Annotated in this window: 55 protein-coding genes; 25 read left to right on the top strand and 30 right to left on the bottom strand. The window is 61.6% G+C overall.

Annotated elements, in window-relative coordinates; translation table 11 throughout:
• Positions 1-50: 50 nt before the first annotated feature.
• A complete protein-coding gene (locus DBR44_RS14130; protein WP_158613623.1) occupies positions 51-662 on the bottom strand; it encodes a short chain dehydrogenase in 612 nt (203 codons plus the stop codon).
• A gap of 258 nt (positions 663-920) precedes the next feature.
• Here DBR44_RS14130 and DBR44_RS14125 point away from each other — a divergent pair, with 258 nt between their 5' ends.
• Complete coding sequence (locus DBR44_RS14125) at positions 921-1,859, top strand: LysR family transcriptional regulator (RefSeq protein ID WP_124644670.1); 939 nt, start codon at positions 921-923, stop codon at positions 1,857-1,859.
• A 123-nt stretch (positions 1,860-1,982) separates the two neighbouring features.
• Positions 1,983-3,164, top strand: coding sequence for an FAD-dependent monooxygenase (locus DBR44_RS14120; RefSeq protein WP_124644669.1), 1,182 nt, complete (start codon positions 1,983-1,985; stop codon positions 3,162-3,164).
• Positions 3,165-3,209: 45 nt separating this feature from the next.
• Here DBR44_RS14120 and DBR44_RS14115 read toward each other — a convergent pair whose 3' ends face one another.
• From DBR44_RS14115 to DBR44_RS14090, 6 genes are all read right to left on the bottom strand, one after another.
• Positions 3,210-4,802: a 5-guanidino-2-oxopentanoate decarboxylase gene (locus tag DBR44_RS14115; RefSeq protein ID WP_124644668.1), complete on the bottom strand. Its 1,593-nt coding sequence runs from the start codon at positions 4,800-4,802 to the stop codon at positions 3,210-3,212.
• A 27-nt stretch (positions 4,803-4,829) separates the two neighbouring features.
• On the bottom strand, positions 4,830-6,014 hold the full coding sequence (locus DBR44_RS14110) for a pyridoxal phosphate-dependent aminotransferase (RefSeq protein ID WP_124644667.1): 1,185 nt from the start codon (positions 6,012-6,014) through the stop codon (positions 4,830-4,832).
• Between the two features lie 24 nt (positions 6,015-6,038).
• Complete coding sequence (locus DBR44_RS14105; protein WP_124644666.1) at positions 6,039-6,734, bottom strand: ABC transporter permease; 696 nt, start codon at positions 6,732-6,734, stop codon at positions 6,039-6,041.
• A gap of 14 nt (positions 6,735-6,748) precedes the next feature.
• The gene (locus DBR44_RS14100; protein ID WP_124644665.1) at positions 6,749-7,459 is read right to left on the bottom strand and encodes an ABC transporter permease; all 711 of its coding nucleotides are present in this window, start codon (positions 7,457-7,459) and stop codon (positions 6,749-6,751) included.
• Between the two features lie 79 nt (positions 7,460-7,538).
• A complete protein-coding gene (locus tag DBR44_RS14095) occupies positions 7,539-8,309 on the bottom strand; it encodes a transporter substrate-binding domain-containing protein (RefSeq protein ID WP_124644664.1) in 771 nt (256 codons plus the stop codon).
• A gap of 136 nt (positions 8,310-8,445) precedes the next feature.
• Complete coding sequence (locus DBR44_RS14090) at positions 8,446-9,240, bottom strand: ABC transporter ATP-binding protein (protein ID WP_168190902.1); 795 nt, start codon at positions 9,238-9,240, stop codon at positions 8,446-8,448.
• Between the two features lie 328 nt (positions 9,241-9,568).
• On the opposite strand from DBR44_RS14090, the gene DBR44_RS14085 reads away from it, so the two are divergent.
• On the top strand, positions 9,569-10,999 hold the full coding sequence (locus DBR44_RS14085; protein ID WP_124644662.1) for a sigma-54-dependent Fis family transcriptional regulator: 1,431 nt from the start codon (positions 9,569-9,571) through the stop codon (positions 10,997-10,999).
• Positions 11,000-11,074: 75 nt separating this feature from the next.
• On the opposite strand, the gene DBR44_RS14080 is transcribed toward DBR44_RS14085, so the two are convergent.
• The 3 genes from DBR44_RS14080 to ppsA all read right to left on the bottom strand — a co-directional run bounded on the left by DBR44_RS14080 (position 11,075) and on the right by ppsA (position 15,991).
• On the bottom strand, positions 11,075-12,025 hold the full coding sequence (locus DBR44_RS14080) for a PDR/VanB family oxidoreductase (protein ID WP_124644661.1): 951 nt from the start codon (positions 12,023-12,025) through the stop codon (positions 11,075-11,077).
• 25 nt (positions 12,026-12,050) lie between these two features.
• Positions 12,051-13,175 (bottom strand): aromatic ring-hydroxylating dioxygenase subunit alpha, encoded by a 1,125-nt coding sequence (locus tag DBR44_RS14075; protein WP_124644660.1) that lies wholly within the window; start codon positions 13,173-13,175, stop codon positions 12,051-12,053.
• Between the two features lie 428 nt (positions 13,176-13,603).
• The gene (gene ppsA / locus DBR44_RS14070; protein WP_124644659.1) at positions 13,604-15,991 is read right to left on the bottom strand and encodes a phosphoenolpyruvate synthase; all 2,388 of its coding nucleotides are present in this window, start codon (positions 15,989-15,991) and stop codon (positions 13,604-13,606) included.
• Between the two features lie 322 nt (positions 15,992-16,313).
• On the opposite strand from ppsA, the gene DBR44_RS14065 reads away from it, so the two are divergent.
• From DBR44_RS14065 to DBR44_RS14035, 7 genes are all read left to right on the top strand, one after another.
• Positions 16,314-17,135: a pyruvate, water dikinase regulatory protein gene (locus DBR44_RS14065; RefSeq protein ID WP_059286739.1), complete on the top strand. Its 822-nt coding sequence runs from the start codon at positions 16,314-16,316 to the stop codon at positions 17,133-17,135.
• Between the two features lie 299 nt (positions 17,136-17,434).
• Positions 17,435-17,707: a hypothetical protein gene (locus tag DBR44_RS14060; protein ID WP_124644658.1), complete on the top strand. Its 273-nt coding sequence runs from the start codon at positions 17,435-17,437 to the stop codon at positions 17,705-17,707.
• Between the two features lie 284 nt (positions 17,708-17,991).
• Positions 17,992-19,014, top strand: coding sequence for a tryptophan--tRNA ligase (trpS, locus tag DBR44_RS14055; RefSeq protein ID WP_124644657.1), 1,023 nt, complete (start codon positions 17,992-17,994; stop codon positions 19,012-19,014).
• 237 nt (positions 19,015-19,251) lie between these two features.
• The gene (locus DBR44_RS14050; RefSeq protein ID WP_124644656.1) at positions 19,252-19,941 is read left to right on the top strand and encodes a CTP synthase; all 690 of its coding nucleotides are present in this window, start codon (positions 19,252-19,254) and stop codon (positions 19,939-19,941) included.
• A gap of 10 nt (positions 19,942-19,951) precedes the next feature.
• Positions 19,952-20,278, top strand: a complete 327-nt coding sequence (locus tag DBR44_RS14045) for a chorismate mutase (RefSeq protein ID WP_124644655.1) — start codon at positions 19,952-19,954, stop codon at positions 20,276-20,278.
• A gap of 34 nt (positions 20,279-20,312) precedes the next feature.
• The gene (locus tag DBR44_RS14040; RefSeq protein ID WP_233578569.1) at positions 20,313-20,783 is read left to right on the top strand and encodes a CreA family protein; all 471 of its coding nucleotides are present in this window, start codon (positions 20,313-20,315) and stop codon (positions 20,781-20,783) included.
• A 91-nt stretch (positions 20,784-20,874) separates the two neighbouring features.
• Complete coding sequence (locus DBR44_RS14035; protein ID WP_199731058.1) at positions 20,875-21,468, top strand: YdcF family protein; 594 nt, start codon at positions 20,875-20,877, stop codon at positions 21,466-21,468.
• A 51-nt stretch (positions 21,469-21,519) separates the two neighbouring features.
• On the opposite strand, the gene DBR44_RS14030 is transcribed toward DBR44_RS14035, so the two are convergent.
• The 6 genes from DBR44_RS14030 to mltG form a co-directional block, all read right to left on the bottom strand.
• Positions 21,520-22,302: an MBL fold metallo-hydrolase gene (locus tag DBR44_RS14030; protein WP_124644653.1), complete on the bottom strand. Its 783-nt coding sequence runs from the start codon at positions 22,300-22,302 to the stop codon at positions 21,520-21,522.
• A gap of 4 nt (positions 22,303-22,306) precedes the next feature.
• Positions 22,307-23,098 carry a TatD family hydrolase gene (locus tag DBR44_RS14025; protein ID WP_124644652.1) on the bottom strand — a complete coding sequence of 264 codons (792 nt, stop codon included), beginning with the start codon at positions 23,096-23,098 and terminating at the stop codon, positions 22,307-22,309.
• A gap of 50 nt (positions 23,099-23,148) precedes the next feature.
• Positions 23,149-23,514: a PilZ domain-containing protein gene (locus tag DBR44_RS14020; protein WP_124644651.1), complete on the bottom strand. Its 366-nt coding sequence runs from the start codon at positions 23,512-23,514 to the stop codon at positions 23,149-23,151.
• A gap of 98 nt (positions 23,515-23,612) precedes the next feature.
• On the bottom strand, positions 23,613-24,614 hold the full coding sequence (locus DBR44_RS14015; protein WP_124644650.1) for a DNA polymerase III subunit delta': 1,002 nt from the start codon (positions 24,612-24,614) through the stop codon (positions 23,613-23,615).
• The gene (gene tmk / locus DBR44_RS14010; RefSeq protein WP_124644649.1) at positions 24,614-25,243 is read right to left on the bottom strand and encodes a dTMP kinase; all 630 of its coding nucleotides are present in this window, start codon (positions 25,241-25,243) and stop codon (positions 24,614-24,616) included. Before tmk ends, DBR44_RS14015 begins: the two co-directional genes overlap by 1 nt.
• On the bottom strand, positions 25,236-26,225 hold the full coding sequence (gene mltG / locus DBR44_RS14005; protein WP_199731057.1) for an endolytic transglycosylase MltG: 990 nt from the start codon (positions 26,223-26,225) through the stop codon (positions 25,236-25,238). Before mltG ends, tmk begins: the two co-directional genes overlap by 8 nt.
• 261 nt (positions 26,226-26,486) lie before the next feature.
• On the opposite strand from mltG, the gene DBR44_RS14000 reads away from it, so the two are divergent.
• The 4 genes from DBR44_RS14000 (at position 26,487) to DBR44_RS13985 (ending at position 29,903) form a co-directional block, all read left to right on the top strand.
• Positions 26,487-27,161 (top strand): DUF3313 domain-containing protein, encoded by a 675-nt coding sequence (locus DBR44_RS14000; RefSeq protein WP_124644648.1) that lies wholly within the window; start codon positions 26,487-26,489, stop codon positions 27,159-27,161.
• Between the two features lie 156 nt (positions 27,162-27,317).
• Positions 27,318-27,587, top strand: coding sequence for a hypothetical protein (locus tag DBR44_RS13995; RefSeq protein WP_124644647.1), 270 nt, complete (start codon positions 27,318-27,320; stop codon positions 27,585-27,587).
• Between the two features lie 158 nt (positions 27,588-27,745).
• The gene (locus DBR44_RS13990) at positions 27,746-28,450 is read left to right on the top strand and encodes a FadR/GntR family transcriptional regulator (RefSeq protein ID WP_233578567.1); all 705 of its coding nucleotides are present in this window, start codon (positions 27,746-27,748) and stop codon (positions 28,448-28,450) included.
• A 178-nt stretch (positions 28,451-28,628) separates the two neighbouring features.
• Positions 28,629-29,903, top strand: a complete 1,275-nt coding sequence (locus DBR44_RS13985) for an MFS transporter (protein ID WP_124644646.1) — start codon at positions 28,629-28,631, stop codon at positions 29,901-29,903.
• A gap of 155 nt (positions 29,904-30,058) precedes the next feature.
• Here the strand turns inward: DBR44_RS13985 and DBR44_RS13980 are convergent, their stop codons facing one another.
• From DBR44_RS13980 to DBR44_RS13970, 3 genes are read right to left on the bottom strand one after another with little or no spacing between them, the layout of a single operon-like run.
• Positions 30,059-30,583, bottom strand: a complete 525-nt coding sequence (locus DBR44_RS13980; RefSeq protein WP_124644645.1) for a DUF2946 family protein — start codon at positions 30,581-30,583, stop codon at positions 30,059-30,061.
• Between the two features lie 48 nt (positions 30,584-30,631).
• Positions 30,632-33,115, bottom strand: a complete 2,484-nt coding sequence (locus tag DBR44_RS13975; RefSeq protein WP_124644644.1) for an ABC transporter permease — start codon at positions 33,113-33,115, stop codon at positions 30,632-30,634.
• The gene (locus DBR44_RS13970; RefSeq protein ID WP_124644643.1) at positions 33,112-33,804 is read right to left on the bottom strand and encodes an ABC transporter ATP-binding protein; all 693 of its coding nucleotides are present in this window, start codon (positions 33,802-33,804) and stop codon (positions 33,112-33,114) included. Before DBR44_RS13970 ends, DBR44_RS13975 begins: the two co-directional genes overlap by 4 nt.
• Before the next feature lie 12 nt (positions 33,805-33,816).
• On the opposite strand from DBR44_RS13970, the gene DBR44_RS13965 reads away from it, so the two are divergent.
• A complete protein-coding gene (locus tag DBR44_RS13965; protein ID WP_124644642.1) occupies positions 33,817-34,404 on the top strand; it encodes an arylesterase in 588 nt (195 codons plus the stop codon).
• 5 nt (positions 34,405-34,409) lie between these two features.
• Here the strand turns inward: DBR44_RS13965 and DBR44_RS13960 are convergent, their stop codons facing one another.
• The 7 genes from DBR44_RS13960 to DBR44_RS13930 all read right to left on the bottom strand — a co-directional run bounded on the left by DBR44_RS13960 (position 34,410) and on the right by DBR44_RS13930 (position 41,051).
• Positions 34,410-35,666, bottom strand: coding sequence for a diguanylate cyclase (locus DBR44_RS13960; RefSeq protein WP_124644641.1), 1,257 nt, complete (start codon positions 35,664-35,666; stop codon positions 34,410-34,412).
• The gene (locus tag DBR44_RS13955) at positions 35,663-36,892 is read right to left on the bottom strand and encodes a diguanylate cyclase (RefSeq protein ID WP_124644640.1); all 1,230 of its coding nucleotides are present in this window, start codon (positions 36,890-36,892) and stop codon (positions 35,663-35,665) included. The genes DBR44_RS13960 and DBR44_RS13955 overlap by 4 nt, the downstream gene beginning before the upstream one ends.
• 109 nt (positions 36,893-37,001) lie before the next feature.
• Positions 37,002-37,616 (bottom strand): peroxiredoxin, encoded by a 615-nt coding sequence (locus DBR44_RS13950; RefSeq protein WP_059287015.1) that lies wholly within the window; start codon positions 37,614-37,616, stop codon positions 37,002-37,004.
• 233 nt (positions 37,617-37,849) lie between these two features.
• Complete coding sequence (locus DBR44_RS13945) at positions 37,850-38,119, bottom strand: hypothetical protein (RefSeq protein ID WP_124644639.1); 270 nt, start codon at positions 38,117-38,119, stop codon at positions 37,850-37,852.
• A 114-nt stretch (positions 38,120-38,233) separates the two neighbouring features.
• Entirely contained in the window at positions 38,234-40,036 is a 1,803-nt protein-coding gene (gene aspS, locus DBR44_RS13940) for an aspartate--tRNA ligase (protein WP_124644638.1), read from the bottom strand.
• A gap of 79 nt (positions 40,037-40,115) precedes the next feature.
• Positions 40,116-40,781, bottom strand: coding sequence for a DUF502 domain-containing protein (locus DBR44_RS13935; RefSeq protein ID WP_103524082.1), 666 nt, complete (start codon positions 40,779-40,781; stop codon positions 40,116-40,118).
• 6 nt (positions 40,782-40,787) lie between these two features.
• Entirely contained in the window at positions 40,788-41,051 is a 264-nt protein-coding gene (locus DBR44_RS13930) for an FmdB family zinc ribbon protein (RefSeq protein WP_124644637.1), read from the bottom strand.
• Between the two features lie 270 nt (positions 41,052-41,321).
• Here DBR44_RS13930 and fabI point away from each other — a divergent pair, with 270 nt between their 5' ends.
• From fabI to DBR44_RS13915, 3 genes are all read left to right on the top strand, one after another.
• Positions 41,322-42,098, top strand: coding sequence for an enoyl-ACP reductase FabI (fabI, locus tag DBR44_RS13925; RefSeq protein ID WP_124644636.1), 777 nt, complete (start codon positions 41,322-41,324; stop codon positions 42,096-42,098).
• A 66-nt stretch (positions 42,099-42,164) separates the two neighbouring features.
• The gene (locus tag DBR44_RS13920; protein ID WP_124644635.1) at positions 42,165-43,094 is read left to right on the top strand and encodes a phosphate acetyltransferase; all 930 of its coding nucleotides are present in this window, start codon (positions 42,165-42,167) and stop codon (positions 43,092-43,094) included.
• Positions 43,091-44,248, top strand: a complete 1,158-nt coding sequence (locus DBR44_RS13915) for an acetate/propionate family kinase (RefSeq protein WP_124644634.1) — start codon at positions 43,091-43,093, stop codon at positions 44,246-44,248. The genes DBR44_RS13920 and DBR44_RS13915 overlap by 4 nt, the downstream gene beginning before the upstream one ends.
• 112 nt (positions 44,249-44,360) lie before the next feature.
• On the opposite strand, the gene rpsT is transcribed toward DBR44_RS13915, so the two are convergent.
• Positions 44,361-44,624, bottom strand: coding sequence for a 30S ribosomal protein S20 (gene rpsT, locus DBR44_RS13910; protein ID WP_045847229.1), 264 nt, complete (start codon positions 44,622-44,624; stop codon positions 44,361-44,363).
• Between the two features lie 123 nt (positions 44,625-44,747).
• Here rpsT and murJ point away from each other — a divergent pair, with 123 nt between their 5' ends.
• Both murJ and queF read left to right on the top strand, forming a co-directional pair.
• Positions 44,748-46,283 carry a murein biosynthesis integral membrane protein MurJ gene (murJ, locus tag DBR44_RS13905; RefSeq protein WP_124644633.1) on the top strand — a complete coding sequence of 512 codons (1,536 nt, stop codon included), beginning with the start codon at positions 44,748-44,750 and terminating at the stop codon, positions 46,281-46,283.
• A 21-nt stretch (positions 46,284-46,304) separates the two neighbouring features.
• Positions 46,305-47,144, top strand: coding sequence for an NADPH-dependent 7-cyano-7-deazaguanine reductase QueF (gene queF, locus DBR44_RS13900; protein WP_124644632.1), 840 nt, complete (start codon positions 46,305-46,307; stop codon positions 47,142-47,144).
• 69 nt (positions 47,145-47,213) lie between these two features.
• On the opposite strand, the gene DBR44_RS13895 is transcribed toward queF, so the two are convergent.
• On the bottom strand, positions 47,214-47,894 hold the full coding sequence (locus DBR44_RS13895; RefSeq protein WP_124644631.1) for a pseudouridine synthase: 681 nt from the start codon (positions 47,892-47,894) through the stop codon (positions 47,214-47,216).
• 185 nt (positions 47,895-48,079) lie between these two features.
• On the opposite strand from DBR44_RS13895, the gene DBR44_RS13890 reads away from it, so the two are divergent.
• Positions 48,080-48,790, top strand: a complete 711-nt coding sequence (locus DBR44_RS13890) for an alanyl-tRNA editing protein (RefSeq protein ID WP_124644630.1) — start codon at positions 48,080-48,082, stop codon at positions 48,788-48,790.
• A gap of 69 nt (positions 48,791-48,859) precedes the next feature.
• On the opposite strand, the gene parE is transcribed toward DBR44_RS13890, so the two are convergent.
• Positions 48,860-50,824 carry a DNA topoisomerase IV subunit B gene (gene parE, locus DBR44_RS13885; protein ID WP_124644629.1) on the bottom strand — a complete coding sequence of 655 codons (1,965 nt, stop codon included), beginning with the start codon at positions 50,822-50,824 and terminating at the stop codon, positions 48,860-48,862.
• A gap of 153 nt (positions 50,825-50,977) precedes the next feature.
• Positions 50,978-51,526, bottom strand: coding sequence for an RNA pyrophosphohydrolase (locus DBR44_RS13880; RefSeq protein WP_103524099.1), 549 nt, complete (start codon positions 51,524-51,526; stop codon positions 50,978-50,980).
• Positions 51,527-51,724: 198 nt separating this feature from the next.
• Between DBR44_RS13880 and DBR44_RS19960 the strand changes: the two genes are divergently transcribed.
• From DBR44_RS19960 to pssA, 4 genes are all read left to right on the top strand, one after another.
• Entirely contained in the window at positions 51,725-51,859 is a 135-nt protein-coding gene (locus DBR44_RS19960; RefSeq protein WP_255424589.1) for a hypothetical protein, read from the top strand.
• A 60-nt stretch (positions 51,860-51,919) separates the two neighbouring features.
• Positions 51,920-53,248 (top strand): glutamine synthetase family protein, encoded by a 1,329-nt coding sequence (locus DBR44_RS13875; protein ID WP_124644628.1) that lies wholly within the window; start codon positions 51,920-51,922, stop codon positions 53,246-53,248.
• A gap of 10 nt (positions 53,249-53,258) precedes the next feature.
• Complete coding sequence (locus DBR44_RS13870) at positions 53,259-54,575, top strand: FAD-binding oxidoreductase (protein ID WP_124644627.1); 1,317 nt, start codon at positions 53,259-53,261, stop codon at positions 54,573-54,575.
• A 103-nt stretch (positions 54,576-54,678) separates the two neighbouring features.
• Positions 54,679-56,019, top strand: a complete 1,341-nt coding sequence (pssA, locus tag DBR44_RS13865) for a CDP-diacylglycerol--serine O-phosphatidyltransferase (protein ID WP_124644626.1) — start codon at positions 54,679-54,681, stop codon at positions 56,017-56,019.
• Positions 56,020-56,047: the final 28 nt, after the last annotated feature.

The following is a 56,047-nucleotide window of genomic DNA, read 5'->3' as shown; positions in this document are numbered from 1 at the left end:
TTAACCGCCGGCGGCAATCGCCAGCGGCGGTCATTTTCCCATATCCCGTCCTAGCGCGTGACTTCGGCAAAAACTTCCAGCACCTTGCCGGTCAGGGGCTGGCTCAGGGCGCGCAGATAATTCTGGGCAATCTGTTCGCTGCTGATCGGCATGAAACCGGCAAAAGCCTCGGCTCCGCGTTCATCCCCCGCCACCGGGCCGGGGCTGACCAGATTCACCCGCGCCTGACCCCACAACTCCTGTGCCGCCGAGCGCACAAAGGCCGACAGCGCACCATTGACCAGGCTGGCGCAACTGCCACCGCTGATATGTTCGCGCTCCAGCAGGCCGGAAGTCAGCACGAACACCGCACCGGGTTTCAGGTGGCGCGCGCCAATCTGCACCAGCCGCACCTGCCCCATCAGCTTGTGATCCAGCCCCCCCTGCCAGTCGGCCTCGCTCAACTGCTGCAGCGGCTTGAACGGCACATGGCCGGCCGTCACCACTACCACATCCAGATCAGGGTGCGCCTGATACATGGCCTCGATGCTGGCCGGGTCCGTCATGTCCACCTGCACATCGCCGCCGTTGCGACCACCCACCAACACCTGATGCTGTGCCGACAGCAGCGCCACCACGGCGCTACCGATCACGCCGCGTCCACCAATGACCAGTACTTTCATTGTCTTGCCTTTCATGATTTGTCTATCGTTCTAAAAAACGCTCCAATCAATCATACACAGGACAAATTTGCAGATTAACCCCAATAAAAAATCTTCAATGTTCAATAAAAAGAACAATCAAGATATGGACTACCACGCAACCGCGCGGCCCACACCCTCGGAAAATTCTTACTACTGTTCAAAAAACAGGACTATTCCTATGCTAATATCCTGTCAAAAGCGCGCAAACCCGCCGGCTCACCCACCCACTGTTCTGCCATGAAAACAAGCCCGATTCCCTCGCCCGATGCCTTGCTGGCCTTTGATGCCCTGGCCCGCAAAGGCAGTTTTACCGCCGCAGCCGATGATATCGGCTGCGCCAAAAGCCGCATCAGCCAGCTGGTAAAAGAGCTGGAACAAGGTTTGGGTACGGTGCTGGTGCTGCGCAATACCCGCCGTGTGGCGCTGACCGAAACCGGCCGCCGCCTGGCCGAGCATGCCCGCCAGCTGCGTGAAATGCTGGAACAGGTGGGGCCGGACATCGAACAGGCCCAGGGCTTGATCGAAGGGCCGCTGCGCATCAGCGCCACCGCCTCGTTTGCCCAGTATCTGCTGGCCCCCATGCTGTCCGAGCTGGCAGCCTGCCATCCGGATCTGGAGCTGGAACTGCGCGCCGAAAACCGCCTGCAAGACCCGATCAACGACGGCGTGGACTTCTGCATCCGCTCGCGCAATGTGCACGACGACCGGCTGGTGGCCAAGCCACTGGGCTTTGTCTGGGAAGCGCCCTACGCTTCGCCCGACTACCTGGCCAAGGCCCCGCCGCTGAACAGCCCAGATGATCTGTGCCGGCACCGCATCCTGCTCAACAGCCACCATGTATACGGACGGGAATGGCGGCTGGAAAAAGACGGCGAGCTCAAAAGCATCACCACCCGCCCCATGCTGGTCTGCGACCAGTACGCCTCGCTGATTTCCGGGCTGATCGCCGGCCACGGCGTCGCCCTGCTGCCGCACTATGTGGCCAGCCATTACCTGGACAGCGGCCATCTGGTGCGGGTATTGCCCGGCTGGCAAGGCGGCAGCTGGCCGGTGTATCTGGTGTTTCCCTACCGCCAGCCACTGCCGAAAAAATACGAGGCCTTCATCCAGCACGTCACCCCGCGCCTGCGCGCCGTACTGGAAGAACGACCGCTGTATTCGGGCGAAAAACCCTGAAACAGGCCACGCCGGCTGGCATAGCCTTGATCCAGACCAAAGCGGCCGGCGACGGGCTTTGCCACAATCGCGCGTCATCAGTGCAACGAGAATCAGGCGCAAGCGCGCCCAATGAGGCTGGCAATGGAATACGTGGATATTTTGATCGTGGGCGGCGGCATGGTGGGCAGCGCCCTGGCCTCCGCCCTCAGTGGCAAGGGCCTGAGCATCACCGTGCTGGAACAGGCTGCACCGCAGCCATTCGATCCGGCACAAGCCCCGGACCTGCGGGTTTCGGCCATCAGCCCGGCGTCGGCCAGCCTGCTGGACGGGCTGGGTGCCTGGCAACGCATCCTCGCCATGCGCGCCGCGCCTTACCGCCGCATGCAGGTGTGGGAAGACCAGGAAAGCAACGGCACCCTGTTTGATGCCGCCGAAGCGGGCGTGGACGCACTGGGCCACATCGTGGAAAACCGCATCGTACAACTGGCCACCACCGCCTGCCTGCAGGAAAAAGACGATATCCGTTACCTGTGCCCGGCGCGCATCACCAACATTGTCTACGAGCCCAAGGCCTCGCGCGTCACTCTGGAAGATGGCAGCGTGCTGGTCGCCCGCCTGCTGGTGGCAGCCGACGGTGCCCGCTCACAAGTACGCGATGCAGCCGGCATCGGCATTACCAGCTGGGACTACCCCATGCATGCCCTGGTGGCCAGCTGCGAAATGGATTATGGCCAGCAGGACATCACCTGGCAGCGTTTCACCGCCACCGGCCCGCAAGCCTTCCTGCCGCTCACCGGCAACCACGCTTCACTGGTGTGGTACAACACGCCAACCGAGGTCAAACGCCTGCTGACACTGAGCGATGAAGCACTGGTGTCGGCCTTTTGCGCCAACTTCCCGCAGAAGCTGGGCGGCATCCGCCAGCTGCTGGCACGCGGCTCCTTCGCCCTCACCCGCCGCCATGCCGCCTGCTATGTAAAAGACGGCGTGGTCCTGGCCGGCGATGCCGCCCATACCATCCATCCGCTGGCGGGTCAGGGGGTGAATCTGGGCTTTCAGGATGTGGCGGTACTCGCAGAAGTCATCGGCCACGCCGTCAGCGAGGGTCGCGACTTCGCCGATGCCAGCGTACTCAAGAGTTACGAGCGCCGCCGCAAACCGGCCAATCTGGCGATGCAGACCAGCATGGATGCCTTCTGCTATGGTTTCGCCAACAATATCGGCCCGCTCAAGGCCGCCCGCAAGCTGGGACTGAAACTGGCCGACAAGGCCGGCCCGCTCAAGCGCGAAGTCATCCGCTACGCGCTGGGGCTGCCGCGCTGAGCACGGTGGTGGCCGTGCGGCCACCACTCTTGCCTTCTCCTGCGGCTAGACCTCGTACAGCTCGATCAGCGTCGGCTGCCGGCGTTCACAGGCGGCCTGCACCAGTGGTGCCAGCGCCTCGCTTGCTGACAGACGGTGTGCCTGCCAGCCATAGCTGCGCGCCAGCGCGACGAAGTCCGGATTGTGCAGATCCACGCCCAGCGGCGCGACTTCAACAGCCTGCATGGCAGCCTTGATCTCGCCGTAGCCGCCATTGTTCAGCAACACCAGCACCACGCAGGCCTCGCACTCCAGCACGCTGCCCAGTTCGGCCAGGGTGAACTGAAAACCACCGTCGCCCGCCAGGCAGATGACCGGCTCGCCACTGGCCAGCGCCGCACCAAGCGCCGCCGGCAGACCATAACCCAGCGCGCCGAAGCCCACCGAGGCATTGAACCAGCGCTGCACCGCCGGCGCGGCATAGCCCATATTGCCGGCATACACCTGACGGGTGGAGTCGCCCACCAGCAGCGCCTGTGGCACCGCATCGCGCAGCTGCTGCAGCAAGGCGATATCCTGCTGCATGCCGGCGGGCAGCTCTTGCCAGGCCGCCTGCGCCGTCTGCTGCACCCGTCCCGCCTCCCAGCAGGAAGCCGCTGGCGCAGCCGGCCACTGCGCCAGCAACTGCTGCAAGCTGGCCGCGCAGTCGCCCAGCAGGGGCAGATCGGCTGCGCGGTTGCGGAACAGTTGCTGCGCATCGATATCCAGCCGGATCAATACGCCGGGAATGGCAAAGCCACCATCGACATAGGCGTCGTAATCGGTCTGGCCCAGTTCGGTGCCCAGCGCCAGCACCACATCGCTGTCGCGCATCAGCTGCCGCGCCGCCTGGCTGGAGGCGCTGCAGGACAAGCCCAGCGGGTGCTCCGGCGGCAGCACGCCACGGGCATTGATGGTCATCAGCGTCGGCGCCTGCAGGCGCTCGGCCAGTTGGCGGATTTCCGCTGCCGCTGCCACGGCCCCGCCACCCACCAGCAACAGCGGACGGCGTGCGCCATGCAGTAGCTGGGCCGCCTGCGCCAGTGCCGCCGCCTCGGCCACACTGCGCCGCAGCCGTGGCAGCCGGGCGGGTACCGCCGGCAGCCCATCGGCGGCAGCCGACATCAGGTCGAGCGGAATCTCGATATGCACCGGCCTTGGCCGTGCACCATCGAACACGGCAAAGGCGCGTGCCAGCACCTGTGGCAATTCTTGCGGGCGGGTAATGGTGTGGCTGAAGGCGCTAACCTGGCTGGCCAGTGCCTGCTGATTTGGTAGCTCGTGCAAATGGCCATTGCCCGAGCCCAGCTTGCCCAGTGCGTTGACACCGGAAATCACCAGCATGGGAATGGAGTCGGCATAAGCCTGCCCCATGGCGGTCAGGATATTGGTCAGGCCGGGGCCGGTAATCACCAGACATACCCCCGGCTTGCCACTGACACGCGCATAGCCATCGGCCATGAAGCCCAGGCTCTGTTCGTGTCGCGCCGTCACATGGCGGATAGGGCTGTCCGCCAGCCCGCGATACAGCTCCACGGTGTGCACGCCGGGAATGCCGAATACCGTGTCCACCCCATAGCCGGCCAATAATTCGGTCAGGTATACACCTACTGTTTTCATGCTTGCATGCTCCGCACTCACTAACGTTCAGGCCGGCTGCGCTTGCAGGCTGGCAACAAAGCTGGCAATCCGGCGGCAGGCTTCCGCCAGCCTGGCCTCGTCCAGCACAAAGCCCAGCCGCAGAAAGCCGCTGGCGATATCACCGAAAGCGCTGGCATCCAGCACCGCCACTCCGGTCTGACGGAACAAGCGCCAGGCAAAGTCATCGGCGGCCAGGCCGCTGTCACGCACGTCGATCAGCATGAACATGCCGGCCTCGGGCAATTGACAGCGCAGGCCGGGAATATTGCTCAGCAGCTGATAGCAGACGTCGCGGCGGCGGCGATAGGTTTCGCGCATGGCCGGCACGATGCTGTCACGCTGCTGCACCGCCAGTAGTGCGGCCTCCTGGATGAAGCCCGGCAGGCCATACAGCATGCACAGTGCCAGCCGGCCCAGATGACCGACCAGCTCGGCCGGGGCCACCACCCAGCCCATGCGCCAGCCGGCCATGGCATGAGATTTGGACAGGCTGCCAATGGTGACGGTGCGCTCGGCCATGCCAGGCAGGCTGACCATGCTCAGATGTGGCTGCTCGAAGGTCAGGCCGGCATACACCTCGTCCGACACCACCCACAGGTCGTGCTGCTGTGCCAGCGCGGCTACTTCTGCCAGCTCGTCCCGGCTCATCACCGCCCCGCTGGGATTGTTTGGCGTGGCAAGGAAAATGGCGCGGGTACGCGGGGTGATGGCCGCTGCCAGCGCGCCGGGGCGCAGATGAAAGCCACGCTCCACATCGACCGGCACCGGCACCAGCGCTGCGCCGCTGGCGCGGATGCTGGCCTCATACGTCAGATACATCGGTTCGGGCACCAGCACCTCGTCGCCGGGCTGGCACAGGCAGAGCGCCACGGCAAACAAGCCGTTTTGCGCACCGGCCACCACGATGACCTGGTCCTCGCTCACCATCTGCCCGGTTTGCTCGCTGTGCATGGTCGCCAGTGCCTGCCGCAGGGCCGGCCTGCCGCTGACATCGCTGTAGTGGGTATCCCCCGCCAGCAAGGCGCTGACGGCTCGTTCGCTGATGCTGGCCGGGGTGGCAAAGTCCGGGTCGCCCACACTGAGGATGAATACCTCTTCGCCACGCGCCTCGGCCTGCTGGGCCGCATAGTGGATTTGCCAGGCGTCGGTGCGTTTGCCGGCCAGCCGGTCTACCAGACTGGAATAATGCATGCTGCACTCCTTGAACTAGATGGGCTAGAAAGCATTCCGGACTGGCAGACGCATCTCCAGCCGCTTGAACAGTCGCTCGATCAGCATGGCCAGCAGCAGATAGATCAGCGCCATGACCAGCAGGGGTTCATACGTGAGGAAGGTTTGATTGCGAATCAGGTTGGCCACGCCCAGCGCGTCCATCACCGCCACGGTGGAAGCCAGCGCAGTGGACTTGAGCAACATCACCGATTCGCCAGCCAGCGTGGGCAGCAGGATGAAGATGGCACGCGGCAGCCAGATGCGGCGGATCATCAGCAAACGCGGCATGCCCAGCGCCCGTGCGGCCTCCAGCTCGCCCTTGGGCACGCCACGCAAACCACCTTTGATCACCTCGCCGACATAGCCGGCCACGCTCAGCATCAGTGCCAGCGCCACATACCAGAAGCCTTCGCGCAGATAGGGCCACAGCCAGCTGTCGCGCAGCAGCGGAAAGCTGACAAACAGGCTGCCCAGGCCGTAATACATCACGTAAATCTGCACCAGCAAGGGCGTGCCGCGAATCAGATTGGTAAAAGACAGGCTGAGCCAGGCAATGAAAGGCTGGCGCGACAGCCGGCCAAAGCCCACCAGCACCGCCAGCGCAAAACCCAGCGTCCCGGCAATCAGCAACAGCTGCAGCGTGGTCATCACCCCCAGCGCCATCATCCGGCCATACTCTCCCAGCCATTCGAAATTCATGGTGTGCTCCCCGTTCAGTGCGCTGGCATCCAGCGGCTGATGCGCCGGTCAAACCGGCTGAACAGCAGGTTGGACAACAGGGTGATCAGCAGATACACCGCAGCCACCGCCAGATAAAACAGCAAATATTCGCGGGTGGAGCCAGCTGCCTGCTTGGTGGTGAACAGCAGCTCGTTGTAACCCACCACGCTGATCAGGGCGCTATCCTTGATCAGGATCAGCCACAGATTGGACAGCCCACCCAGCGCGTAGGGCAGCATTTCCGGCAGGACAATGCGCTGCACGATCATGCGGCGCGGACAGCCAAAGGCACGCGCGGCCTCCAGATGCCCGGTGGGGATGGACTGCACGGCGCCACGGATGATCTCGGCGGCGTAGGCGCCCTGCACAATGCCCAGCACCACCACGGCGGCCATGAAGCCGTTGATGGGGGCCGGCCCCTGGTCCAGCTGCGCCAGCACCCAGTTGATCAGGTCGCCACCGGCGTAATACAGCAGCAAAATCAGCAGCAGCTCCGGCACCGCCCGGCACACCGTGGTGTAGGCATTGGCCAGCCGCAGCAGCAGCCCGTGGCGCGTCATCTTGATCATGGCCACCAGCAGGCCGATGAACAGCCCTACCGAAAAAGCGCCCAGTGAAATCTGCAGCGTCACCAGCGCGCCCTGCAGCAAGGCACTGCCCCAGTCCAGCACCACGGCGTCGAATGCCTTGGTCAACCATTCCATGCCATTTCCTCTCTGAATAAGACCAGCTCGCCCTTGTCGCCAGCAGGGTGGCCAAGGCAGCCCCCTGCCCTGCGCCGGCTTATTTGACGGAAATGTCTACCTTGAAATATTTCTTCTGGATGGCGTTGAAGCTGCCGTCCTGGCGCAGCTTGAGGATGGCATCGTCAAACTTGCGCTTGAGCGCGACATCGCTCTTGCGCAAACCCGCCCCCACGCCGGGGCCGAAAATGGGGTCACGCGGAGCCATGCCCTTGGACTCCAGCGCGCCACCGTCCTTGCTCTTGAGGAAATCGCTGGCTGCCAGCGCGTCCAGCAGCATCACATCCACCCGGCCGGCCGCCATGTCGGCATTCAGCTCGTCCTGGGTGTTGTAATACTTGATGCTGGCGACCTGGCCATAACGCTTCTTGATGTAGTCGGCATTGACGGTGGACGACTGCACGCCGATCACCTTGCCCTTCAGCCCTTCTGGCGTCAGGGTCAGCTTGCTGCCCTTGGGAGCCACGTATTCGGCGTCGGTGTAGTAATAAGGCTTGCTGAAGGCAATGACCTTTTCCCGCTCCGGGGTAATCGACATGGAATTGAAGATCACGTCGATCTTCTTGCTGTTGAGCGAGGGGATGATGCCGTCCCAGGCTACCTCGGTGATCTGGCACCTTTCCTTGATTTCCTGGCAGATGCGCTGCACCAGCTCGACTTCAAAGCCGCTCCACTGGCCGGAGCTTTGCTTGATGGAAAATGGCGGATAAGGCTCGGCAGCAATGCCCACCTTCAGCGGGGCGGCCAGTGCGGCACCGGCCAGCAGGCTACAGGACAAGGCAAGGCAAATACGCAGCATTCTGGTTTTCATGTCTATCTCTCCATAAGGTGGGTGAAGCGATGCGGACGGGTACGGCCAACAGCAGAAATGCGTGATCAATACAGCACGCCTGGCACGCTGCCACCTTGTGCCGGTGGCTGGCCTTGCCAAAGCGCGCCATGCGCAGTCAGGCACGGCAGAACTGTGCATTGACAAACTGGCGGCAGCGCTCGCTGCCGGGGTTTTCAAACACCTGCCGTGCCGTACCGGCTTCTTCGATACAGCCCTGGTGCAGAAACATCACCTTGCTGGACACATCGCGGGCAAAAGCCATCTCGTGGGTGACCAGCACCATGGTGCAGCCATCCTGTGCCAGATCGCGGATCACCTTGAGCACCTCGCCCACCAGCTCCGGGTCCAGTGCCGAGGTGGGCTCGTCAAACAGCATGACCGAGGGCCGCGTTGCCAGCGCGCGGGCAATCGCTACCCGCTGTTGCTGGCCGCCAGACAAAAAAGCCGGGTAACTGTGGCGCTTCTCCGCCATGCCCACCTTGGCCAGCAGGGCTTCGGCCAGGGCAATGGCCTCGGCACGCGGCTGGTGCAGCACGCGAATCGGCACCTCGATCAGGTTTTCCAGCACGGTCATGTGCGGCCATAGATTGAAGCTCTGAAACACCATGCCCAACCGGGTACGCATGCGGTCCACCTGGGGCGGATTGGCCAGCACGGTCTGGCCATGGCGATTGGTCTTGAGGGCGACCTCTTCGCCGGCAATCAGCACCTGGCCGCTATCGGGAACCTCCAGCATGTTCATGCAGCGCAGCAAGGTGCTCTTGCCGGAACCGCTGGCACCGATCAGCGACACCACGTCGCCGGACTGCGCGGTAAAGGACACGCCCTTGAGTACTTCCTGCGTGCCAAATCGCTTGCGCAGATTGCGGATGTCGATAATGGGCGCGGCAGCGGCCGCAGCCTGGGGCATGAAGGTATCGGACAAGCTGGCTCTCCCCTGAGTGAACAGCAGCACGGTGTAGGCCGTGGCGCTGCATGGTGGCATGCACTGCATTCAGCACATTTCATGCCACCCTGACCAGCAAAGAAAAATCAATAAAAACAATATATTAAGATTACAAGTTCTTGCTGATTTCCTGCATTTACGTGAATAGTTGCGAAACTGCCAGAAATTCAGCAGCCCGGTATGGCCAACAGGAGGGATCAGGCTAGCCGCGTGGCGTACAGATTGCCCCAAGCAGGGAAAGACGTGGTATCAATAGGCAAAACAAGAAGAAGTCACATCGGAGGAGGAGTTCATGGACAGCCAACTGGCGTCTGCCATTTCCATTTTCATGGAATTTCTGGACGCACTACCCCAGCCGGTCGCCATCGTCGATGCGGCGGGCAACTATGTGTATTACAACGAAGAAAGCGCCCACATCGACGATTACCAGGCGGCCCACGCCCTGGGTCACCCGGTGTTGCAGATCTACCCGCAACTGAACCAGCACAGCAGTACCCTGTTGCAGGCTGCGTTCAAGGGCAAGCGCTATCACAACCAGTATCAGCTGTACTACAACCCCGGCGGCAATCCGGTGCACCAGGTGCATACCACCCTGCCATTGCAGAACAACGACGGTGACATCATCGGTGCCATCGAGATTTCCCGTGACCTGTCGGTCATCAACCACCTGCACGAGCAGTTCATCGACTTGCAGCAAAAGTTGCACGGCCAGCAGCCGCCAGCGGATGACGGCATCGTCACCTGTGAGCCGGACATGCAGAAGCTGATTCACCAGGCGCAACGGCTGGCCAAGACCGATGTGCAGGTACTGATCTATGGTGAAACCGGCACCGGCAAGGAGCTGTTCGCCCGGCTGCTGCACACCCACAGCGAACGCGCACGCCAGCCCTTCCTGGTACTCAACTGCGCCGCCATGCCCGAGCCCCTGTTTGAAAGCGCCCTGTTCGGCACGGTCAAAGGTGCCTTTACCGGCGCAGAAGACCGCAAGGGCCTGCTGGAAAGCGCCCATGGCGGCACGCTGTTTCTGGACGAGCTCAATTCGATGCCGATGGCGGTGCAGGGCAAGCTGCTGCGGGCGCTGCAGGAACAAACCTTCCGCCGTGTCGGCTCCAGCCAGGAATGCCAGGTAGATGTACGCATCATCGCCGCCACCAACGAGTCGCCGCAAACCATGCTGGACAAGCAGCGCATTCGCCCCGACCTGCTGTACCGGCTGAATGTGGGCTATCTCACCATTCCGCCGCTGCGCGAGCGCAAACGCGATATCCCGCTGCTGGCACAGGCCTTTCTGGAGAAGAACGGCAAGATTACCGGCAACCGGGTCAAACGCATCAGCCCGGCCGTGCTGGAGCGGCTGCAACGCCACCGCTGGCCGGGCAATGTGCGCATGCTGGAAAACATCATCCTGCGCAGTCTGATCTTCTGTGAAAATGGCGACGAACTGGATTTCATCCTGCTGGAAGAAGACGAACAACAGCTGGAGCCCCTGGCCCCCAGCAGCACCACAACGGCGCTCCCGGCACCGCCAGCAGTGGACATTGAAGCCTCAGCCTCGCTGGAAGCCCAGGTAGCCGCCTACGAGCGCACGCTGTTGCTGCACTACCTCAAGCGCTACCCCAATCTGTCCGAAGCCGCGCGCCAGTGCGGTCTGCCACGCGCCACCCTGCAATACAAAATGAAGAAGTACGGCATCCGGCTGGCCCAGCAGGTGATCGGCGGCTGAATGCAACAGGCCGGACCTTCCCGCCAGGGAAGACACCGGCCGCACACCGTCACACCGCGCCAGGGTGTGGTGAATTTACAGATCCAGCACCAGTCGCTCGCAGGCTGCACGTGACACACAGAGCATGACCCGGTCCTGTGCTGCCTGCTCCGCCGCACTCAGATACTGGTCGCGATGCAGGGCCGTACCGGCCAGCAAACGGGTTTCACACGTGCCGCAATAGCCTTCGCGGCACAGGCTCTCCACCCGGATGACCGTTTGCCGCTGGATGGCATCCAGCATGCTTTCATCGGCAGCCACTCGCACCTCGCAGCCGGATCGTGCCAGTTGCACGACAAACGCCGATCCGGCCGGGCTATCCGGCAGCGCAAAGCGTTCGATATGCAAGCGGCCCTGCTGTGCCAAATCCTGCCCGACAGCCTCTACCTCGGCAATCAGGCGCTGCGGCCCGCAGGCATAGACATGGCTTGTGGCTCCCACACCAGCCAGCAGGGCCGCCACGTCCAGCCTTGCCCCCTGGCTGGCATCATACAGCCGCACCGAATCGCGCCCGGCCAGTTGCTCGACAAAGGCAGCCTCGGCCGCCGAGCGATAAGCGTAATGCAGCTGGAAATCCTGCTCCCGCCCACGCATGGCCGCCATATGGGCGATAAAGGGGGTAATGCCGATGCCGCCGGCAATGAACAGAAAAGATGCCGTCCCCGGCGGCAAGGCAAACAGATTGGCCGGGGTAGTGAATTCCAGCCCGGCTCCTGGCTGCAGGCCATGCAGCCAGGCCGAACCGCCACGCGCACTGGCTTCACGCTTTACCGCAATATGCAGGCTGTTGCCCTCATAGCTGGCATCCAGCAGCGAATAGGCATTGACCGGACTATCCGCGCGGCTGCCCGCCCGCAGCAGCAAGTGGCTGCCGGAGCTAAATGCGGGATAGCTCCCGTCCGCCGGCTGCAGGGTCAGCGCCCTGATATCGCGAGCCAGCGGCTGCGACGCCAGCAGGCGGCCCTTCATCCAGTGAATCTGGCTCATGCTGCCCTCCTTGTTCCGCGCGGGTTTACTGACGGTAGGATTGCGCCATCATGCGGTGGAAATAGGCGATGCCATGTTCGCTGATGCCACTGAGGCTATCGTCCACCATGATGCGCCCCTGGCCACGGTAACCGCGCGATTGCAGCCCACGCTGCACGCTTTCCACCAGCCGCAAGTCTTCTGGACGGAAGGTCTGGGTCGCCCAGGTGATGAAGTTGCGCTGCTCCGGCGTCACCTCCTTGCTGGGCATCAGCACCTCGTAGTACTGCACCGTCAGCCCCGCCGACACCGGGTATTCGTAGATCACCGTCATGGTGTCATCGCCCGGCACGACGTTGAACATGACACAGGGCCATACCCAATAGCCGCTGAAAGCCTGGTTGGCGACATCGCCATCAAAGGAATAGCCCTGGCTGGACGATTTGGAATGGCCGTGTTGCAAGGTCCAGCGGCCATGGAAGGTATGCGTGTAGCTGGCGCTGTCCACCGAGCTGGAAAAGCCCGGGTGGGCCGGTGCACAGTGGTAGCACTCCATGTAGTTGTCGACAATCACCTTCCAGTTGGCCGGCGTATCGGTAATGGTGCGCGAGGCCACCTGCAGGCTGGCCACATTGGGGCAAACGCTGTGCAGGTGTTCGGCCAGCCCGGCCAATGCCGTTTCTACTGGTTCGGCCTGCATGTCCATATTGATGAAGACAAAACCGCAGTATTCCGCGACCTGTACCGGTGTCAGCCGGTAATCTGCCTTGTCGAAATGGGCAACATGCTCGCAATTGCGCGCCACTGCCAGCTCGCCGTCCAGCTTGAAGGTCCAGGCATGATAGGGACAGCTGACGACATTCTTGGCAATGCCGCTGTCTTGCAGCAGCTCATGTCCGCGGTGCGGACAGACATTGTAGAAAGCCCGCAGCACACCATCCCGCCCGCGCACCGCCAGCAGGTTTTCTCCAGCGATACGACGTGTGACATAGGCGTTGTTTTCTGCCAGTTCGCTGCCATGGCAGAAACACAGCCAGGACTTGGCAAAAATCTGCTGCTTTTCGTAGTCGAACACCGCATCGGAGGTGTAATACCTGGCGGGAAGCGTGTAGGCATGGCTCATGTCCTGGCAGAAATCATCCGGCAAATCCATTCCGATATCGCGCTGCATCACAGTCTCCTGGGTTGGCTGGCTCAGACGACTGGCCGCCAAACGGCACCAGCTGAGCATAGGCTGTATTTAGCAGCTTGCATGCCAGCCAGAAAAAACAGCCAAGCCATTGTATTTATTGAAAATACCCTTATCGAATCAGAAGGAAATTTCAGGCAACCGCTGGAAAAACCATGAATCCGCCAGTTTTCTGGCAGCCAGAAATAGCAAAACCGGACCAGGGTCCGGTGCTGACAGGTGTGCTACGCGACGGCTTATCACGGCAAACACAACCTCGCAGAGGACCCGGGCCAAGGCCTGCCAACGCGGTCAGACTTAACCCGGCCTCAAACAACCCCGTACTTGGTGCCAGTAGTACTACATGCAGAAAACTGCATAAAAAAACCGCCCTCGAAAGGGCGGTTCTTGTGTAGCCGGCAGTTGCAGGCTTAGGCGTTCAGTTCACGGGCCAGGTACAGCCAGGTTTCCACCACGGTGTCCGGGTTGAGGGACACGGTATTGATGCCCTCTTCCACCAGCCACTTGGCAAAGTCCGGATGATCCGACGGGCCCTGACCGCAGATACCGACGTACTTGTCGGCCTTGCGGCAAGCCTGGATCGCCATGTGCAGCATGGCTTTCACGGCTTCGTTGCGCTCGTCGAAGGTGGCGGCAATCGGGCCACCGGAATCGCGGTCCACGCCCAGGGTGAGCTGGGTCATGTCGTTGGAACCGATAGAGAAGCCATCGAAGAACTGCAGGAACTTGTCGGCCAGTACGGCGTTGGTCGGCAGTTCGCACATCATGATCAGACGCAGGCCGTTTTCGCCACGCTTCAGACCATTGGCAGCCAGGATTTCCACAACCTTCTCGGCTTCAGCCAGGGTGCGAACAAACGGGATCATCACTTCCACGTTGACCAGACCCATCTCGTCGCGCACCTTCTTGATGGCGCGGCATTCCAGGTCGAAACAGTCACGGAAGGATTCAGCCACGTAGCGCGCAGCACCACGGAAACCGATCATCGGGTTTTCTTCGTGCGGTTCGTACAGCTGACCGCCGATCAGGTTGGCGTACTCGTTCGACTTGAAGTCGGACATGCGTACGATGACCTTTTTCGGGGTGAAGGCTGCGGCCAGGGTAGCAACACCCTCGGCAATCTTGTCCACGTAGAAGTCAACCGGGCTGGCGTAACCGGAAATGCGATCGCTGATGGTCGCCTTCAGGTCGGCCGGCAGGGTGTCGAATTCCAGCAGGGCTTTGGGGTGAATACCGATCTGACGGTTGATCACGAATTCCATGCGCGCCAGACCCACACCTTCGTTCGGCAGCTGCGCGAAGTCGAAAGCCAGTTCCGGGTTGCCCACGTTCATCATGATCTTGACCGGAGCGGCCGGCATCTTGTCCAGCTCGAGGTCGATGATTTCGACATCCAGCAGGCCGTCATAGATGTTGCCGGTATCGCCTTCGGCGCAGGATACGGTCACCTGCATGCCTTCACGCAGGATGTCGGTGGCGTCGCCACAACCTACCACGGCCGGGATACCCAGTTCGCGAGCGATAATCGCCGCGTGACAGGTACGACCACCACGGTTGGTCACGATGGCGGCGGCACGCTTCATCACCGGTTCCCAGTCCGGGTCGGTCATGTCGGTTACCAGTACATCACCCGCCTTGACGCGATCCATTTCGGAAGCGTCCTTGATGGTGCGCACGGTGCCCTGGCCAATCTTCTGACCAATGGCGCGGCCTTCGCACAGCACGGTGGACTTGCTGTTCAGGCGGTAGCGACGCAGCGTGTCCTTGCGGTCTTCCTGCGACTTCACGGTTTCCGGACGGGCTTGCAGGATGTACAGCTTGCCGTCTTCGCCGTCACGGCCCCATTCGATATCCATCGGACGGGCGTAGTGCTTCTCGATGATCAGCGCGTATTCAGCCAGTTCCGCCACTTCCGCGTCGGTAATGGAGAATTGCTTGCGCTGTTCCGCCGCTACATCCACGGTCTTGACCGAACGGCCAGCCTGGGAAGCATCGGTGAATTCCATCTTGATCAGCTTGGAACCCATGTTCTTGCGCAGCACAGCCGGACGACCTGCCTTCAGGGTCGGCTTGTGTACGTAGAACTCGTCGGGGTTAACCGCACCTTGCACCACGGTTTCGCCCAAACCATAAGAAGCGGTGATGAACACCACGTCTTCGAAGCCGGATTCGGTGTCGATGGTAAACATCACACCGGCGGCGCCGAGGTCGGAACGCACCATGCGTTGTACACCAGCAGACAGCGCCACAACATCGTGGGCAAAGCCTTTGTGTACACGGTAGGAAATGGCGCGATCGTTATACAGAGAAGCAAAAACGTGCTTCATCGCATCCTTGACGTTTTCAAGGCCACGAATGTTCAGGAAGGTTTCTTGCTGGCCTGCGAACGAGGCATCGGGGAGATCTTCTGCGGTTGCAGAAGAACGGACTGCTACGGAAATATCGGCACCACCGGCATCGGCTACCATCTTGTCCCAGGCAGTCTTGATATCTTCATCAAGCTTGGCCGGGAAAGGAGTATCGATGATCCACTGGCGAATTTCCTTGCCGACTCGCGCCAACTCGGTCACGTCGTCGATGTCCAGATTGGACAGCGCGGCGCTGATCTTGTCAGCCAAGCCATTGTGCTGGAGGAAATCTCGGTAGGCATCCGCGGTAGTAGCAAAACCACCGGGGACTCGGACGCCCGAGCCTGCCAGCTGACTGATCATTTCACCCAGGGAGGCGTTCTTGCCGCCTACCTGTTCAACGTCAGTCATGCGCAGCTTCTCGAACCAGATGACGTAGTTCTCTGCCATCACTTCACTTCCTGTGTTGGATTGGACGGATAGAAAACCCGCATTCTAGCCGAATACCACAGGACTTGCGTAGCCCATTTTGCAGCGCACAACACTAGGGTTTGCCCCATATCAATGCAAACCACGCCCGAGGATGGTGAGTGTAAGGGCGTTTCTTTGCCAATTTGTGACCGCGATGTAGTGTGGCAACTACAACAAAAGCCATAGCAGGGGCGGATCATGGCCAATTCATGCCACCACCCTCACCGCTGCCGTACAGTCGGCGGGCAGGGGTATAATCCCTCTCAACTATTTTCTTATCGATTTCGAAACAGGTGCATCCATGCCACACCGTCGCTCCGCCTTTTTCATCTCCGACCGCACCGGCATCACTGCCGAATCGCTGGGTAATACCCTGTTGACCCAGTTCGACACACTGGAATTCAAGCGCGAGGCCATCCCTTTCATTGATACCGTGGAAAAGGCGCAGGTGGTGGTACACCACATTCGCGCCGTGGCCGAAGCCGATCACCTGAAGCCGCTGGTCTTCACCAGCATCGTCAATCCGGAAGTACGCCAGGTGCTGCATATCGACAATGCACTGGTGGTGGATTTCTTCGATACCTTCATCGGCGAACTGGAAGCCGAACTGGGCCAGAAGGCCTCGCTGACGCTGGGCAAGGCCCATGGCGTGGGCAGTGAGGAGAAATACGACCACCGCATCGAAGCGGTCAATTTCTCGCTCAATCACGATGACGGCGTAAAACTGAAAGACCTGGCCGAGGCCGACGTCATCCTGGTTGGCGTCTCACGCTCGGGTAAAACCCCGACCTGCCTGTATCTGGCACTGCAATACGGCATCAAGGCCGCCAACTACCCGCTCACCCCGGAAGACCTGGACAGCCCCACCCTGCCCAAGATGTTGCTGCCCTACCGCAACAAGATGTTCGGCCTGACCATCGACCCGGCGCGCCTGCACCATATCCGCCAGGAGCGCCGCCCGGACTCCAAATACGCCAGCCTAGACAACTGTCACTTCGAAGTGAACGAAGCCGAATCGATGTTCCGCTTCCACGGCGTGCCGTTTATCAGCACCACCCACAAGTCCATCGAAGAAATTGCCACCACCATCATGCATAAGGCCACCTTGTCGCGTCGTTTCTAAGAGCCGCTAACAAAAACCCTGCTGCTGCGTTGCGCCTCCTTGCCGTACTCTTTGTACTGTCTGCGTCGGCGCGCCTTGCCCCAGGGACGCTACGCTATTTTGTTAGCCGCTCTAAGCCGCGCCACCGGCCGGCAAGCGAAAAAGGAAGGCTGTCGCGCCTTCCTTTTTTACGCCCCCAGCCCCATCAACATAACCTCACACACAATATCCCATTGTTTTATATCGATTTTTAAAAACAAACAGAGAAACTATCGTAAGCAAAAGCGGCTCCAAACAACACCATTCCACCGGAGCCACCCATGTTCATCCTCCCGATTACCAGCTGGCAAAGCTATGCGCCCGGTAGTTGGCGTCAGGGCTCGCAGCTGGCCGGCGTCAGCGGCAAGCCGGACACGCCGGTACTCTCCGGCGACTTGCGTAAGGAAATGGCGGAAACCAGCAACGACCAGCAACAACAACAGCAATCCACCGCCAGCCAGCAACAGCCGGACCATCCCCTGCCCGGCAGAGCGGCCCATGCTTATCAGCTTGCCTACCAGCCGCTGGGCAGCGTGATTGATGTCAGCGCCTGATACTTTTCAGAACAATCCCGTCCTCTGCATATCATTTTCTCTGGGTATTTTTGCAACAGCCGCCGCTTGACGGCGGCAAGCCCGCCGTGTTGTGATAGAAAACATGAACTCCCGCAACGCATTCGCATCCTTCACCTGGTGGTGGCGCCTCTTCTGAGGTAGCACCGGCGACTGCGCACGCATACAACCCGGAGGCTGCCGACAAGGCGGATCCGGGTTTTGTTTTGTCTACGTTCCTCCTTGTCGATGGTTTCCCCTACTTTCTGAACAGAGCGGAACACGACATGAAACTGAGCAACATCACTCCCCAGGACATCATTCTCACTGGCGACCGCACCACCGGTTCGCTGCATCTGGGCCATTACGTAGGCTCACTGCGCAACCGCGTGCTGCTGCAGGACCGCTGCCAGCAATTCCTGCTGCTGGCCGATGCCCAGGCGCTGACCGACAATATGGGCAACTACCTCAAGGTGCGTGACAACGTGCTGCAGGTGGCGCTGGATTATCTGGCGGTGGGCATTGATCCAGCCAAGAGCACCATCTTCATCCAGAGCCTGGTGCCTGAGCTGACCGAGCTGGCGTCCTACTACCTGAATCTGGTTACCGTCTCGCGGCTGGAACGCAATCCCACCATCAAGGATGAAATAAAACAACGCGGCTACGAGCGCGACATTCCGGCCGGCTTCCTCACTTATCCAGCGGCGCAGGCGGCCGACATCACCGCCTTCAAGGCGACCGTAGTGCCCGTGGGTGAAGACCAGATTCCCATGATCGAGCAGACCAACGAGATCGTGCGCCGCTTTAACAGCAGCGTGGAAACACCGGTGCTGGTGGAAGCCAAGGCCATGGTGCCAGAGGTGGGCGCCCGCCTGCCCGGTATCGACGGCAAGGCCAAGATGTCCAAATCGCTGGGCAACACCCTTACCCTGTCGGCCAGCGCCGATGAAATCCGCCAGGCGGTGAAGATGATGTACACCGACCCCAATCACCTGCGTGTGTCCGACCCCGGCCAGGTGGAAGGCAATGTGGTGTTCAGCTATCTGGATGCCTTCCACCCCAATATCGAACTGGTCAAACGTCTGAAAGAGCACTACCAGCAAGGCGGGCTGGGCGACTCCGTCATCAAGCAGCATCTGGAAGAATGCCTGCAGGAACTGTTGGCCCCCATCCGCCAGCGCCGCGAACAATACGCCCGCGACCCGGCGGCCATTCTGGCCATGCTGAAGCAAGGCACCGCCCGCGCCCGTCAGGTAGCCGCCGTGACCCTGTCCGAAGTCAAAGCCGCCATGGGGCTGAACTACTACTGAGCCACCCGCCCTGCTGCGTGCATCCGCAGGGATGATGCACGCATGACAAAACCCCCGCTCCGGCCTTGCGCCTCCTTGCCGTACGATTTGTACTGTCGGCGTCGGCGCGCCTTGATCCGCAGCCTCTAGGGGGTTTTGTTAGTCACTTTACATTGGCCCTTATCTGTAATTTTTATTACAAATACAAATTAAATATCAATTTTGTTCATATAAATTCAATCAACAGAAGGACTAGCCATGACCCGCATCGCACTGATTGGCGATTTTGACCCCGGCGTAGTCGCGCATCAGGCCATTCCACTGGCGCTGCAACTGGCAGCAAGCCAGCTTGATGCTGATGTCCAGCCGGTGTGGCTAGCCACAGACCGCATCCACAGTGCGGCCGATCTGGCAGGCTTTGCCGCCATCTGGTGCGTACCGGCCAGCCCCTATCGCAACATGGACGGCGCACTGACGGCCATTCGCCATGGCCGCGAACAGGGCCTGCCCTTTCTGGGCAGCTGCGGCGGCTTTCAGCACGCCATCCTCGAATACGCCCGCCATGTACTGGGCTGGCAGGATGCCGAGCATGGCGAAACCGCCCCCACAGCCGAGCGCGCCGTCATCGCCCCGCTTAGCTGCGCCCTGGTGGAAACCCGTGCCGAAGTGCGCTTTGCCGCCGGCTCGCAATTGGCCGCCATTTATGGGCAGGCTGCAGCCATGGAAGGCTATCGCTGCCGCTACGGGCTGAACCCGGCCTTTGCCAGCGAACTGACCAGCGGCCCCTTGCAGGCCAGCGCCTTTGATGAAGATGGCGAAGTACGCGCGGTAGAACTGAACGGGCACCCCTTCTTTATTGCCACCCTGTTCCAATCCGAGCGCGCTGCCCTGCAGGGGCAATGCCCGCCGCTGGCCCGCGCCCTGCTGCAAGCAGCCCGCCACCATTGAGGAAACCGTCATGGAATTTGTTTACCAGTGTCAGAATCTGCCAGAAGTACGCACCCAGATAGACCGTATCGACCGCGAGCTGGTTGCCCTGCTGGCCGAGCGCGGCCTGTATGTGAAACAGGCGGCAGCCTTCAAGCAGACCAGCGATGAGGTGGAAGGCGGCAAGCGGGTGGATCAGGTCATGCGCAGGGTGGAAAAGCTGGCAGGCGAACTGGGTGCCGATCCGCAACTGACTGCCGAGGTCTACCGCACCATGATCAGCCACTTCATTGCCAGTGAAATGCGCGAATTCGACCGTCAGCAAGCCACCATGGGCAAAACCGCGCCGTCGGCTTAGACTGCAGCTTCTCACTCCCTGACAAGGCATCGCCGTGAAAAACCTCTATGCCATCCTGCTGCTGGCCGGCCTGTGCAGCCTGCCCAGCGCCCATGCCGAAGAAGTCGGCAAGATCTCCACCACCTTCCGTCTGCTCAGCCCCAATGACAAGGTGGTGGTGGATGCTTTCGACGACCCTGCCGTGAGCGGAGTGGCCTGCTATGTGTCGCGCGCCCAGACCGGCGGCTACAGCGGTGCGGTCGGCCTGGCCAAGGACCCCTCACGCTTTTCGGTAGCCTGCCGCCAGATCGGCAGCATCAGCTTTGCCAGAGCGCTGCCAAAACAGGAAGAAGTGTTCAAGGAAAGCGCTTCCTTCGTGTTCAAGCATGTGCGAGTGGTGCGCATTGTCGATGCCAAGCGCAATACCCTGGTCTACCTCACCTACTCCGACAAACTGATCGACGGCAGCCCGGACAATGCAGTCACCGCCGTACCGGTCAGCGGCCAGAGCATTCCGCAGAAATAGCCGCGCATGTCCTGCCCGACCACGCCTACCCTGCAACGAGCCAGCCTGCTGTGGGATTTCCTGAGTGCCGGGCGCAGCCATCAGCCCTGTGATGTACTGGTGGTATGCGGCTTATGATCTGCGCGTGGTCGATCACGCAGTAGGACTACTGCAGCGGGGTGTTGCCCCGCGCATGCTGATCAGCGGCAATACCGGCAACTGGACCCGTGATTTGTGGAGCAAACCAGAGGTCGAGGTCTTTGCCGAAAGGGCGCTACAACTGGGGATAAGCCGACAGCAACTGCTGCTGGAGCCACGGGCAGGCAACTTTGCTGAAAATCTGGCGTTTTCTCGTGCCCTGTGTCCAGATGCACGTAGCGTCACTTTTGTGACCAAACCCAACTCCATCCGCCGCGTCATGCAGACCCAGCCCGTGCAATGGCCGGACATCAGCTACAGCGTGGATGCGCCCGACTTTGCCTTTCCCTGGGAGGTATCCAATATGGTGGGCGTATTCGGGCTGATCGAAGAAATGGTCGGCGATATTCACCGCCTGCTGCGCTATCCGCAGCTGGGTTACCAGACTGCGGTGAGCATACCGGATACGGTACTGCTCGCCTGGCAGCAACTGATTGCGCAGGGTTTCAACCGCCAGTTGCTGCCGGGCAGTGCACTGGATGACTTGCCACCAGATCTGACCACCTGAAAACAGCAAACCCTACAGGTATTGCTGCCGACAAACATGCCGGTGAAGGTGCTACACCCTCACCCTCAAGCCGTCATACCCCACCTCCACTCCCGGCGGACACAGCGCTGACAGCGTGTGGTATTCCAGGCGGTGGATCATGTGGATCAGCATGGTGCGGCGGGCGCCGATGCGTTCGGCCCACTGCAATGACTGATGAAAACCCAGATGCGAGGGGTAGCCATCCATGTTCAGGCAGTCCAGAAACAACACATCCAGCCCTTGCAGCAAGGCCAGGCTTTCATCCGGGATATGCGACAGGTCGGTCAGCCAGGCGGCATTGCCAATGCGCCAGCCCAGGCAGGGCCAGCTGCCGTGTTGCAGCGGAATGGGGGTAATGGGCAGGCAGGCATGTTTGAACGGGCCGCTGACCACTTCCGGTAGCAGCACCGGCTTGTCCCACACCTTGGAGGGTGGCTGCAGCGCATAGCCAAAACGGCTGGTGATGTTGTCCATGGTGAAGGCATTGCCATACAGCACCACCGCGCCTTGCCGCACATAGCAGAAGGCACGCAGATCATCGATGCCGTTCAGGTGGTCGGCATGCGGGTGGGTATACAACACCGCATCCACCTGGCGAATACCTTCACGCAGAGCTTGCTGGCGCAGGTCGGGGCCGGTATCGATCAGCAAACCCAGATCGCCGCAGCGCACATAAGCGGAGCAACGGGTGCGGTGATTGCGCGGATCGCTTGAGCTGCAGGTGGCACACTGGCAGCCGATGGCCGGGGTGCCCGAGCTGGAACCGCAACCGAGAATAGTGATTTCAAGCTGGCCCGGCTGCAGTGCGCTCATGGCATCAGCCTTGCTGCCCGGCTTGCGGGCGCTGGATTTTACTGAACAGACGATAGAAGTTGTCGCTGGTGGCGGCGGCCACTTCCTCGAAGCTGATACCGCGCAGCTGGGCGATATGCTCGGCCACATGGCGGACATAGGCCGGCTCGTTCAGCTTGCCGCGATAGGGAATCGGTGCCAGATAGGGCGAATCGGTTTCCACCAGCATGCGTTCCAGCGGCATTTTTTGCGCCACTTCCTTGATCTGGGCAGCGTTCTTGAAGGTGACGATGCCGGAGAAGGAAATATAAAAGCCGATCTCCAGCGCGGCCTGCGCCACTTCCCAGTTTTCGGTAAAGCAGTGCATCACCCCGCCACATTGTTCGGCACCCTCTTCGCGCAGGATGCGGATGGTGTCGGCGGCAGATTCGCGGGTGTGGATGATCAGCGGCAGGCCGGCGCGTTTCGCAGCGCGGATATGGGTGCGGAAACGCTGGTGCTGCCATTCCAGATCGCCCTTGCACCAGTGGTAGTCCAGCCCGGTTTCGCCGATGCCCACCACGCGCGGATGGGCAGCATGGGCCAGCAGCTCGTCTTCGCTGAATTCTTCGGCATCCGGGTCGTCCGGATGAATACCCACGGTGGCATACAGATTGCCGTGGTTTTCCGCCAGCGCCAGTACCTCAGGATATTTGGGGCGGGAGACGCCAATCACCAGCGCCAGCTCGACGCCGTTGTGCTGCATATTGGCCAGCACCTCGGGCAGACGGCTGGAGAGGTCGGGAAAATTGATATGGCAGTGCGAATCGACAAGCATGGTGTGTGTTCTGGCTGGCAGTGCGTCCGGCGCTAACCGGACCGCAGGGTTTACATGGTATGGGTGGGACGGCTGGAGTTAAGCACGCCGCCCAGCAGGGTTTCGATCTTGGCCTTGGCCTGGTTGCCGGCGTCGCCAGCGGAAAACTCCACCCCGATGCCCTGCACCCGGCTGTTATTGGCACCGACCGGGGTGATCCATACCACCTTGGCCTGCACGGCGATTTTCTGCGGCTCGTCCATCAGGGTCAGCAACAGGAATACCTCTTCGCCCAGCTTCATGTCCTTGTTGGTGGGAATGAAGATGCCACCGTTTTTCAGGAATGGCATATAGGCGGCAAACAGGGCGCTACGCTCCTTGATATGCAGCGACAGCACGCCGGGACGGGTGAGGTCGGGACGGGTGGTATTTTCCATATGCGCGTTTTCCGCTTTCCTTGTCATGCTGCCAAGAGCCGCCATCCACATGGCCCCTGCATTATAGATAGCCGCTGCAGCCGGTGTGCTGCAGTCAATCAGCCCTGGCGGCCGCCGGCGAATATCTTCAGATAGTCCATCAGCAGCGCCTCCAGTTGCAGGCGCGTATTCAGCGTGTGCTGGCCAAAGGGGGCCAGCTGTTGCAGGGCGTCCTGGCAACGCATCAGTGCCACGGGGTCGCAACGCGACACCAGCTGCTGCAATACCGCTTGCTGCTCGGGATGATAGCGGACAATCCCTGCCAGACTCAAACCAGCCAGGTCGTGCAGCCATTTGCCCAGCCAGCCCAGCGGAATGGCCAGCGGCAGCTTCTGCTTGTCCACCAGTTCCGCCAGATTGAGGATGCTGGCGAAGGTGGGCAGGCCCAGGCCATCGATAAACTGGCTGCGCAGCTTGGCCAGCGCCGGATCATGGTCGAACAGCGGTGCGCCGCCGTTGTGGGCCAGCTCGGCCTCGGCATTGCTCACGCCCTGCTGCCGCAACCAGTCCAGCGCCTGCCCGGCGGAAGGGGCCGACAAGGGAAACTGGCGGCAACGGCTGCGAATGGTGGGCAGCAGCCGCTGCGCGGCCTGGGCCACCAGCAGGAACAACACATCCTGCGGCGGCTCCTCGAGGATTTTCAGCAAGGCATTGGCCGCTGCCGGGTTGAGGTTTTCCGCCGGCTCCACCACCACGATGCGCTGCCCGGCGCGGTGGGCGGTGAGATGGGCAAATTCGATGACCTGGCGCACCGCTTCGATCTTGATCAGCGGCAGCTTGCGGCCGGGCTTGGCTTCCTTGCCTTCTTCCTCTTCCTCGGTCTGCGGCGACAGGCGGCGGAAATCGGGGTGGGTGCCATGCTCGAACCAGCGGCAGCCTTCGCAGTGGCCACATGGCTGGTAATCAGCCTGCAATTGCTCGCACAGCAGCGATTGCGCCAGATGTAGGGCGAATTCCAGCTTGCCGGTGCCAGCCGGGCCAATGAACAGCCAGGCATTGGGCAGGCGGGCGCGTTCGGCATTCAGCCGCTGCCAGTCTTGCTGTTGCCAGGGAAACAGCATCAGCTTCGCTCCAGCAAGGCTGCCAGATGGCCGGCGATATCCTGTTGCAGCTGGGCAATGCTGCGGGTGGCATCCAGCACGCGGAAACGCGGGTCTTGCTCCGCACGTTGCAGATAGGCATCGCGTACACGCTGGTGGAAATCGGCCTGTTCCTGCTCGAAACGGTCCAGCTGGCGGTTGCCGGCCATGCGCTGGCTGGCCACATCCAGCGGCACATCGAACAGCAGGGTCAGATCCGGCTGCAGGCCTTGCTGTACCCAGTGTTCCAGGATGGCAATACGCTCGGCCGGCACGCCGCGGCCACCACCCTGAAAGGCGAAAGTGGAGTCGGTAAAGCGGTCGGACACCACCCAGCGTCCGGCTTGCAGTGCCGGGCGAATCAGGCTGGATACCAGTTGCTGGCGCGAGGCGAACATCAGCAGGGTTTCGGCTTCCAGCGATACCTGGGTATCCACCGCCAGCAACAGGGCGCGCACCTGCTCACCCAGCGGGGTGCCACCCGGTTCGCGGGTGAATTCAGCCGCAATGTCATGCGCGGCCAGCCAGTCGCGGATAAAGCCCAGATGCGTGCTCTTGCCGGCACCGTCTATGCCTTCCAGCGTGATGAAACGGCCAGTGTGCTCAGCCATTGGAGCCTTTCTTCAGAATGTATTTGCGCACCGCCTGATTGTGCTGCTCCAGTGTTTCCGAGAAATAGGAGCTGCCATCGCCCTTGGCCACGAAATACAGGGCGCTGGAGTTGGCCGGATTGGCGGCAGCTTCCAGCGCGGCCTTGCCGGGCAGGGAGATGGGCGTCGGCGTCAGGCCGCTGCGGGTATAGGTATTGTAGGGGCTGTCGCGGCGCAGGTCGGCCTTGCTGATATTGCCCTGATAAGCCGTACCCATGCCGTAGATGACCGAAGGGTCGGTCTGCAGGCGCATGCCCTTGTTGAGGCGGTTGACGAACACGGCGGCCACCAGCGGGCGGTCGGCATCCAGCGAGGTTTCCTTTTCCACCAGGCTGGCCATGATCAGCAGCTCGTACGGGGTGTGATAGGGCAGATCCGGCTTGCGCGCAGCCCAGGCGGCTTCCAGCTTCTGCTGCATGGTGGCGTAGGCGCGGCGGTACAGCTCCAGATCGCTACTACCCGGAGTAAACAGATAAGTGCTGGGGAAAAACAGCCCTTCCGGCATGGTGTCGTTCAGCCCCAGTTGCTGCAGCAACTGCGCGTCGCTCAGTTCGCGTGCTTCATGCACGATATCCGGATTGCGGTCGACCGCCTGCCGCAGCTGGCGGAAGCTCCAGCCCTCGATCACGGTCAGGCTGGCCTCGTCGGGATGGCCGTCAGCCAGCCGCTGCAGGATGTTCCACATCGATACCGATTCATTGAACTGGTAGAGGCCGGCCTTGATCTTGCGATCCATGCCCTGCGCCCGCCCCAGCAGCATCATGATATTGCGGTTGCGGATGACCCCTTCATCCGCCAGGGTACGCGCCACCTGGCCCAGCGTGCGATTGGGGCCGATAGTCAGTTTGTAGGGCGATTGCGGCAGCTCGACCGGGATGACCACCACCCAGCTCAGCCAGGCGGCGACGGTCAACACGGCCAGCAACAGGATGCGAGGCCACAAGGCAGGAGATTTTCGTCTGGGTTTGGCAGGCACGGCGGGTATCGGCGACAGGGTGATTGGGCAAGGGAGAGATGATACCAGCAAGGGCCGCTGCTGGCATGCCACATGGGACGGATCACCGCGCTCCCGCCAGCTTGAAGCGACACTGCATTACGCCGTCATGACAGCTATAGTAAGCTCTGCGCCAAACGGCCCACAGTGGGGAACGCCCGGCCAGCGGCCTTCTCCCATGCTGCACACCCCATACCGGAGACACCTGCAATGAAACCGTTTTTCCGCCTTGCCTGCGCCATCGTCGCCATGAGCGCGCTCAGCCACAGCGCCATGGCCGAGGAAAATCAGCAGCACTTGTTCAATCTGCCGCCAGAAGCCTTCCAGCCCAATCCCAAAGTACCCGGCCAGATGGTTTATCTCAAACCCGGCGCAGATCTGAAGCAGTACCATGCCGTCATTCTGGAACCGCTGTCCTTTCTGGAGCGCCAGGCCGACGGCAACTGGCAGCTGCTGGTTGCTGCCGAAAAAAACAAGATCGACCGCTACTACCGCATGAGCATGGAAACCGCGCTGCGCAAGGAGCACATCAAGGTGGTCACCGTGCAGGGGCCGGGCGTGGCCCGCCTGCGCGTGGCGGTGACCGGCTTCCAGCAGGACAAGCCGGGCCTGGCAGTCAGTGACATTCTGCCGATCAAGGCCGCCTTCAATCTGGCACGCTTCGCGACCGGCACCGACCCCTATCTGCTGAAAGTGTCCACCATGGGCCAGCTTGACGACTCGCAGGATCACACCTTGCTGGCTGGCGGCGTCAACCTGATTGAAAACCCGGGCAGCAAGACCAAGGACGAAGCCATCACCGCCGAGCTGCTGAAAAAGATGATCAGCAACTGGACTGCCAAGAACGCGCGCCAGCTGGCCCACGCGCTGTCGCCAGCCAAGTGATCGCACTAGGAACAAACTTTGACAAGCGCTGTAACAATCCGTAATGGATAATTTTTGTCATGTGTTTTATGGTAGTTTGCCTGAGGCCGGTTTTTCACACTCCACACCGGCCGGACAGCCGGGAATGTCTCCCGCCCAACATAAAAGGAACCTGCAATGCGCAAATTCGTGATGATGGCACTGTTGACCCTGGCCACTGCCAATGTCGCTCTGGCTGCAGACGCCAGCTGTGATGCCAAGGCGGCCGAGAAAAAGCTGGCTGGCGCGGCCAAGACCAGCTTCCTGAAGAAATGTGAAAAAGACAGCAAGGCTGTCGCACCGCAAGCCATGTGCGAAGGCAAGGCCGCCGACAAGAAACTGGCCGGCGCTGCCAAGAACAGCTTTGTGAAGAAATGCGTGAAGGATTCCGCTTCCGCAGCCAAATAAGCAGTCAGGCGGGCTGCCGCAGCCCGCCACTCTCCACTCTCCACTCTCCACTCTCCACTCCCCACTCCCCACTCCCCACTCTCCCGATTCCCCACTTCACCCGCTTGCCTCCTGCGCCAACACACGGCAAAATACATCGGATGATTGGATGAATAAACATGACCATGCACAAACTGACACAAACCAAGCGTTCGCTGGTTGATCTGGCGCTGGAGGAACTGGGCCAGCGGCTGACCAGCGGCACATGGGCCGTGGGCAGCCGTATTCCCACCGAACCGGAGCTGGCCGAGCAGCTGGGCATCAGCCGCAATACCGTGCGCGAAGCCGTCCGGGTATTGCTGTATGCCGGCCTGCTGGAAGTCCGTCAGGGCGACGGCACCTATGTGCGTGCCATCACCAGCCCGGCGGAGGCCATGCGCAGCATCAGCCGCGCCAGCCTGCGCGAACAGCTGGAAGTACGGGCCGTGCTGGAGGAAAGCACCGCCCGGCTGGCCGCCCTGCGCGCCGATGAGCAGGACATTGCGCAGATTGAACGCTGCCTGGCCGTTCGCGGCGAGCAGCACCAGTACCAGAGCGCCGACGACTTCATTGCCCGCGATCTGGACTTTCACCTGGCCATTGCCGATGCCTGCGGCAACGCCGCACTGGCCGAGCTGTACCGCTACTTCTCGCGCACGGTACAACTGGGCATCCAGTTCTCCATTCAGGACGAGGCCCTGCCCGATCCAGACCTCGCCTCGCATCAGGCCATTGTCACTGCCATCCGCAATGGCGATGCAACCGCCGCCGGCCAGGCCGCCGCCGCCGTCACCGGCCCGCTGTTGCAGGCGCTGGATGATCTGCTGCCGCCAAGTGCAGGCTAACCGCAACCAACTCAACCCTAAAAACCTGTTCACGGTCTGTGATACTCGGGGGATTCTGCGTTGAAACGTCGTTCAAAATGCTCATGGACGCCATGTCCATTGCGCTTTTTCACGCCCTTTCGCCTTGACTGACCCTTCGTTCCCTAGCTCGTGAACACGTTTTAATTAAAAGAACATCATGTCCCGCACCTCCCCCTCTACCCCGCCCAGTCTGGCGGACGAACTGCTGATCGACGCCGAAATCGATGATGAGGGCGTGCAGCAGGCCCCCCTGCCCACCACGCCGCGCTGGCTGCTGGTGCTGGGCCTGGTGCTGATTGGCATCAATCTGCGCCCCGCCCTGTCCAGCCTGGCCCCGCTACTGGGGCAGATCAAAAACGAAATCGGCATTTCCGCCACCATGGCCGGCCTGCTCACCACCCTGCCGGTACTGTGCCTGGGCCTGTTCGGCCCGCTGGCACCGCAACTGGCGCGCCGCTTTGGCAGCGAGCGCAGCATTGCCGCCGTGCTGTTGCTGCTGGCAGCCGGTATCGCCCTGCGCAGCCAGTTTGGCCTGCACGGCCTGCTGCTGGGCTCACTGCTGTCCGGTGCCGCCATCGGCATGATTGGCGTGCTGCTGCCGGGCATCGTCAAGCGCGACTTTCCGCAACAGGCCGGCCTGATGACCGGCGTTTACACCATGGCCCTGTGCCTGGGAGCGGCCCTAGCCGCCGGGGCTACCGTGCCGCTGGATCACCTGTTTGGCCAACGCTGGCAGGCAGCACTGGCTTTCTGGGCCATGCCGGCCCTGCTGGCCTTCGCGGTGTGGTGGCCGCAGCTGGGCCAGGGACAGCAACAACATGCCGGCCACTGGCAGGTCAGCGGCCTGTGGCGCGAAGCACTGGCCTGGCAGGTGACCGCCTATATGGGCCTGCAGTCCTCGCTGTCCTACATCGTGTTTGGCTGGATGCCGTCGATTCTGATCGAACGCGGGCTATCGCCGCTGGATGCCGGCCTGATGATGTCGCTGTCGATCATGGTGCAGGTGATTGCCTCGCTAGGCGTGCCGCTGCTGGCGCAGCGCTGCCCGGATCAGCGCCTGCCCATCGCCTGCGTGATGACGCTGACGCTAGCCGGTCTGCTGGGCATGCTGTATGCCCCGCTAAGCCAGCTGTGGCTGTGGGCGGTACTGCTGGGCATAGGCCAGGGCGGTGCCTTCAGCATGGCGCTCAGCCTGCTGGTGCTGCGCTCACCGGACAGCCACGTGGCGGCTCACCTGTCGGGCATGGCTCAGGGGGTGGGCTATACCATTGCCGCCTGCGGCCCGCTGGCAGCCGGCATCATTCATGATGTGGCCGGCAACTGGGCCCCGGTGGGCTGGCTGTTTGGCGGCATTGCCGGTACCGCGCTGTGTTTCGGCCTGCTGGCCGGCCGCCAGCGTCTGGTCAGGGCCAGGGCGGTACGGCTGGACTGAAGCCGGGCGGGCTGCCAGAGCGGTAATCCTGCTGGGGCGGTTAAGCGCAGCTCACAAAACCGCGCAGAGCACCCGGGTCAAGGCGCGCCGACGCAGACCGTACCAGTGCTACGGCAAGGAGGCGCAACGCAGGAGCGGTGGTTTTGTTCGCAGGTCTAGGCCTGCGGCCGGGTCACCACGCCATAGCGCTGCCATAAGGCCGGCAGGGTATGCAGGCTGAGCGGCAGCGGATGGCCATCAAGCTGCAAGGTGGCCGGCAGCCGCGTGGCATCGCCATCCCATTGTGCGAGGCCGGCAGCGGCCACTGCGGCCAGATCGCGGTCGTCCACCACTGCCAGTTCGCCAGCAATCTCGATGAACAGCTGGCCTTCGGGCGTCATGAAGGCCGCACGGGCCTGCACATCGTCATCACATGGCAGTGTCTGCCATGCACCATCAACCAAACGTGCCACCAGCGGCGCGGCATCCAGGCTGACAAACACCTTTTGCGGGCCGTTCTGCACATAGTAGCGACCATGCGCGTCGCGGCTGTAATTGCGGTTGAAGAAGGCCACCATGCCTTCATGCGTCAGGCGCTCATCGCGTATCCACCACTGTCCGCGTCCATCAAGCCGCAACCAGCCGAACACTGCCGGCACATTCGGCCACTTGGCCATGGCGGCCAGAACTTGCGTATCCATCTCTCCACACTCCTTGCGGGCTATCCTGCCCGCCTTGTTATGGGCCGACTAAGCGGCGCGCAAAATCGCCAGCGGCGACGCGCGTGTTACCCGGCCGACCAGCGGCCAGCCCGCCAGTGTCACCACCGCCACACCGCAAGTCATGCCGATGGGCAGCAGCCAAAAATTGATGCTCCAGGGCAGGTTGAACAGCTTGCTGGCGGCAATGCCGCCAATGCCCATGGCCCCCAGCGCAGCCAGCAGGCCGGTGAATGCACCCAGCCAGGCCAGCTCTGCCAGCACCACCGCACGCAGCTGCGCGCGCGAGGCCCCCAGCGCGCGCATCAGCGCAATATCCGATAGCCGCTCGTCACGGGTGGCGGCCAGCGCCGCCCACAACACCAGCACACCGGCAGCCAAAGCCAGCACAAACATGGCTTCGATGGCGCGGGTGAGCTTGTCCACCATGGCCCGCACCTCGTCCAGAATAGCCGTAACGTCGATGATGGTGATATTGGGGAAGGCAGCAACCAGCCGGTTGGCAAACGCCTCCTGCGCGGCGTCCAGCCGGAAACTGCTGATCCAGCTACCCGGCTGCTGCAATAGCGAAGGCGGTGCCAGCACGAAGAAATTCACCCGGAAACTGTCCCAGGCCACGGCGCGCAAGCTGGTGACGCGCGCGCGATAGGTGCTGCCGCCGATGTCAAAGGCCAGCGTATCCCCCAGCCGGATGCCCAGCGTGCCGGCCAGTCCCTGCTCCACCGAAAACTGCGGCTTGGCCTTGTCCTGCCACCAGTTGCCGGCCACCAGCCGGTTGCCCTGCGGCAGATCATCACGCCACGACAGGTTGAACTCGCGCTCGGCCAGACGGCGGGCACGCTCGTCTTGCAGCGCAGAGGGACGCAGCGGTTTGTCGTTGATGGCAATCAGCCGGCCACGGATCATCGGTGACAGTTCCGGCGGCGGCAGCCCCGCCACCACAAAACGATCGCGCAGCGCCGCGCGCTGATTCTGCTGGATATTGATGACGAACTTGTTGGGCGCATCCGCCGGAATGCTGTGCTGCCAGGCGGTAATCAGGTCGTCACGCACCACGGTCAGCGTCAGCAAGGCCATGATGCCCACCGCCAGCGCCACGATCTGCACGATGGCCAGCCAGGGGCGGCGTGCCAGATTGGCCACTCCGTAGCGCCAACCTATGCGCGGCCCGGCCGGCAGCCGCCGTAGCAGCCACAACATGCCCCAGGCCAACGCAGCCACGCCAGCGAAAAAGGCCGTCATGCCCGCCAGCAGCCAGGCCGCCAGCATGGCATCGTCCATTTGCCAGGCGGCCAGCGCCAACAAGGCCAGCACCGCTGCCAGTGGCGCCAGCAGATTGCTGCGCAACAGCACCACATCGTTGCGCAGTACCGCCAGCGGCGAGACATTGCGAATGGCCAGCAGCGGCGGCAAGGCCAGGCCCGCCAGCAACAGCAGCGAAGAGGCCGGCCCCAGCAGCCAGCCGTGCCAGCCGGGGTCGGGCAGGACTTCGCCGACGAAACGGCTGCTCAGCTGCATCAACCCCAGCTGCACGGCGTAACCGGCCAGCGCCCCCAGTGCGCCGCTGAGCAAGCCCAGCAGCAAGAACAGGCAGACAAACAGCCCCAACACCTCGGATGAGGTCAGCCCCATGCAGCGCAATACCGCCACTGGTTGCCAGTGGCGCGCCAGATAGCGCCGCACCGCCAGCGCCACGGCAGCGGCGGCCAGTGCCACGGTCAGCATGGCGGTCAGGCCAAGGAAGCGGCGTGCCCGCTCCAGTGCGGTGCGGATCTCCGGGCGGGCCTCTTCCACATTTTCCAGCCGGCTACCGGCAGGCAGATGCTGGCCCAGCCACTGGCGAAAGGCGCTGATCTGCCGGTCGTCCCCGGCCAGCATCAGCCGCCAGCGGGCGCGGCTGCCTTCCTGGATCAGGCCGGTGGCGGGCAGGTCGGCACTGTTGAACATCAGCCGTGGCACGAAGTTGTACAGGTCCATCGCCCCGTCCGGCTCGCGCAGGATTTCTCCGCTGAGCAGCAGCGTGCTATTGCCGACGCTGATGCGCTCGCCCAGCTTCAGCCCCAGTTTGCGCAGCAGGCGGGCATCGGCCCAGGCCGTGCCGGCAGCCGGATGCAACACGCCCGTGCTTGGCTGCCCGTCCACGCCGCGCAGGGTAATTTCACCGCGCAGCGGATAACTGTTGCTGACTGCCTTGTAGGTGGCCAGCGTCGCCTGGCCCTGGGCAAACACCATGGAAGGGAAACTGATATTGTCGGCCAGTTGCAAGCCGCGCCGCTGGGCCTCCTGGCGAATGGCTGCCGGTGCCGGCTGGTTGCCATTGAGCACCAGATCAGCGGCCAGCAGCTGGGTGGCCTGGGTGGTCAGCGCGCGCTCGACCCGGTCGGAAAAGAAACTCACGCTGGTCAGCGCCGTCACGGCCACCAGCAGTGCCAGCGCCAGAATGGTCAGTTCGCCCGAGACGATTTCGCGCCGCACAAAGCGTGCGGCCAGCAGCAGACGGCTCCACCAGCTCATGCCCGCGCTCCGTTCAGGCGGCCATCCACCAGGCGGTAAATGGCATCGCAGCGGCTGGCCAGCTCGTTATCGTGGGTGACCAGTACCAGCGAGGTGTGTTGTTCGCTATTGAGCTGGAATAGCAGATCGATGATCTGGCGGCCAGTAGCGGCATCCAGATTGCCGGTAGGCTCATCGGCAAACAGAATGCCCGGATGGATGGCAAAAGCCCGCGCCAGCGCCACGCGCTGCTGCTCGCCGCCGGACAGGTGGCGCGGATAGTGCCGCAGCCGCTGCCCCAGGCCGACATGGGACAACATCTGGCTGGCGCTGTCGCGTGCGTCCTTGCGCCCGGCCAGTTCCAGCGGCAGCATGACGTTTTCCAGCGCCGTCAGTTGCGGCATCAACTGGAAATTCTGGAAGACGAACCCCACCTTGTCTCTGCGCAACAGCGCCCTGCCGTCTTCGTTCAGCCCGGCCAGCGACTGGCCGAACAAGGCCACTTCGCCGCTGCTGGGCTGGTCCAGCCCGGCCAGCAAGGACAGCAGGGTCGATTTGCCAGAGCCGGAAGCGCCGACGATGGCCACACTCTCGCCCGGGCCTACGGTCAGGCTGGCCGCATGCAAAATAGCCAGCGCTTCGCCGTTAAACACAACCTGTTTGGCCAGATTCTGCGCCGACAGCACTGCCTTGTTATCGATTGGAGTCATATGCCTTCTGCAATGGTCAACATTGTTAGCCTTCTGTGCGCCGCCCTGCTGGCGCTGCCGGCCTCCGCCGCCACCATTCTGGTGATGGGTGACAGCCTGTCGGCAGGCTACGGACTGGCACCGGGCCAGGGCTGGGTCAGCCTGCTACAACAGGATCTGGAGCCACGGCACCGGATTATCAATGCCAGCATCTCCGGCGAAACCAGCGATGGCGGCCTGACACGCCTGCCGGAAGCCCTGCGCCGCAACAAACCGGATATCGTGATTCTGGAGCTGGGTGCCAACGACGGCCTGCGCGGTCTGCCCCTGTCCAGGCTGCAGGACAATCTGCAACAGATGGTGAATCTGTCACGTCAGGCGGCGGCGCGGGTGGTGCTGGTAGGCATGGCGCTGCCCAGCAACTATGGCCCCCGCTACACCGCGGAGTTCCGCGCGGTATACGACACCATCGCCAAACGCAACCAGCTGCCCTATGTACCGCTGCTGGTAGCCGGCTTTGCCACTGACATCAGCAAGTTCCAGGCAGACGGCCTGCACCCGGTGGCCAGCGCGCAAGCTACCATGATGCACACGGTAAAGGCCAAACTGCCACTGAAATAACGCGCCTAGCCGCTGCGGCTGAAACGCTCCAGCGCCGGCGTGGCCAGCATGCTGGCCAGACAGACCCGGTTGCGCCCCTGATGCTTGGCCGCATACAAGGCCATGTCGGCCAGCTGCAGGCTGTGATTGACCGGATCCCCCGGCTGGCAGGCCACCACCCCGGCAGACACGGTCTGCTGCCAGCTGGCGGGCAACGCTTCCCAGCGTGCCGTGGCCAGCGTGTGGCGGATATCATCCAGCGCGCCGGCCAGATCAGCCTCGTCCAGCCCGGTAGCCAGAATGACAAACTCCTCGCCACCGTAACGGAACAGCTCCAGCCCAGGCGGCAGCAGGCTGGACAGCTGCTGCACCAGTTGCTGCAACACGGCATCTCCCGCCTGATGGCCAAAGCTGTCATTCACCTGCTTGAAATGATCCAGATCCAGCATAGCCAAGGCCCACACACGGCCGCTGGCGATGCTGTCTGCTGCGTGGGCATCCAGTTGCCGGCGCAAGGCACGCTGGTTGTAGCAGCCGGTCAGGGCATCGCACTCCAGCAAGCGCTGGCGCTCGGCAATCGCCTCGGTCAACGCCCTTTGCTGTTGTTCCAGTTGTTCGCGCTTGAGGGCAGATTGCACATGCAGCTCAACCAGGCTTTGCATCATGCTCTGATTGTCATGCCGTAGTTTGACGGTATCGAACAGCGTGCGGTGGAAGCGGCTGACAAAGCGCCACTGCGCGGCCAGATACAGCAGCAAGCCGGCCAGCACCATCAGTTCCAGCCGCTGGCCATGCGCCAGCAGACTGCACAGCGGATAGCCCCAGAACGCGACAAAAAACAGGGCGTGGATATCCCGGCACGCCGCCACCATGATGCATAACAAGGCAAAAATACCGGTCAGCCACAGCAGCAACAGCAGGTGATAGGGATTGTCCAGCAGATGTGCGTCCATCACGCCCATGGCGGCCCCCCACAGCAGGCAATCGGCCAGTACGCAATCGCGCACTGCCGTGTAGTGCTGGAACACGCTGCCCGGGTGCAGGTCGGCACGGCGAAAACGGCGGATCACCCACCACAGCCGCCACTCCACCAAGCCAAACAGCAGCACCCACACCGCCAGATGCAGGGGCAAGGCATGCTGGTACATGAAGGCGACCAGAATGGACACGCTGCATATCACCGCCGGAATCGAGCGATAGGCAATGTCGATGAAGTAGCGCACCAGGTCCGCCTCTTCGCGCCATCCGGCATCGTCTTGCAGTAATGGGAGTACAGGCTTCATGCACTGCCTTTCTCGGCCAGCGCTGCCGTCGGCTCCACCTGCACGCGGTTGCGTCCCGCCCGTTTGGCGGCGTAGAGCAAATCATCGGCGCGACGGATCAACTGCGCCAGATCCAGCCCCGGCTGCCAGGCGATCAGGCCAATGGATACCGTCACCGGCCGCTGCCGGGTCAAGTCCGACCAGTCATGCTGCTGCAAGCGCAGCCGCATCTGCTCCAGCCGCGGCTGCGCCTGGGCCAGCCCGACACCGCTGAGCAGCAACATGAACTCCTCGCCGCCATAGCGGCCCAGGCTGTCGCTACCGCGCAGGTCGGTCCCTAGTAGCAAACAGGTCTGGCGCAGTACCTCATCCCCCACCAGATGGCCAAAACCGTCATTGATGGCCTTGAAATGGTCCAGGTCCAGCATGGCCAGGCAAAAGGGCTGGTCCGACACCCCGGCATGCTCGAGCAGCCGCTCACCCTGCAACATGATGGCGCGCCGGCTGAGCACGCCGGTCAGCGGATCATGTGCCACCAGTTCCTCTACCCTGACCAGGGCTTCATCCAGCAGGCGGCCCTGCTCTTCCAGCTGCAGATTCACCGCTTCCACTTGCTGCTGCTGTGCACTCAGCTCGGTCAGCAGCTGGCTGTTTTCATCGCGCGCGACAAAGCTGTCGCGGATGATGCGGTGCAAGGGCCAGATCATGACCACCAGCGCCACGCCGTACAGCAGGCAGGACAAGGCAGCCAGATACAGCACCGGCACGCCGCTGAGCAGCAGTTTGAGCATGGCCCCCAGCACCAACACCAGCAGTGCCAGATAAAACAGGGTGCGCACGCTGGAAAAATAGGCGGCATAGGCAGCGGCCACTGCCGCCAGCCACAGCAGAACCAGCATCATGTACAAGGGGTCGTTGTCCACCACTAGCCACCAGGGCGCACAGCTCCACAGCAGGCTGAGCAGCAGCGACCAGCCACAGAAGCGGCGAAAGCCGCGCCGGCTCAGGGAGTGGCTCAACTGGCTTTGCCGCAGCAGTTGCACAATCTGCTGCCGATAGCACAGCTGGGCAGCAAACATGCAGCCCCACCAGATGGCCACATTGGGCCAGGGCGTATGCATGAGCATGGTCAGCGCCAGCAGGCTGGCGGCGATCATGGCAAATGGCTGGGCGTCACGGGTCAGGCTCAGGATATGGAGCCGGACGGCCGTTTCCACCTGAGGAGGAGACAATTGCAAATGGGTCACCTATTTATATCTGTTTACTCAGGTATAGCAGGCCAAATGCAAAAACCCCGCCTGAAAGCGGGGTTCGCGTGTCGACTGCTGCCGCGACAGCGGCAGGTCAAGAGGACGATTACAGCTGGGCGGCGTTTTCTGCCAGGTAGGAAGCCACGCCATCGGCGCTCGGCTTCATGCCCTTCTTGCCCTTGTTCCAGCCAGCCGGGCACACTTCGCCGTGCTCTTCGGTGAATTGCAGGGCATCCACCATGCGGATCATTTCGTCCACATTGCGGCCCAGCGGCAGGTTGTTGACCACCTGATGCTGTACCACGCCAGCCTTGTCGATCAGGAAGGAGCCACGGAAGGCCACGCCACCGTCGGCTTCCACATCAAAGGCCTTGCACAGTTCGTGCTGGATGTCGGCAACCAGGGTGTAGCCAACCTGGCCGATACCACCCTTTTCCACCGGGGTATTGCGCCATGCGGCATGGGTGAACTGGCTGTCGATGGACACGCCGATCACTTCTACATTGCGGGCCTTGAATTCAGCCAGACGGTGATCAAAGGCGATCAGCTCGGACGGACAAACAAAAGTGAAATCCAGCGGGTAGAAGAACACCACGGCGTATTTGCCGGCGGTAGCTTCCTGGAAGGAGTAGTTGTCAACAATCTGACCATCGCCCAGAACGGCGGAGAAGGTTTTTTCACCAGCGAAGAACGGTGCTTGCTTACCAACGAGTACGGCCATGCGGATCTCCTTGAGTTTCTTGATGTGACAGCGTTTCCGGTATCGGGCGATGCGAAAACGCTGCGGAATGCGGGGGCTTTATAAAACAGCCCGCCCATCACCGGCCAATTGTAAATCCATATCGTGTCGATAAAGTTTCGCAATAGCCGGTTCGCCCTGCTGGCGATCTTTATCAGATGCGGGCAGCAGGCCTTGGTTTCAAGCTGCCCTGCCCTTGCTCCGGTGGTGCACGGTCAGGATTTTTCCTGCAGGCGATGACTGGCGCTGGCGTCCAGTTCCAGGCCATATACCTCTTTGAGCTGGCGGATGCGCGCCAGCGATTCTTCGCCAAAGGCCACCTTGCCATCAAAGGCATGCAACACAATGCCTTCCAGCAGATCACCCAGGGTAATGTCGTGATACTCCGCCATGGCCTTGAGTACCTTGAGCAGGCGCTTTTCGATTTTCACCCCGGTCTGGGTCCGTTCCACCACGATGCTTTTGTTTTCGGCTTGCTGTGTCATTTTGCTCTCCTTGAATTATTTATTATTGTACATATGTACACAGATAAAATACAAAACAAAAAAAACGGACACCGCAGTGTCCGTTTTATACGTGCATGGCGAAAGCCGTCAGGCTCAGGCGGCCGGTTCGGCCTTCTGGCGCAGGCGCAGGTTCAGTTCGCGCAGCTGCTTGTCGTCCACCGCGTTCGGCGCGTTGGTCAGCAGACACTGGGCGCGCTGGGTCTTGGGGAAGGCAATCACGTCGCGGATGGACTCGGCACCGGCCATCAGGGTAACCAGACGGTCCAGGCCGAAGGCCAGACCACCGTGCGGCGGCGCGCCGAACTTCAGGTTGTCCAGCAGGAAGCCAAACTTGTTCTGCTGTTCTTCCGGGGTGATCTTCAGCGCAGCGAAGACCTTTTCCTGTATGTCGGCACGGTGGATACGCACCGAACCACCACCGATTTCCCAGCCATTCAGCACCATATCGTAGGCACGGGCCAGGCAAGCTGCCGGGTCGGTGTCCATCAGGTCTTCATGACCCGGTTTCGGGCTGGTGAACGGATGGTGGCAGGCCGTCCAGCGGTCGGCTTCTTCGTCGTGTTCGAACATCGGGAAGTCCACCACCCACAGCGGACGCCATTCGCGCACGAAGTAGCCATCCTTCTCGCCACGTTCGTGGCCGATCTTGATGCGCAGCGCGCCAATGGCTTCGTTCACCACCTTGGCCTTGTCAGCACCGAAGAAGATGATGTCGCCGTTGTCGGCACCGGTGCGCGCCATGATTTCTTCCAGCGCGGCCACGGACAGGAACTTGACGATGGGCGACTGCAGGCCGCTGGTTTCGTCGTTGGTGATCTTGCTCTTGTCGTTGACCTTGATATAGGCCAGACCCTTGGCACCGTAGATGCCAACAAACTGGGTGTACTCGTCGATTTCCTTACGGGAAATGGCAGCACCACCCGGTACGCGCAGGGCAACCACGCGGCCACCCGCCATGTCCGCTGCGCCACGGAAGACCTTGAATTCCTCGGTCTTCATCAGGTCGGTCAGTTCGGTGAACTTGAGCGATACGCGCAGGTCCGGCTTGTCCGAGCCATACAGGAACATGGCGTCGTTGTAGGTCATGCGCGGGAACTTGCCCAGCTCGACATTCATCACGTCGCGGAAGATTTCCTGCGCCATGTTTTCGGTAATGTCCATGATCTCGTCTTCGTTCAGGAACGAAGTTTCGATATCGATCTGGGTGAATTCAGGCTGACGGTCGGCACGCAGGTCTTCGTCGCGGAAGCACTTGGTGATCTGGTAGTAGCGGTCGAAGCCAGCCACCATCAACAGCTGCTTGAACAGCTGCGGCGATTGCGGCAGGGCAAAGAATTCGCCCGGATGCACGCGGGACGGCACCAGGTAGTCACGCGCACCTTCCGGGGTGGAGCGGGTCAGCATCGGGGTTTCGATGTCGATGAAGCCCTGCTTGTCCAGGTGATTACGCACGCCCATGGCCACGCGGTAGCGCAGGCGCAGGTTTTTCTGCATCGGTGCACGACGCAGGTCGATCACGCGGTTCAGCAGACGGACGTTTTCCGAGATGTTCTCGTCGTCGATCTGGAAGGGCGGGGTGGCAGCGCTGTTGAGGATTTCGATTTCCTTGGCCAGGATTTCGATTTCGCCGGAAATCATCTTGCTGTTGGCGGTGCCGGCCGGGCGCTCGCGCACGATACCGGTAATGGCCAGCACAAATTCGTTGCGGCTGCTGTCGGCCAGCTTGAAGGCTTCCGGGGTGTCCGGATCAATCACCACCTGCACCAGACCTTCGCGGTCGCGCAAGTCGATGAAGATCACGCCACCGTGGTCGCGTCGGCGGTGAGCCCAGCCTTTTACGGTGACGGTCTGGCCGAGGTATTTCTTGTCAATAAGTCCGCAGTAATCGGTACGCATCGGATAACCCTTGTCTTGAATTCGGTATTGGTAAGTCGAATGTAGTTCAGTGCACTGCAGGGCCAGGCAGCATGGCGGCCTAGCCCTGGCGATTGAGTTCGTCGTTCAGGCGGGAGCGTTGCTCCTGCGGCGGCGGATTGGGTACCACCACCCCCATGGAGATCACGTATTTCAGCGCGTCATCCACGCTCATGGTCAATTCGCGCGTGTCGCGCTTGGGCACCATGATGAAATAGCCGGAAGTCGGGTTAGGCGTAGTCGGCACATAGACGCTGACGTGTTCTTCCTCGCCCATTTCAGCCAGCACCTGCGGTGCCGGCGAACCGGTCTGGAAAGCAACCGTCCAGGCATCCTGATGCGGCCAGCGCACCAGCAGTGCTTTCTTGAAAGCCTGACCGGAGTCCGACAGCAGCGTATCGCTGACCTGCTTGACGCTGTTGTAGATGGACTTGACGAAAGGCGTGCGCGACAGCAGCCCGTGCCAGAAATCCACCAGACGCTGCCCCAGTACATTGGCCGCAAACATGCCGGTGCCCAGCAGCATCAGGAAGGCAAACACCACGCCCAGGCCAGGTATGCGGAAGCCGAACAGCTGCTCCGGCCGCCACTCGTGCGGCAGCAGGTTCAGCGTCTGGTCCAGCGAACCGATGATCAGGTTCAGCACCCACAGGGTGATGCCCAGCGGCAGCCAGATCAGCAGGCCGGCCACCAGGTAGCCCCGTACGGTCATTTTGATTTGTGTCATGGGGTGTTAAGCGCACCCGCCGCCGCAAGAACCATTGCCGCAGCTGTGACCGCCACCGCCACCACCGGAGCTGCCGGAAGAAGAGCTGCCATTCTTGAAGTCGGTGGCATACCAGCCGGAACCCTTCAGCTGGAAGCCCGCCGCGGACAATTGCTTGTGATAGTCGGCACTGCCACAGGCCGGGCACTGGGCGATCGGCTCATCGCTCATTTTCTGCAGATGTTCCTTGGCTGCGCCACAGGCAGTACAGCGGTATTCGTAGATCGGCATATTTCACTCCAACCATCATGTAAATGGCATAAATGGCGTATTTTTGCTACAGTGCACAATACGCTTTTACTGCAGTGCACAATAAATGCGTCGCTCTGACCTATGATGCAAAGTGCGGCCAGAGAAGGCAAACACAAGTAGCTTACCCGCAAACCTTCGATTATATCCGACTGTCGCCGCAATACAAAAATGCTGTTTTCACGCACTCGCAACATCGCGCTGCCAGGATGACATCGACCTACTCTAAAAATGGTTTTACCAGAGGATTATATGGATAGCATCCGCAATATCATCAATGGCAAAAAAGGCCTGATTGTTGGCATCGCCAACGAAAACAGCATCGCCTACGGCTGCGCCAGCGTACTGCGCGAACTGGGGGCCGAAGTCGCCGTCACCTACCTGAACGCCAAGGCGGAAAAATACGTGCGCCCGCTGGCCGACAAGCTGGAAGCCCCGCTGGTCATGCCGCTGGACGTGGAACAGCCGGGCCAGATGCAACAGGTGTTCAGCGCCATCGAACAGCAATGGGGCAAGCTGGACTTCGTCATTCACTCCATCGCCTTCTGCCCGATGGACGATCTGCATGGCCGTGTCGTTGATTGCTCGCGCGACGGTTTCCAGCAAGCCATGCATGTTTCCTGCTACTCCTTCGTGGAAATGGCCCGCCATGCCGAACCGCTGATGAAAGATGGCGGCTCGCTGATCACCATGAGCTACTACGGTGCCGACAAAGTGGTGGGAAACTACAACATGATGGGCCCGGTGAAGGCCGCGCTGGAGAGCGTGTCGCGCTATATGGCCAGCGAACTCGGCCCCAAGGGCATCCGCGTGCATGCGGTTTCCCCCGGTCCGCTCAAGACCCGCGCCGCCTCCGGCATTGCCCACTTCGACCAACTGATCGACGACGCCATCGCCCGTGCGCCGCAAAACAAGCTGGTGGATATCGAAGACGTGGGCATGACCTGCGCCTTCCTCATTTCCAATGCAGCGCGCAGCCTCACCGGCCAGACCATCTATGTCGATGGCGGCCATCACATCATGGCCTGATGCCACGGCGGCCAGCGCCCGCGCTGGCCAGCCTCCCCTATCCTGCTCGCGCCCCGGAGACCATCCATGACCCGCGATGACAAAGCATTTGACGACATCCTGCAACAAGCGACCGACCAGGGTCCGCTGCCCATGGCCGTGGCCCATCCCTGCAGCCGCGAAGCCTTGCTGGGTGCAGTAGAGGCGGCCGAACACGGCATTGCCACGCCCATTCTGATCGGGCCGCGCAGCCGCCTGAACAAGCTGGCCGAAGAACTGGATGTCGACCTCTCCCGCTATGAAGTAATCGATACCGCGCACAGCCATGCCTCAGCCGAACAGGCAGTCAAGCTGGTGCGTGATGGCTATGCCGACATCCTGATGAAGGGCAGCCTGCATACCGATGAATTCATGACGGAAGTGCTGGCCCGCGACACCGGCATCCGCACCGACCGCCGCATCAGCCATGTTTTCATCATGAAAGTGGAAAGCTACCCGCGTTATCTGTTCATTACCGACGCCGCCATCAGTATCGAGCCCGACCTGATGACCAAGCGCGACATCTGCCAGAACGCCATCGACCTCACCCACGCGCTGGGCATCGCCTGCCCCAAGGTCGCCATTCTGGCGGCGGTGGAAACCATCAACCCCGCCATGCGTGCCACGCTGGACGCCGCCGCGCTGTGCAAGATGGCCGACCGTGGCCAGATCAAGGGCGCACTGCTGGATGGCCCGCTGGCCTTCGACAATGCCATCTCGCACGAAGCCGCCGACACCAAGGGCATCGTGTCGCAAGTGGCTGGCGACCCGGACATCCTGCTGGTGCCTGATCTGGAGTCCGGCAATATGCTGGCCAAGCAGCTAACCTATCTGGCAGCCGCCTCCTCCGCCGGCATCGTGATGGGCGCACGGGTGCCGATTGTGCTGACCAGCCGCGCCGAAGACGCCACCGGTCGCCTGGCTTCGGCCGCCGTGGCCAATGTGCTGGCCCATCGCCGCCGTGGAGTCAGCCAGTGATCAAGGCACTGATCGCCGTCAATGCCGGCTCCTCCACCCTCAAGTTCCGCGCCTATGCCATGGATGGCGGAGCCTTGCTGATGCGCGGCCTGATCGACCACTTCGGCCAACCGCACACCCGCCTCAGCCTGCACGACACCCTGCACCAGCAGCTGGAAGAACGCGAGCTGGGCGATGATAGCCGCGCCGCTGCGGTGGCCGCCATGATCAATACCCTGGCCGACCACGGCATCGCCGTCGCCGCCGTGGTGCATCGCGTGGTGCATGGTGGCAGCCGCTTCCATGACGTCACCCGGCTGGATGAAGACATCTGCCAGGCGCTGGAGGCTTACATTCCGCTGGCCCCGCTACACCAGCCGGTCAGCCTGCAGGTGATCGAAGCGTTTCGCGCGCTCGACCCCGCGCTGCCACAGCTAGCCTGCTTCGACACCGCCTTTCACGCCAGCCAGCCGGAAGTGGCCACCCGTTTCGGCATCGCCCGCCACTGGCACGACGAAGGCGTACGCCGCTACGGCTTTCACGGCCTGTCTTATGCCTCCATCAGCCGCAAGCTGAATGCCCTGGGGCTGGCCGATGCCCGCGTGGTGGTGTGCCATCTGGGCAGCGGCTCCAGCGCCTGCGCCATCCAGCAAGGCCGCAGCGTGGCCTCCAGCATGGGTTTTTCTGCGGTAGACGGCCTGATGATGGGCACGCGCCCGGGTTATCTGGACCCGGAAGTGGTGTTGTACTGGATGGAACACGAAGGCATGGGCGTGGGCGAGGTGCGGCGCGAGTTGTACAAGAACTCCGGCCTGCTGGGGGTGTCCGGCGGCCTGTCCGCCGACATGCGCGAACTGCTGGCCAGCAGCCTGCCGGCCGCACGCGAGGCGGTAGAGCTGTTCTGCTACCGCATCGTGCGCGAGATTGCCTCGCTGGCTGCGGCCATGAAGGGGCTGGACGCCATTATCTTTACCGCTGGCATTGGTGAGCATTCGGCCGAGGTACGTGGCCGCGTGCTGGGTCAGCTGGGCTGGCTGGGCTTTGAAGCCGACCATACTGCCAATCTGGCCCATGCACGGCAATTGACCAGCGCCGGCAGCCACCATCACGCCTATGTGCTGGCTACCGATGAAGAAGGGGAAATGGCCAGCCAGGCCTTTGCCCTGCTGGGCTGAAGCGCTGGTCGTGGCAAGGGCGCAACAAACCCTAAGATGAGCTGGCCAGGAAAACACAAAAGGCCCCGCAGTTGCGGGGCCTTTTTGCGTATTCGTCAGCGCTGGGCTGGGATCAGGCCATGGCCTTGATCTGAGCAGACAGACGGCTCTTATGACGAGCTGCCTTGTTCTTGTGGAACACGCCTTTGTCAGCGATACGGTCGATTACTTTGGTGGAAGCGTGGAACACAACCTTGGCCGCAGCCTTGTCACCACCTTCAATTGCCTTGAGCACTTTCTTTACTGCAGTACGGAACGCAGTACGCAGGCTGGCGTTATGCGCGCGCTGCTTAAGGGCTGTGCGTGCACGCTTGCGAGCTTGTGCGCTGTTAGCCATGAATCTTTCTCCTGATGAGCGGAATCTGAAACCCGCGATTCTAAGCCTTAAACGCAGGTTTTGCAACAATAAACCCGCCAGCGTAAACTAGCCGGCTTGCTCAACCCGCCCTCCCCCCAATAAATGAACCTGCTCAAGGCTCTGGCTGCAGTCAGCAGCATGACCATGGTGTCGCGCATTCTCGGCCTGGTCCGCGACACCCTTATCGCCCGCGTCTTTGGCGCCGGCATGGCGGCAGATGCCTTTAATGCCGCCTTCAAGATTCCCAATATGTTGCGCCGCCTGTTCGCCGAAGGGGCGTTCTCCCAGGCTTTCGTCCCCATCCTGGGCGAATACAAGAATCAGAAAACCGAAGCCGAAACCCGCGAATTCGTCGCCAAGGTGACGGGGGTGCTGGGTTCGGTACTGCTGCTGGTGACCGCCATCGGCATGCTGGCCGCCCCGGCCATCATGTGGATCTCCGCCCCCGGCTTTTATCGCGAACCGGCCAAAGCAGCCTTGTTTGCCGACATCCTCCGCGTGTCGTTTCCTTATATCTTTTTCATTTCGCTGTCGTCGATGACCGGCAGCATCCTCAATAGCTGGGGCAAATTCTCGATTCCGGCCTTCACGCCCACCTTTCTGAATCTCAGCTTCATCGTGTTTGCGCTGTGCTTCACTCACAACTTTCACCCGCCCATCATGGCCATGGCCTGGGCGGTGTTTGTCGGTGGCTTGATTCAGTTGGTGTGGCAGCTGCCCTTTCTCAAGCAGATCGGCATGCTCACCCTGCCCATCTTCGACTTCAAGGACGCTGCGGTATGGCGGGTGATCCGCCAGATGGGCCCGGCCATCTTCGGGGTGTCGGTGGCGCAGATTTCCTTGCTGATCAACTCCACCTTCGCCTCCTTCCTGCCCACCGGCAGCGTGTCGTGGATGTATTACGCCGACCGACTGATGGAATTCCCCTCCGGCGTGCTGGGCGTGGCGCTGGGGACCATCCTGCTGCCCTCGCTGTCCAAGCATGCTGCCAGCAAGTCCGACAGTGAATTCAGCGTGCTGCTGGACTGGGGCATTCGCCTGTCGCTGCTGCTGGCGGTGCCGGCCACGGTTGGGCTGGGCCTGCTGTCCGGTCCGCTGCTGTCCACCTTGTTCATGTATGGCCGCTTTACCGCGCATGATGCGCTGATGTCGCAACAGGCCGTCATCGCCTACTCCCTGGGCCTGCTGGGGCTGATTCTGGTCAAGGTGCTGGCACCGGGCTTCTATGCGCGACAAGACATCAAGACGCCGGTACGCATTGCCCTGATTACCCTGGGCTGCACCCAGCTGATGAACCTGATGTTTGTGTTTTCGCTCAAGCACGCCGGGCTGGCGCTGTCGATTGGCCTGGCCTCCTGCCTGAATGCCGGCCTGCTGCTGTCCACCCTGCTGCGACGCAAGATTTACCAGCCACAGCCGGGCTGGAACAGCTTCCTGACCCGGATGACCCTGGCCATCCTGGCCATGACCGCCGTGCTGCTGGCCCTGCAATGGCTGCTGCCCATCCACTGGGATGGCCACGCCTGGCAGCGCGTGTGCTGGCTGACCCTGCTGGTGGTGGCTGGCGCGCTCACCTACTTCGCCTCGCTGTTTGCACTGGGCTTCCGCCCGCGCCAGTTCATGCGCCGCGAACATTGAACCCTATTGCAAGGAAACACCATGAAACCTCAAGCCATGTCACCGGAACAGTCCCCGCTGGGCAAGACCGTCAGCTATCAGGACGAGTACGACGCCAGCCTGCTGTTTCCCATTCCGCGCAAGATGAAACGCGATGAAATCGGCGTGAACGAACAGGCACTGCCCTTTGCCGGTGTGGATATCTGGACCGGCTTCGAGCTGTCCTGGCTGAATGCACGCGGCAAGCCACAGGTGGGCATAGCCACCTTCCGCATTCCGGCTGACAGTCCCAACCTGATCGAATCCAAGTCGTTCAAGCTCTACCTGAACAGCTATAACCAGACCCGCATCGCCAGCCTGGCCGAGTTGCAGGCCCAACTGGCGCTGGACCTGTCCAATGCCGCCGGCCGCCAGGTATCGGTTAGCGTGCAACTACCGCAGGACTTTGCCGCAGAGTGCATTGCCGAACTGGACGGTGACTATATCGACGAGCAGGACATCGCCGTGGACAACTACGCGCCCTGCCCGGACATCCTGCGCGCCGATAGTGGCAATATCGTCAGCGAGACCCTGTGCAGCAATCTGCTCAAGTCCAACTGTCTGGTAACCGGCCAGCCGGACTGGGGCAGCGTACAGATCAGCTATACCGGCCCCAAGCTGGAACGCGAGGGCCTGCTGCGCTACCTGATCGGCTTCCGCCAGCACAATGAATTCCACGAGCAGTGCGTGGAGCGCATCTTTACCGACATCCTGCGCGCCTGCGCGCCGCAACAGCTGACGGTGTACGCCCGCTACACCCGCCGTGGCGGCCTGGACATCAACCCCTGGCGTAGCAATTGTGCCGAGCCGCCACGGCACAACACCCGCACGGCTCGGCAGTAAGTTGGCCGTCTAAAGTAAAAAAGCCTGCTTGTCGTCCAAGCAGGCTTTTTTGCGGGCAACACCCGGCCATCAAAACGGTACGGGGGCCTCGAATTCCATTTCTTCACGGGTAATCGGGTGGCGCAATACCAGCCGCGAGGCGTGCAGCAGCAGGCGCTCGGCCTTGGCCAGCACTTCCGGCGGCGCGTAAATGTCATCACCCAGAATGGGATGGCCGCTTTCCAGATGCAGCATGTGCATGCGCAACTGGTGGGCGCGGCCGGTTTGCGGGTCCAGTTCCATGCGCGAGGTCTGGCGCAGGGAGTCGCGCAATACCACGCGGTAATGGGTGATGGCTTGCTTGCCCTCGACCAGATCGACCTTCTGCCGCGGCCGGTTGGGCCAATCGATGATCAGCGGCAGGTCGATGGTGCCACTATTGCTTTCCACAATACCGTCCACCACGGCGATATAGCGCTTTTTCACCTTGCGATCCATAAAGGCAATCGACAGTGCGCGCTGCATGGCCGCCCCACGGCCAAACACCATCAGGCCGGAGGTCGCCATATCCAGGCGGTGCACGGTAAGCGCATCCGGATACACTTGCTGCACCCGGCTGACCAGACAATCCTCCTTGCCCTCGCCACGCCCGGGCACCGACAGCAGGCCGGACGGCTTGTCCACCACCACCAGGCAGTCGTCGGCATAAATCACCGCCAGGCCGGTATCCGGCGGCGGGGTGTAGGTTTCCAGATTATGGGCTTGGGTCATGGCAGCACACCGCGCCCAGCCTTGCAGCAGGCGCGCAAAAAACGAAGAACGGGCGATTATCGTATTCCCGGCCCGGCTTCACAAGCTGTCACCCTGCATTTGCCCGGGAATTGCCACTTGAAATGCCTGGCCATTGCCATCACCCTGTCATGCTTACCCTACCCAAGCCCATGCAAGGAGTTGTCATGCCGGAGCGCTTTTATCTCGACCCTTACCAACGCCAGCTGGAAACCACCGTCGTGCGCCATGACGATGCCGGCCTGATATTGGCGGACACCCTGTGCTACCCGCTGGGCGGCGGCCAACCGGGCGATATGGCAAGCCTGACGCTGGCGGATGGCAGCACACTGGCCATCAGCGATACCCGCCGCAACCGCGAAACCCGCGAGATCGCCCACATCACGGCAGCAGACGCCCCACGACTGGCAGCCGGCAGCGCCGTCATCCTGACGCTGGACTGGACACGTCGCCATCGCCACATGCGCATCCATACCGCGCTACACCTGCTGTCTGTGGTGATCAAGGCCGGCGTCACCGGTGGCAATCTGACCGCCGAATCCGGCCGACTGGACTTCGACATCCCGGAGGGCATGGAGCTGGACAAGGGTGCCATCGAAGCCGGCCTGAATGCGCTGGTGGCACAAGACCTGGCGCTATCCGTGCAGATGACCAGCGGCGCAGCGCTCAAGGCCCGGCCAGAACTGATCAAGACCATGTCGGTGACCCCGCCGCTGGAGCTGCCGGAAATCCGCCTGATTGCCATCGATGGTGTCGACCTGCAGCCCTGTGGCGGCACCCATGTGCGCAGCACCGGCGAGATTGGCCGCCTGCTGGTGAAGAAAATCGAGAGCAAGGGCGCGCGCAACAAGCGGGTGGTGATCGCGCTGGCGGACTGAACAGGCTGCATCGACAATGCCAAAGGGGACCCGCAGGTCCCCTTTTTACGTGCCTGGACAGCCGCCGACTCAGATATCGGCTTCCACCTCATTGCCCTTGGCTTCCATCCAGCTGCGACGGCTGGAAGCCTCACCCTTGCCCATCAGCATGACGAAGGTGGACAGGGTATGGGCCAGCTCGCCCGGACGCACCTGCACCCGCGACAAGCGCCGGGTATCGGGATTCATGGTGGTGTCCTTCAGTTGCTCCGGGTTCATCTCGCCCAGACCTTTGAAGCGCGAGATACCCCAGCTGCCCTCACGCACCCCTTCACTACGCAGACGGTCGAGGATGGCATTCAGTTCGCCTTCGTCCAGCGCGTAAATCTTGCGCGGCGGGCGGTTCTTGCCCGAACCCGGCACATCCACCCGGAACAGCGGCGGCTGGGCGATGTAGATATTGCCGTTTTCGATCAGCCGCGGGAAATGGCGGAAGAACAGCGTCAACAACAGCACCTGAATGTGCGAGCCGTCCACGTCGGCATCGGACAGGATGGCGATCTTGCCATAACGCTGGCTGGACAGGTCGGGATGATCTTCCGGCCCGTGCGGGTCCACACCGATGGCCACCGAGATGTCATGGATTTCGGCATTGGAAAACAACTGATCCTTGTCGGTTTCCCAGCTGTTGAGCACCTTGCCGCGCAGGGGCAGGATGGCCTGATATTCCTTGTCGCGGGCCAGCTTGGCCGAACCACCGGCCGAGTCGCCTTCCACCAGGAACAACTCGTTGCGTTCCAGATCTTCGCTTTCGCAATCAGTCAGCTTGCCCGGCAGCACGGCGACGCCCGAGCCTTTTTTCTTTTCTACTTTCTTGACCGACTTCAGCCGTGATTGCGCCTGACGGATGGCCAGCTCGGCAATCTTCTTGCCGGCTTCCACATTCTGGTTCAGCCACAGCTCCACCGGGTCCCGCGCCAGGCTGGAGATCAGCTTGAGCGCATCGCGGCTGGTGAGCTTGTCCTTGGTCTGGCCCTGGAATTGCGGGTCGAGCACGCGGGCCGACAGTACGAAACGCACCCGGCTCCACACGTCCTCCGCCATCAGCTTGACGCCACGCGGCAGCAGATTGTGGTGATCGATAAAGCTCTTCACCGCATCAAACACCCCGGCACGCAGGCCGGCTTCGTGGGTACCACCGGAGGGCGTGGGAATCAGGTTGACGTAGCTCTCGCCGCTGGCACCGTCTTCGAACCAGGCCATCGCCCATTGCACACCCTCGCCCTTGGCAAACTGTTCGTGGTCGTCACCGATATAGGCTTCGGCGGCAAACAGCGGGGCCACCGGCTCGTCGCCATTGCACAGCTCGGCCAGATAGCTTTTCAGGCCCTGCGGGTACTGCCACACCTTGACCTCATCACCACTGGGTTTCTCCACCGTCAGCGTCACCGCAACGCCGGGCAGCAATACCGCCTTGGCACGCAGCAGCCTTTCCAGTTCGGCCAGCGAGTAACGCGGACTTTCGAAATATTTGCCGTCCGGCCATACCCGCACGCGGGTGCCGCTGGTGCGCGAGCCGCAATCGCCGATACGGGCCAGTGGCTCGATCACATCGCCACCGGAAAACACCAGGCGGTGGACGCCGCCTTCGCGTTTGACCTCGACTTCCAGCCGCGTGGACAGCGCATTGGTGACCGATACACCCACACCATGCAGGCCACCGGAGAAGGCATAGGCACCGCCATCCTTCTTGTTGAACTTGCCGCCGGCATGCAGCCGGGTAAAGACCAGCTCCACCACCGGTACGCCTTCCTGCGGATGCAGGCCGACCGGAATGCCACGGCCATCGTCTTCTACCGACAGCGAGCCGTCCTGATGCACGGTGACGGCAATCTTGCGGGCATAGCCGCCCAGCGCCTCGTCGGCTGCGTTATCGATGACTTCCTGACAAATATGCGTGGGGTCGGTGGTACGGGTATACATGCCCGGCCGTTCCTTGACCGGTTCCAGTCCCTTGAGCACCCGTACCGAGGATTCGTCGTACTGTTGAGTCATAGCTTGTTTCGTCGCCTGGTTTGGCCCTGCAGCCAGGGCCAAGCTGAATGATGTCGCCGCCCCGCCACACGGTGGGGCCGGCATGATGCTCAAGCGGCAGCACTGGGCCGCCGCTTGCTTGAAGAATGATGCAGATCGCCCGGCAATGCGGCGTCAGTGATCCTGCAGCTTGTCCGGCAATCCGCACGCTGGCTGGCGCATGCGTTGCAGGAAGCTGTCGTAATTTTCCAGGCCCTTGAGAAAACGCGATAACTCGGTCAGGGCGCGGATATAGACATCGCGCTTGAACTCGATGACCGCATCCACCGGCGCCCAATAGTCATTCCAGCGCCAGCCGTCGAATTCCGGATGGCTGCTGGCTCTCAGGCAGACATCACAATCGCGCCCCGTCAGCCGCAGCAGGAACCAGATCTGTTTCTGCCCCTTGTAACTGCCGCGCCATTCGCGCCTTACCCAGTTGCTGGGCACGTCATAGCGCAGCCAGTCGCGGGTACGCCCCACGATCTTGACATGTTGCGGCAACAGCCCGACCTCCTCCAGAAGCTCGCGGTACATGGCCGCCTCCGGGCTCTCGCCCGGCTTGATGCCTCCTTGCGGAAATTGCCAGGAATGCTCGCGCACCCGCTTGCCCCAGAACACCTCATTTTTACCGTTAATGAGGATGATTCCGACATTGGGGCGATATCCGTCCCGGTCCAGCATGAAAAAAACCTGCAAATCGTCTAGTTGACCGAATTTTTGCACATTTCGTCAGCTCTTGCCATGCGGCTGTCCACCGGAGTGCCCGGCAAATCCACCACAGCATGCGCCAGGCACGTTAAAAAAAATTGACGCCACCGGGTAAAGCCGTTTAAAAATTCAGCGCAGCACTACCCACCCTTCATCAGGATGCCCTGCCTCATGCAAGCACGTCGTACCCCACCAGCCTTCCCCGCCCTGCCTCTGGCAGTGGTGGCGCTGTGCCCGTGGGCCAATCCGACAGCCTTGTCGCTGGGCTTCTTCATCCAGCCTTTCACTGCAGTTGGTCATCGCTAGCGTTGTGCCGTAATACCCGCCAATGGCGGCTCACGACAATGCATAGCACAAGGACCATCCATGCAAGATTCTGCAAATTGGCTGCACAGCCACGGCATTCGCACGGTCGAATGCCTGTTTTCCGACATCACTGGTAGCGCACGCGGCAAGGTGGTACCCAGCGCCAGCCTGCTGGCCACTAGCGAACTGCGCTTTTCCCAGGTGGGCCTGGTACAGAGCGTCAGCGGCCACTGCCTGCAACAGCTGGTGCCCGAACTCGACCCCGACATGCGCCTGCTGCCTGATACCAGCACCCTGCGCCAGCTGCCGTGGAGCCGCGAACCGGCGGCCATGCTGATTCACGACTGTCTGCATGAGGATGGCAGTCTGGTGGAATTCGCTCCGCGCAATGTGCTCAAGCGGGTGCTGGCACGCTATGCCGAACGGGGACTGACGCCGGTCGTTGCGCCGGAAATGGAGTTCTATCTGTTTGCCCGCCGCAACAGTCTGGATGCTGCCCCGCAAGCCCCTGCCTGCTACGGCACGACCAGCGACAGCCTGCGCCAGCCCTATTCACTGGACCGTCTGCACGATCTGGATGCAGTGCTGGGCGATATCCAGCATGGCTGCCAATGCCTGGGCATCGGGGCAGATACCTTGCTGCAAGAGGTAGGTTGTGGCCAGCTGGAAATCAATCTGCAGCATGGCGACGCCATTGCACTGGCCGACCAGGCCTTCCTGTTCAAGCGCATGGTGCGCGAGGCTGCAGCACGCCACAATCTGGAAGCTTGTTTCATGGCCAAACCGCTGGCCGATGATGCCGGCAGCGCCATGCATATCCACCAAAGCCTGGTGTATGCCGACAGCGGCCGCAATGCCTTCTCACAGGATAACGGCCAGCCTGCTCCGCGCTTCGCCCACTATATCGCCGGCCTGCAACATTACCTGCCGGATGCCTTGCTGCTGCTGGCCCCCTACGTCAACTCATTCCGCCGGCTGGCACCCTTTACCGCAGCGCCCATCAATGTGGAATGGGGCTATGACAACCGCACCTGCGGCTTGCGCATTCCCCATGGCGGCCCACAAGCTCGACGGGTGGAAAACCGTTTGCCGGGCGTGGATGCCAACCCCTATCTGGCTTTGGCCACCACCCTGGCCTGCGGCTTGCTTGGCATGCAACAGGAACTGCAGCCCACCGCTCCACTGGATAGCAGCGCTTATGGCCGCCCCTACGCCTTCCCCCGCACCCAGCTGGAAGCGGCGGAGCGACTGGCTGCCAATGCTGAACTGGCAGCCGTACTGGGACCGCAGTTTGTTGCCACCTATTGTCAGCTCAAGCTGAGCGAATGGCAGGAATTCAATCGCCAGGTCAGTCCCTGGGAGTATCGCCATCTGCTAAGCCAGGCTTGAAAGCGCTTGCATGAACCGAGAACACGCACCGCATCTGGCCCAGTTTGATGGCCATCACATCGACTCCTGGCATGCGGCCACTGCGCCACTGCGCGAGCGCTACCCGGTTCTCAACGAAGTCATCCGCTGTGATGTCTGTGTGGTGGGGGCCGGTTTTACCGGCCTGTCCACGGCGCTGAGCCTGGCGGAAAAAGGGTTGTCGGTCACCTTGCTGGAAGGCGCTCTGGTCGGGTTTGGCGCATCAGGTCGCAATGGTGGACATATCCTGCACGGTTTTGCCGCCACCATGGCCGCATTTGAAAAGCAGCTGGGAGGCCGCGGCGCACGGCAATGCTGGGACGCCTCGCTGGAGGGTGTCTCGCTGATTGCCAACCGGATCCATCAGCATCAGATCGACTGCGAGCTGCGCTGGGGCGTCCTCACCACGGTGCGCAACCGCCGGCAACAGCAGTGGGTGCAGGCGCAACAGCGCCAGCTGCAGGCTTATGGCTATCACGACACACAATGGCTGGAAGGACCGGCGCTACGTGAGCACATCGACTCACCGTCCTTCAGTGCGGCACTTTACGACAGCGGCTGCGGTCACCTGCACCCGCTCAAGTATGCGCAGGGACTGGCGCGGGCGGCCTCGCAGGCTGGCGTGAAGTTGTTTGAGCACTCGCCCGTCACCTCCATCGACGAGGACAAGCGTGGCTTGCAGATCGGCACACCACAAGGCTGGGTCAATGCCGACAAAATGGTGCTGGCCTGCAATGTCGATATCGGGCCATTAGAGTCCACACTGCGGCGCTGCATCGTACCGCTGCGCTCGCATATCATTGCCACGGCACCCTTGCCGGCGGAACTCGCCAGCAGCCTGCTTCCGGGTGGGGCCGCCGTCTGTGAAGGCAGCCCCTTGCCGGACTATTTCCGCCTGACAGCGGATCATCGCCTGCTGTTTGGTGGCCTGCCGGGTAGTTCCAGCGCCAGTCCGCAGGCTATGGTGGCCGAGCGCCAGGCGCGCCTGGCCAGCATCTTTCCCCAGTGGAAAAACCGGCAGATTGACTATGCATGGAGTGGGCATGTGGACGTCGGCCCGGCGCGCTTGCCACAGATCGGTCGCCAGGGTCAGCGCATCTACCACGCCCAGGGCTTTGCCGGCCATGGCGTGGCATTAAGCGGCATGGCCGGGCAAATGCTGGCAGAAACCATGGCGGGCGATATCAGCTGCTTCGATGTTTTCAACAAGCTGTATGCACATCCGCTCCCACTGCCGGCTTCACTGGAAGACAGCCTGCTGCGCCTGTCTGTGCTTTACCACCGCCTGCGCGATACCATTGGTTTCTAGCGGCCTACCTGCGGCGAGCAAGCATGCCCCTGCTGGCGACCCCAAAACCCGCAAACGATGCTAGGATGCCTCGATCAACCGTTTTACTCGTGATCGATCCCGCATGGCATTTCTTCTTGACCGGCCTTCATTGCAGCGCCTGCCCCGTTTTCCGCTGAGCGCCGCCGCATTTACCACCCTGTCCAGCGCTACAGCGTTTCGTCATACCTTGCTGGCCGCCATCGCCAGCGCCCGGCAGCGCATTTACCTCACGGCACTCTATCTGGAACAGGATGAGGCCGGTCGTGAAATACTGGCGGCACTGTTTGAGGCCAAACAAGCCAATCCGGCACTGGACGTACGCATCATGGTGGACTGGCACCGCGCACAGCGGGGTCGTATCGGCGAAAACCACGACAGCTGCAATGCTGCCTGGTATCGAGAGGAATGCAGCCGCCACGCCGTCGAACTACCCATTTACGGCGTCCCGGCACAAACCCGCGAATTGTTCGGCGTACTGCACCTGAAAGGTTTCATTGTCGACAGTCAGGTTATCTATAGCGGTGCCAGCCTGAACAATGTCTACCTGCACAAGCAGGACAAATACCGTTTCGACCGCTATCACCTGCTTGAAAATGCCGCACTGGCCGACAGCATGGCCCAGCTGATGTGCCAGCATTTTTTCAATGACGAAGCGGTATTCCGGCTAGACAAACCAGTACCCAGCACCCGCAGCATCCGCAAGGAAATCCGCGCCTTTCGTACCCGGCTGGAAACCATACACTATACCCTGCCGCCAGAGCAGACCTGCCAGCACGGCATGGGTGTCACCCCGGTACTGGGACTGGGCAAGGGCAATGCGCTGAATCGCCTCATCCTGCAATTGATCGCCAAGGCCGAGCAGCGGCTGGTCATTTGCACCCCCTACTTCAACTTTCCCATGGCGGTACTGCGCGCCATCAATCGCGCCCTGCGCCGTGGTGTGGAAGTCACCATCATCGTCGGCGACAAAACCGCCAATGATTTTTTCATTCCCGAATCCGAACCCTTCCGCTTGATTGCAGCACTGCCCTATCTGTATGAAATGAACCTGCGCCGCTTTGCCAAACGTCGCCAGGCACATATCGATGCCGGGAAACTCCACCTGCAGCTATGGAAAGAGGGGGACAACAGCTACCACCTCAAGGGCATGTGGTGTGACCAGCAATACATCTTGCTGACCGGAAACAATATGAATCCGCGCGCATTCAGGCTCGATCTGGAAAACGCCTTGCTGATTCACGATCCGGAACAGCAACTGCAAACGCAAAGCCATACCGAGCAGCAGCACATCCTGCAGCACACCACCCGCGTCGACCATTACCGCCAACTCGACAACGTACGCCATTATCCACTCAAGATACGCACCTTGCTTACCCGTCTCAGCCGCGTTCGCATCGACCGCATGCTGAACCTCATGCTGTAACACGCCATCCCCCGACGCAACAAAGCCG

Source organism: Aquitalea sp. FJL05, from assembly GCF_003852595.1.
Taxonomy (GTDB): domain Bacteria; phylum Pseudomonadota; class Gammaproteobacteria; order Burkholderiales; family Chromobacteriaceae; genus Aquitalea; species Aquitalea aquatilis.
The sequence above is the reverse complement of the archived record's forward strand: the minus strand, read 5'-3'. Positions and strand labels throughout refer to the sequence as shown.

Coding starts and splice junctions, on each gene's coding strand:
- DBR44_RS14130 (WP_158613623.1), bottom strand. CDS start 662: ATGAAAGTACTGGTCATTGGTGGACGCGGCGTGATCGGTAGCGCCGTG.
- DBR44_RS14125 (WP_124644670.1), top strand. CDS start 921: ATGAAAACAAGCCCGATTCCCTCGCCCGATGCCTTGCTGGCCTTTGAT.
- DBR44_RS14120 (WP_124644669.1), top strand. CDS start 1,983: ATGGAATACGTGGATATTTTGATCGTGGGCGGCGGCATGGTGGGCAGC.
- DBR44_RS14115 (WP_124644668.1), bottom strand. CDS start 4,802: ATGAAAACAGTAGGTGTATACCTGACCGAATTATTGGCCGGCTATGGG.
- DBR44_RS14110 (WP_124644667.1), bottom strand. CDS start 6,014: ATGCATTATTCCAGTCTGGTAGACCGGCTGGCCGGCAAACGCACCGAC.
- DBR44_RS14105 (WP_124644666.1), bottom strand. CDS start 6,734: ATGAATTTCGAATGGCTGGGAGAGTATGGCCGGATGATGGCGCTGGGG.
- DBR44_RS14100 (WP_124644665.1), bottom strand. CDS start 7,459: ATGGAATGGTTGACCAAGGCATTCGACGCCGTGGTGCTGGACTGGGGC.
- DBR44_RS14095 (WP_124644664.1), bottom strand. CDS start 8,309: ATGAAAACCAGAATGCTGCGTATTTGCCTTGCCTTGTCCTGTAGCCTG.
- DBR44_RS14090 (WP_168190902.1), bottom strand. CDS start 9,240: ATGCCCCAGGCTGCGGCCGCTGCCGCGCCCATTATCGACATCCGCAAT.
- DBR44_RS14085 (WP_124644662.1), top strand. CDS start 9,569: ATGGACAGCCAACTGGCGTCTGCCATTTCCATTTTCATGGAATTTCTG.
- DBR44_RS14080 (WP_124644661.1), bottom strand. CDS start 12,025: ATGAGCCAGATTCACTGGATGAAGGGCCGCCTGCTGGCGTCGCAGCCG.
- DBR44_RS14075 (WP_124644660.1), bottom strand. CDS start 13,175: ATGCAGCGCGATATCGGAATGGATTTGCCGGATGATTTCTGCCAGGAC.
- ppsA (WP_124644659.1), bottom strand. CDS start 15,991: ATGGCAGAGAACTACGTCATCTGGTTCGAGAAGCTGCGCATGACTGAC.
- DBR44_RS14065 (WP_059286739.1), top strand. CDS start 16,314: ATGCCACACCGTCGCTCCGCCTTTTTCATCTCCGACCGCACCGGCATC.
- DBR44_RS14060 (WP_124644658.1), top strand. CDS start 17,435: ATGTTCATCCTCCCGATTACCAGCTGGCAAAGCTATGCGCCCGGTAGT.
- trpS (WP_124644657.1), top strand. CDS start 17,992: ATGAAACTGAGCAACATCACTCCCCAGGACATCATTCTCACTGGCGAC.
- DBR44_RS14050 (WP_124644656.1), top strand. CDS start 19,252: ATGACCCGCATCGCACTGATTGGCGATTTTGACCCCGGCGTAGTCGCG.
- DBR44_RS14045 (WP_124644655.1), top strand. CDS start 19,952: ATGGAATTTGTTTACCAGTGTCAGAATCTGCCAGAAGTACGCACCCAG.
- DBR44_RS14035 (WP_199731058.1), top strand. CDS start 20,875: ATGTACTGGTGGTATGCGGCTTATGATCTGCGCGTGGTCGATCACGCA.
- DBR44_RS14030 (WP_124644653.1), bottom strand. CDS start 22,302: ATGAGCGCACTGCAGCCGGGCCAGCTTGAAATCACTATTCTCGGTTGC.
- DBR44_RS14025 (WP_124644652.1), bottom strand. CDS start 23,098: ATGCTTGTCGATTCGCACTGCCATATCAATTTTCCCGACCTCTCCAGC.
- DBR44_RS14020 (WP_124644651.1), bottom strand. CDS start 23,514: ATGGAAAATACCACCCGTCCCGACCTCACCCGTCCCGGCGTGCTGTCG.
- DBR44_RS14015 (WP_124644650.1), bottom strand. CDS start 24,614: ATGCTGTTTCCCTGGCAACAGCAAGACTGGCAGCGGCTGAATGCCGAA.
- tmk (WP_124644649.1), bottom strand. CDS start 25,243: ATGGCTGAGCACACTGGCCGTTTCATCACGCTGGAAGGCATAGACGGT.
- DBR44_RS14000 (WP_124644648.1), top strand. CDS start 26,487: ATGAAACCGTTTTTCCGCCTTGCCTGCGCCATCGTCGCCATGAGCGCG.
- DBR44_RS13995 (WP_124644647.1), top strand. CDS start 27,318: ATGCGCAAATTCGTGATGATGGCACTGTTGACCCTGGCCACTGCCAAT.
- DBR44_RS13990 (WP_233578567.1), top strand. CDS start 27,746: ATGACCATGCACAAACTGACACAAACCAAGCGTTCGCTGGTTGATCTG.
- DBR44_RS13985 (WP_124644646.1), top strand. CDS start 28,629: ATGTCCCGCACCTCCCCCTCTACCCCGCCCAGTCTGGCGGACGAACTG.
- DBR44_RS13980 (WP_124644645.1), bottom strand. CDS start 30,583: ATGGATACGCAAGTTCTGGCCGCCATGGCCAAGTGGCCGAATGTGCCG.
- DBR44_RS13975 (WP_124644644.1), bottom strand. CDS start 33,115: ATGAGCTGGTGGAGCCGTCTGCTGCTGGCCGCACGCTTTGTGCGGCGC.
- DBR44_RS13970 (WP_124644643.1), bottom strand. CDS start 33,804: ATGACTCCAATCGATAACAAGGCAGTGCTGTCGGCGCAGAATCTGGCC.
- DBR44_RS13965 (WP_124644642.1), top strand. CDS start 33,817: ATGGTCAACATTGTTAGCCTTCTGTGCGCCGCCCTGCTGGCGCTGCCG.
- DBR44_RS13960 (WP_124644641.1), bottom strand. CDS start 35,666: ATGAAGCCTGTACTCCCATTACTGCAAGACGATGCCGGATGGCGCGAA.
- DBR44_RS13950 (WP_059287015.1), bottom strand. CDS start 37,616: ATGGCCGTACTCGTTGGTAAGCAAGCACCGTTCTTCGCTGGTGAAAAA.
- DBR44_RS13945 (WP_124644639.1), bottom strand. CDS start 38,119: ATGACACAGCAAGCCGAAAACAAAAGCATCGTGGTGGAACGGACCCAG.
- aspS (WP_124644638.1), bottom strand. CDS start 40,036: ATGCGTACCGATTACTGCGGACTTATTGACAAGAAATACCTCGGCCAG.
- DBR44_RS13935 (WP_103524082.1), bottom strand. CDS start 40,781: ATGACACAAATCAAAATGACCGTACGGGGCTACCTGGTGGCCGGCCTG.
- DBR44_RS13930 (WP_124644637.1), bottom strand. CDS start 41,051: ATGCCGATCTACGAATACCGCTGTACTGCCTGTGGCGCAGCCAAGGAA.
- fabI (WP_124644636.1), top strand. CDS start 41,322: ATGGATAGCATCCGCAATATCATCAATGGCAAAAAAGGCCTGATTGTT.
- DBR44_RS13920 (WP_124644635.1), top strand. CDS start 42,165: ATGACCCGCGATGACAAAGCATTTGACGACATCCTGCAACAAGCGACC.
- rpsT (WP_045847229.1), bottom strand. CDS start 44,624: ATGGCTAACAGCGCACAAGCTCGCAAGCGTGCACGCACAGCCCTTAAG.
- murJ (WP_124644633.1), top strand. CDS start 44,748: ATGAACCTGCTCAAGGCTCTGGCTGCAGTCAGCAGCATGACCATGGTG.
- queF (WP_124644632.1), top strand. CDS start 46,305: ATGAAACCTCAAGCCATGTCACCGGAACAGTCCCCGCTGGGCAAGACC.
- DBR44_RS13895 (WP_124644631.1), bottom strand. CDS start 47,894: ATGACCCAAGCCCATAATCTGGAAACCTACACCCCGCCGCCGGATACC.
- DBR44_RS13890 (WP_124644630.1), top strand. CDS start 48,080: ATGCCGGAGCGCTTTTATCTCGACCCTTACCAACGCCAGCTGGAAACC.
- parE (WP_124644629.1), bottom strand. CDS start 50,824: ATGACTCAACAGTACGACGAATCCTCGGTACGGGTGCTCAAGGGACTG.
- DBR44_RS13880 (WP_103524099.1), bottom strand. CDS start 51,526: ATGCTGGACCGGGACGGATATCGCCCCAATGTCGGAATCATCCTCATT.
- DBR44_RS19960 (WP_255424589.1), top strand. CDS start 51,725: ATGCAAGCACGTCGTACCCCACCAGCCTTCCCCGCCCTGCCTCTGGCA.
- DBR44_RS13875 (WP_124644628.1), top strand. CDS start 51,920: ATGCAAGATTCTGCAAATTGGCTGCACAGCCACGGCATTCGCACGGTC.
- DBR44_RS13870 (WP_124644627.1), top strand. CDS start 53,259: ATGAACCGAGAACACGCACCGCATCTGGCCCAGTTTGATGGCCATCAC.
- pssA (WP_124644626.1), top strand. CDS start 54,679: ATGGCATTTCTTCTTGACCGGCCTTCATTGCAGCGCCTGCCCCGTTTT.